Origin of the sequence: Exiguobacterium sp. s57, from assembly GCF_018617685.1 — a bacterium.
Taxonomy (GTDB): domain Bacteria; phylum Bacillota; class Bacilli; order Exiguobacteriales; family Exiguobacteriaceae; genus Exiguobacterium; species Exiguobacterium marinum.
In genome coordinates, this window is the sequence record NZ_JACSKR010000005.1 from 114,832 (window position 1) to 172,502 (window position 57,671).

Genomic DNA, 57,671 nt, shown 5'->3' on the forward strand with positions numbered 1-57,671 from the left:
GAAGATGATGATGGACGGCGAAGGTTCGATGGACCATAATCATGATGGGGATACGGAAATGGACATGGAAATGGAAGAAGAAGGGCAGTAAACGATGTCGTTATGGAGAATGGAATGGGCACGCACCCTACGGCAACGAGAAAATTACGTTTTCTTATTCACATGGGTTCTCACGCTCGTTCTACTAGGGGGGCTTGGACAAGCATTACCGGTTGCTGCGAACTATACGAATATAAGCGCAACACTCATCACGGTGCTCGGTTTGTTGCTCCCTCTTTTTATTTTATTGACGACGGCACTCCATTGGGGGCAAGAGCGGGAGTCGAAGCGACTGAACTTGCTGTCAACGTTCACCTATCCGAAGTGGAAGCTGATTTTCGTTCGGTTCAGCACTTTTTTGGTCACGCAAGTACTCATTCTATTATTGGCATTCCTCATTGCTTCGCTCGTGGTCGGGCAGTCGATTCAGACATGGATGATTCTGCTTTCCTATGCGATTGGATTGACGATCTATGCTACAGCGCTCGGTACGTTACTTGGGTTAGTGGGACGTACGCGGATTCGGGCGATATTGCTTGCTTTTTTAACGTGGGTCCTCCTCATATTACTTTGGCCGACAATTCTCGTGACAATCATTTCCTGGCTCCCTTACGGCATGCAAGTGAACGGGATGATCGTTATGTTGTTTATGAATGGATTTGATTTGATGCGAATTTGGGCCAGTACAGCGGCGTCATCATCAGACGTTTTTGGAGATGTCTATCTTGATCTATTGAGTTGGATGAATCGACCGATTGGGTATGCAGTGGTTTGGGCGACCTTACTTACGATGAGTGGCTTCTTACTATGGCTTGCTTCGATATTGGTTTGGAGGAAAACGTCATGATTAACTGTGTAGACGTAGGCAAAAAGTATGGTAATACATGGTCTCTCCATCCTATTCGTGAAGAAATTAATCCGGGGCGAATTGTTGCATTATGCGGGAGCAACGGAGCTGGGAAATCGACGCTTTTGAATCTAATGAACGGTACGATTGAACCGAGCACCGGGATCATTCAATTGAACGGCTATACAATCAAACAACGGACGAAATATAATCAAAACTTTGGATACATGCCGGACGATTTCTCATTTGACGGCGCATGGACAGTTGAAGAGACGTTTGCTTATTATTCTTTTTTGCAAGGGGCACGCCCGATTCCTAAAATTCTTGAGCGGGTCGGATTGTATGAACATAAGCAAAAGCGCGTCGCCGAACTCTCGAAAGGGATGCGCCAACGGCTCCTGCTGTCTCAAGCACTTGTGAGCGAACCGGATATTCTTTTACTAGATGAGCCGACGAATGGCCTAGACCCCATTTGGATGCATACACTCGGAGACATATTACGACAGGAAGCCGAGCGAGGGGCGACCATCGTGTTTTCAACGCATCAGTTGGACGTTGCTGCTATGTTGTCAGACGAAGTCTGGATGATGCGAGCAGGTTCTGTTTGTGGGAAGGTATATGTTCAAGAAGAACAGGCCGCATACGAACGACTGAGAGAATTCTTTTTCGAATCGAAAGATGACACTTGTCAAATAGACGTGGCTCGCACAAAATAATAGACAGTTGAAGTGGTGCTCGGAACCTTCCGACGCCACTATTTTTTTGGGGAGATGGAATGGATGAGAAAAAATGTGACGGTTGCTCTTTTGTTGGCAACCTTTTTAGCGGCAATTGAAGGAACGGTCGTATCAGTTGCGACACCGGTTATCGCTAGCGAATTGAACGGAGCGACGCTCGTCAGTTGGGTGTTTGCTGCCTTTTTACTATTTACAGCGGTATCGACACCGATTTATGGGAAAGTAGCAGATTTGTTCGGGCGTAAACGTGTCTTGTTGTTTGGAATCGGATTATTTACACTATCCTCATTATTGTGTGGACTGGCGACATCGATGGAACAATTGATCGTCTTTCGAGCACTGCAAGGTTTGGGGGCTGGTGCGGTACTCCCGATTTCGATGACGATTATCGGTGATTTATATAAATATGAAGAGCGTGGAAAGATTCAAGGGATTTTAAGCGCGGTTTGGGGGGTATCGGGTGTACTCGGTCCCGTTATCGGCGGATTTTTAGTTGAAACGTTATCGTGGCGTTACGTATTCTTATTGAACGTGCCATTTGCCTTACTCTCATTCATCATGATTATCATCTTTTATAAAGAGAACGTCACCGAGACGAGTGAACGAATCGATTTGAAAGGGGCCCTTTTGTTTGCTAGTGGAACAACCGCATTTTTATATGCCCTCATCACGTTCAGTGAAACGAATGAATGGACGACGACGATCGTCGGAAGTGGAATGTTAAGTATCGTTTTGTTAGGTAGTTTCTTCTTATCGGAACGAAAAGCAAAATCTCCCTTGTTGCCGCTTGACTTGTTAAAGCAGCCAACGATTGCCGCAATCAACGGTTCGGTCTTCTTTGCAGCCTGGGTACTCGTCTCCATGTCAGCCTATATTCCAATCTGGGCACAAGCTGTTTTGGGCAAGACGGCGACAGAGGCCGGATTTATGCTGATGCCATTATCTGTTGCGTGGACATTCACGTCGATTATCGGTGGACGGACACTCGGTGTGGCTTCTCCGAGACGGCGTGCCATGATTGGAATGGGGTTACTCGTCATCGGGACACTCACGTTAACGCTATTGTCACAGTCTAGTTCGGACGTGTGGGTATATAGTGCAGTGGCGTTGATTGGTGTCGGATTTGGATTGTCCCAGCCGATGTTTATCGTCGTCCTGCAAACCGTCGTCTCGTATCAACAACGCGGAACGGCGACTGCGACCAATTCATTTTTAAGTACAGTCGGTCAAACGCTCGGTGTCGCTGTGTTTGGGGCGGCTTTCAATTTTGTCGTTCTTAACGACTTTAAAGAAAGCAGCTCGTTATCCAAAGTGTCTTTGGAAGATTTCTTTAATCAACGTGTGACGGAGACGCTAAGCGCCTCTGTCCGTCTGCAAGGTGAACAAATCATCGCGACCGGATTGAACAGTATATTTATCGGGGCGATGGTCGCCGCAATCATTGCATTTATCATTGCGTCCCTATTACCAACGCACCGACCTGAACCTTCACAACATTCTTAAAACAAGGGTATGATGAAGGAAAGGGAGGCGAACCGACATGAAACGTCAAATCGGGGTTGTGACACTATTATTTCTTATAGGATGTACGCCAGAATCGACAAATGAGGGCTCGGAACAACCGCCTACAGAAGAATCGGTAGAGACTACGGATGAATCGAGCATCGCTGAAGAGTCGGACCTTAACATTGGAGAAGTGACACCAATCGTTGAAAACTTGGACATCCCTTGGTCAATCGCTCGTACACCGGACGGATGGTTCGTATCGGAACGTGGCGGAACGATCACCGTGATCGATGATTCGGGTCGCGCGACGCAATCTGCAGTGAACTTGAAGGAAGACGTATTTGAGATTGGTGAAGGGGGACTCCTTGGCATCGCGTTAAGTGACGATTTTGAATCGAGCGGAATCCTTTACGCGTATCACACATACGGCTCGTCAGGAAGAGACGTGCAGAATCGTGTAGTGGAATTGACGTGGGACGGGGAACGTTTCGAAGAGACAGACGTCGTGCTTGACGAGATTCCAGGGGCACGCTTCCACAATGGAGGGCGTCTGCTAATCGATGGTGAGTATCTTTGGGTGACGACGGGCGATGCGCTCGTGCCAGAACTTGCTCAAGACGAGTCATCTTTGGCAGGGAAGATTTTACGAATTCCATTATCAGGTGAAGGCGAACCGACCGACTGGATCTATTCGCTTGGTCATCGTAATCCACAAGGGCTGAGTCGGATTGACGACGTTCTCTATGCGAGCGAGCATGGAGCGAGTGGACATGACGAGGTCAACGTGATTGAAGAAGGGAACAATTATGGCTGGCCCATCATTGAAGGAAACGAGCAACAAGAAGGTCTTGTCACGCCATGGTTTGAAGTCGGTGAGACGTCTTGGGCGCCGTCTGGTATTGCGACAGATGAACGATATGTATATATGGCGACACTTCGGAACGAGCGTCTCGTCGCCATCAACCGAGAGACGAAACAAGTGACGACGATTGTCGAAGGGGTAGGGCGGATTCGCGATGTATGGTTAGACGACGATACGTTGTATTTTATTTCGAACAATACGGACGGACGCGGCAATCCACAATCGCAAGACGACAAACTTTATCAAGTGACCATTCGATAGAAACTGACGAATCCGTCAGTTTCTATTTTTTCATTGTCTCTTCTGGAATGAAAGGTATAATTAAACATGTATTTTGGGAAAAGAAGGAGAAATTAGATGAAACATTCAAACTTGGTACATAAACGAGAAAACTTATACTTCTCATTATTAGTCGCAGCAAGCGTACTCGTCTTGATTTTAGGAATCGTACTGACGATTGCATCATTCGGTCTTTTCTTGTGGATCATCGGGACAATCTTAGCACTCTCGATGTTTACACACTGGATTCAGATTGGGTATATTCGGACGAACGGTGTCAAAGTGACGGCACGGCAGTTCACAGAGCTTCATGAGCTGGTTCAACGCGTCGGGGCTGAGATGGGTATTCATTTGTTGCCAGATGTGTATATCTTACAGGCCGGTGGCGTGTTAAATGCTTTCGCCACACGATTCTTCCAAAAGAATATGGTCATTTTATATTCTGACGTCGTGGAATTGACACGTACTGGACAGACGAAAGAAGTCGAATTCGTCATCGCGCACGAGTTGGCACACATTCGCCGAAACCATGTCCAAAAACAATGGGTGGTCTTACTCGGTAGTATCATTCCGTTCTTAGGTTCGGCATACTCACGCGCATGTGAATACACGTGTGACCGGATGGCAGCTCATTATCTTCAAGATTTTGGAGCGGCGAAACGAGCGTTGACAGTACTCGCAATCGGGGGACCGCTCGCTAAAGAAGTGAATGAGTTTGACTATCTATACGAAGCAAGTCGAGAAAATGGGTTCATTGCGAAGTATAGTGAATTGTTGTCGACACATCCAACGTTACCGAAACGCATCGCAGCGATTGCGACACATGCCGGTGAAGAAAACGTACCGATGTTCAAGACGGCGGGATATGTGAAGGCGTCTATCATTACAGCGATTCTCTTAACTGTCATCGGAAATGGGGCAATCATTGCGTTCCTCGTCATGAATGATGATTTATCTGACATTGTCGCATCGGCTATGAGTGAGGATATTGAAAATGACTGGGCGACGGAACAGGAAGAACCAATTCAAGAATTGACGTATGCCAATGCCAGTTATGAGGATATTGAAGCTGAACTCGCGAACGGGGCTGACGTGAATATCCAAGACGAATATGGAGACACGCCGCTCCATAACCTGTTCTACAACGATGACGTTGATCCAGAAACGGTCCGACTTTTGCTTGAAAATGGTGCAGATGTCACGATTGAAAACGAAGACGGCATGAAACCGATTGACGTGGCAAGAGACTGGGGACATGGTCCTCGAATCATTGAATTGATGGAATCGCATCAATAAAGAATTGATCCTTGTTTCGAAAGAGACAAGGGTCTTTTTTTATGATTATTGCAAACGTTTGCATAGCGCGTGATATACTGATGAGGTAGGAGGGATATCGGTGAGTAGTATTCGTACAAAGTTAACGGGAATGATTGCGTTGACCATCATCGTACCGGTCATCGTGGCGACCATCATTTCATTTTGGTATGTAGAGGACCGAGAGCGTGAACGTGGTCTCGAGATGACCGAATGGTCGCTTGAGCGGGGGACGCGTCAGATGGAACGATACATCTCTGACTTGAGTAGGCTGCCGACAAGTTTATATGCTGATCGTGATGTATTAGACATATTGGAATATGGACCAGGTCTATCACTCAGGCAAACAGAGATTGAAGTGAGGCGGGCACTTCTTGCGATGTATCTTTCGCGGGAAGATGTGGCCCAAATTCAGTTGTTAATGCTTGAAGACATGGACTCATTTGCAGCCTATAAAATGAAGGTATCGCCACGTTCGAAAAAAGAACCGAGCGCTGTCCAACAACAGCTATTGGACAATTCGAAAAGTCGTGTATTGCTGGAAGCTTCACATCCGCTGATTCCCTATCATGACTTTGGACCAATCATGACACAAGAAGACGTCGTCACCCTCCATTTCAGACTCGATAAAATTGAGACGGATGAGCCACTCGCCATTCTGTCGCTTGATATCCCAGAAGACTCGTTTATCGGACAGTTGGCTTCTCTTCAAAACAGTCCGGATGAAAGTTTATGGTTCGTCGGTGAGGACAGTCGCGTGTTTGCCCATCTTGGAGATGGAGAGATTCCATCTTCGTTTCAACCGACATCGGTGTCGAACGATGGGAAACATCACCAAATCACAAAAACGTTTGAGTTCGACCATCAGCAATTCTACGTAGGCAAATCGATTCCGGATCAGCTGTTGACGGAACCAGCTTCACGAACGTCATTCATTATTTTACTTGTCGGAATCATCTCGCTCATCTTGGCTTTGATTGGAGCGACATATGCCTCGATGAAACTGACGACTCCAATCAAGACGTTGACCTCGAACATTTGGCGAATTGAGCAGGGGGATATGACCGTATCGTTCGATTCCCTCGGAAATGATGAATTCGGTGTCCTCGGTAGACAGTTCAAACGGATGATTGAACGAATCGATGATTTGATTCAACGGGAGTATAAGCTTGCCCTAGAGAATCGAACGAATGAACTACGTGCCTTACAGGCGCAAACCAATCCGCATTTCTTATTCAATGCGTTACAGTCCATCGGAACGTTAGCTTTAAAAGGGGATGGCAAGACCGTCTATCGATTGATCACACAACTCTCTTCGATGATGCGATATACGATGCATCCAGAGGAATCGATGGTTTCTCTAAAGAGAGAAATCGAGCATTTGAACTCATACATTCGACTGCAAGACGTACGCTTTCCGAATCAGTTTCAAGTGACAGTCGACGTCTCAGAAGAACTACATGAACTCATTGTCCCCAAAATGATTTTACAGCCATTGGCGGAGAACTTTTTCAAACATGGGTTCGAGCGGGACGGGTCTGCTTTAGCGAATCGATTTGACGTGATGATTTGGATGGAAGGCGCGACACTCGTGATTCGCTGTGAGAACAGTGGACGTTCGTTGACGACCGAGGAATGGGAACGGGTCATGTCACGAATCGAACAAGATGATTCGACATTTTATGACACAGAAGGCACAGGATTACGAAACATTCGCGATCGACTCATGTTAAACTATAATCGGGAGGCAGAATTTATGTTGGCTACACCTGAAACAGGCGGTTTTCGAATTATGATGCGTTTCCCCGCTTCTTCTGAGGGGGTGGCGTTATGACGAAAGTGTTGATTGTAGATGATGAATCTCCGGTAAGGGAAGCGGTGAAATTACTCGGTGAATGGGAACGATTCGGTGTGACGAAAGTACTCGAGGCAACGGACGGGCGTGAAGCACAGACGCTCATCGAGCAAGAGCGTCCTGCCCTTATTTTATCGGATATTCAAATGCCTCATTGTGACGGCATCGAGCTGATGGAGTGGGTACACGACCACGCTTCATTTTCTAAGCTTGTCGTGTTGACAGGATACGATGAATATTCATACATGCGACGGGCCATCCAATATGGTAGCTTTGACTATTTGTTGAAACCGATTGACCCTGACGTATTGAATGATACATTGGCACGCGCGTTAGCGGACGTGGTGACTGAATCGAGTGAAGACCCGATTGCCCAAATCGGAACGTTCATTGAACAGCATTTTTCGGAAGAACTGAGTTTACAAGGTATGAGTGAACGATTTTACTTAAGTCGAGAGTATATCTCGAGACGTTTTAAACAGCAATATGGCGTGAACTTGTCTGAATATGTGTTGACGATTCGGATGAACGAAGCGAAGCGCCTGTTAGAATCGAGTAGACAACGTATTTATGAAGTCGCCCAAGCAGTCGGTTTTTCGGATGATAAGTATTTCCGGAAGGTCTTTAAAAAACAAGTCGGTGTTACTCCGAACGAATTTCGGGAACAGGTTCAACGACAAGCTTAAAGGAGGAATTCAAACATGAGTGTACACATTGGAGCTCAAGAAGGACAAATTGCAGAAACGGTACTACTTCCAGGGGATCCGCTTCGCGCCAAGTATATTGCGGAAACGTTTTTAGAAGACGTCGAATTATATAACGAAGTTCGTGGCATGTACGGTTTTACGGGAACATACAAAGGGAAGCGTATCTCGGTTCAAGGTACAGGGATGGGTGTGCCTTCGATGTCGATTTACGTGAACGAACTCATCATGTCGTACGGTGCTAAAAACTTGATTCGTGTCGGAACAGCGGGCGGAATTCAAGAAGACGTTAAAGTGCGTGATGTTGTCATTGCGATGAGCGCATCAAGTGAGATGGGTCAAAACCGTGTCCGCTTCAACGGAATGGACTATGCGCCGACAGCGACGTTCGACCTCCTACATCGCGCATATATGAATGCAGAGAAGGCGGGCATCCCGGTCAAAGTCGGACAAATCTTCACAGCTGACCAATTCTACCAAGACGATTTCCATCACTTCAAGAAATGGGCAGACTTCGGGTGCCTCGCCATCGAAATGGAGGCAGCAGGTCTTTACACACTTGCAGCGAAACACAAAGTAAACGCGTTGACGATCCTCACGATCTCTGACCACTTGTTGACGGGTGAAGAGACGACATCAGAAGAGCGTCAGTCGACGTTCGATGAAATGATTCGTGTCGCTCTCGACACAGCCGTCGAAGTGACAAACTAAGCGATTTTCCCTATAGCCAATGGCTGTAGGGATTTTTTGTGTCCAAACCCACTCATCCCTATGAAACGTACGGAGCTCCAGCTAGACTAAGGGTAAGATCACGAGAAAGAGGAATTGTCTGATGAAAACTCCATCGCGTTTTATATTATATGCAATTGTATTTTTTGCTTTTTTTGATTTGTTCGCCCAACTTCCGATTATGAGTACATTTGCGGTATCCGTTGGGGCATCTTCGTTTATCGCTGGTTTTTCTATTGCCATTTATTCGTTGACGAACACGTTTGGAAATATATTATCTGGTATATGGACTGACAGGAATGGTCCATATCGCGTTTTAGTTCTCGGTTTATTTTTGACGAGCTTCAGTTTATTGACTTATCAGTTCGTCGACTCAGCATCCATGTTGCTGTTTGTAAGGTTTGTTCACGGCTTTATGGCCGGGCTCATCGTCCCGGCAGCGTTTACGCTGTCTGCGAACGTCACCGCGACGAATCGTCAAGGGAAGAAAGTCGCAATCACCGGTAGTTTTGTTGGTCTAGCGGCCATCGTCGGTCCAGCCTTTAGTGGGATTGTCGCAAGTATGACGTCACCCCCGACCGTTTTTCTATTCGTCTCTTTATTCGGTTGGATAATTCTCTTCTTGACGGTCATCACGATGCGTCGCGGTCAAATGATAGATGTGAAGACAAAAACAGATGACGAACCGGTGAAAGCTGATTCTAGAGTGATTCGTGCCTATTGGGGGGCTTTCTTCCTCATGTTTTCACAAGGGGCGCTCGCTTTTTTATTGCCGCTCCATGTGCAAGCGCTCGGATACGATTCGCGATTGAGTGGGACGTTACTCAGTATGTTCGGTGTGGTCGCCGTCCTATTCTTTTTATTACCAACGAACCGACTGTTCGATCGCTTTTCCCCGACTAAATTGAGCGCACTCGGGGTGGCCATCATCGGGACGAGTCAGCTGCTCATTGGACAAGCAAGTGTACAATCTGGCCTTTACGGGGTACTTGCCTTATATGGAGTCGGATTTGCGATCTTATTTCCGGCAATCAACACATTGTTGATTCAATCAACATCCCCACAAAATCGGGGAAAAGCGTACGGGGCATTTTATGCATTTTTCTCTCTCGGAACGGTGGCGGGATCGTCGTTTTTAAGTGCGCTTTCTCTTTCGGTCATCCAGCAGTTTACGCTGACCGGAGTAATTTTATGGGGAGCGAGTCTTCTCTTTATGATGAGTTCTCTAAAAAGAGGGCGAATGTTTTGACACGATGACTTTAATTCATTAATCTATACATATGATTAAACGTTTAAACCTTTAAACGTTTATAGGAGATTGAAAGATGTTCGATGGATGAAAGCGATTTCTTAGATTCACTCTTCATTGGATGATAAGATGAAATAAATGTGATAAATCATAAGGAGGAAAGTTTATGCTGGCACCGATTGAACAGTTGACGATTGATGAGCTTGTCCAGAAACAACGCCGCTTCTTTAAAACTCAGGCGACGAAATCAATGGCATTCCGTTTGAGCATGCTGACGTTTTTAAAGGAATCGATCAAGCACTATGAACCGGACTTGTTAGAAGCTCTGCGCGAAGACTTGAACAAATCAGAGATGGATGCGTATACGACAGAAATCGGATTTATTTACGATGAGATTTCACGAACGAAACGAGAATTAAAACGGTGGATGCGTCCGAAACGTGTCCGTGGAACAGCCATCCATCTCGGGATGAAGAGCGAGATACGTTATGAGCCGTACGGTACGGTATTAATTATCGCTCCTTGGAATTATCCCTTCCAATTGGCTGTTGCTCCACTCATCGGCGCAATCGCCGCAGGGAACACCGCCGTTGTCAAACCTTCAGAGTTGACGCCTAACGTCGCTCGTGTCTTGACACAGGTGTTAGAGCGCGCCTTTACCGATCGCTATGTAGCAAGTGTCGAAGGTGATAAGGACACGGCTCAAGAATTATTGGATCAAAAATGGGATTACATTTTCTTCACAGGTTCTACGCAAGTTGGTCGGATCGTCAATAAATCAGCAGCGGAACATCTGACACCGGTCACACTAGAACTCGGTGGGAAATCACCTGTTATCGTTCATGGAGATGCGAACGTCTCGATTGCAGCGAAACGTGTCGCATGGGGGAAATGGATGAATGCCGGTCAAACATGTGTCGCACCAGACTATGTGCTCGTGCATGAATCACAACAGGAAGCTTTCTTAAAAGCCGTTAAACAAGAAGCGTTTGCGATGTTCGGGAATGGTGTCGGGACAAAACGATACACGCGCATCGTCAATGAAGCACACTTCGACCGTCTGTCCCACTACTTGACGGAGGGTGACCTTATTTTCGGTGGTGAAACGAGTCAAGATGAACTAAAAATTGCTCCTACTGTCATGACGAATCTTCATGAAGATGCTGATGTGATGAAAGACGAGATCTTTGGTCCAATCTTACCGGTCATTCCGTACCGTCAACTTGATGAAGTAATCGAGTTCATTTCTGACCGACCGCATCCTCTTGCTCTCTATCTCTTTACGGAATCGAAAGACGTGGAAAAAACAGTTATGAAACATCTTTCCTTTGGCGGAGGGTGCATGAACGATGTCATCATGCACTTGACGAATCCGAACCTTCCGTTTGGCGGAGTCGGCGAGAGCGGGATGGGGGCTTATCACGGTCGAACGAGTTTTGAAACGTTCAGTCACGCCAAATCGATTTTAAAGAATACGACAAAATTCGATTTACCAGTCCGGTATCCGAACTTCAAACCGGCAGAAAAATTGATTCGGTTGATTCAGCGTTAAACAAGCAGAGAGATTCGGGAGAATAGCCGAATCTCTTTTTTAAAGATTGTTTGAAATGTCACATACTTTTACGATTCTTCCTGTCACACTCTTGTATAATAAAGTCATAAATGGAACGGACGAATGAAATGTGGAGGGAGCAACGACTTATGTCAATGCAATGTGGAACGACTCAGCCGAACAGTTTTGTATTTTCAGATGAAACGAAACAACTGTTACTTGAAATGATGACGATTCAGCATCATCCAAAAGCAAGTATCGTGTGTTGGGAAGGCGAGAAGTGTGATAAGTTCTTTTACTTAAAGAGTGGTTCTGTTAAATTTACGAAAATCACGAAAAAAGGAAATCCACTCGTCATGTTCATGTATGGACCAGATGATTTCTTCGGTGAGTTCGATATCGTGGAAGCTTTCCCGAGTTCATACAGTATCGAGACGACAGAAGAAAGTACAATTGGAACGATTTCGAAACGTGAGCTAGAATCACTGATGCAACGCGATATTCGGTTTGCTGGAGAAATTTTACGCTGGACATCGATGATGCGGAAGCACTCGGAAATGAAAGTCCGCGACTTATTATTGTACGGAAAGCCAGGGGCGCTGGGCTCGACATTACTGCGGATGGCGGCCATGCATGGTGTAGAGGAAGAAGATACCATTGTGATTCCTCGTCATCCGTCCGATGGAGAACTGGGGCAATTGATTGGAGCTCCGCGCGAGACGGTGAACCGTTTGATCAGCCAGTGGCGAAAAGACGGAGTCATCAGTACAACAGCAAAATCGATCGTTATTCACGATGTTGATTTTTTGAAAGAGCTTTGTCACTGCGAGGGTTGTCCTGCTGGAATATGTCGTTTGTAAACCACCTCATGTGTAGGTGGTTTTTTTGTGGACTCCTTTTTAAAAATGTGAATTTTGTGTGTTGAAACTACGCAAAATTGATGTGATTGTCACTTTTGAAGTGATAAATGTCACATATTTTCACCTGAGCGATTGCGTACAATAAAGGTGGAAAAACAAGCGAAAGGGGTTTTACACGTGGAACATAAAGATGGACAAGAACCAAATCTTAAAGGAACGTTTACATCGGTCATGATTGTCGCAGGTGTCATCATCGCCATGTGGTCTTCGGTCTTTTACTTATTTGTTACTCGATAAACATACAGGGAGAAGGGTCTCGTCATGCATATTCATAAATTAGAAAAATATTGGCTTACGTTTGGTATTATCTTGCTTGCAGTTTTCTTGACTGTTCTAGGGGTATCTGCCTTCGCAGCGGGAAATCAACCTGCATCGGATGCGGATTTGATCGACCCAGCAAAAGTGAATCAGACGGCTCCGTTTGATCAACCGGGACTTCATCAAATTGGCGAGAATGAATACGAGCTCGTCATGATTGCACAAGCATTTACCTTTACACCAGGGAATGTCGAAATTCCAAAAGGTGCAAAAGTGACGTTCCTCGTGACGTCACCGGACGTCGTTCACGGATTTCAGTTGACAGGTACACCGGTCAATATGATGGTCGTCCCTGGACATATCAACTCATTGACGTACACGTTTGAGGAAGCTGGAGAATTTTTGATTCTTTGTAACGAATATTGTGGAACAGGACATCACATGATGTCGACTAAAATCAAGGTGGTGGAGTAAATGAACGATGTATCATCTAAACTGAAGCAATGGGAGATGGAGCGTGGAGTTCCGGTTCCGAGTATTGGAGCGAAAGAAGCGCGTCTTGCTTACGGTCACGTTCTTGTATCGATTCTCGCTGTCTTGATTGGTGCGTTGGCTGGTTTGATGCAGACGTTAATTCGGACCGGTGTCATTCCTGAAATTTTTGGATATTATCAGTTACTAACAGCTCACGGAATCATGCTCGGAATCGTCTTCACAACGATGTTCATCATCGGTCTATTATATGCGCTACTTTCGAAGTCATTCGGTCGCTTTGAATCGTTCCCGACCCGTGTCGCTTGGCTCGGTTTTTGGACGATGATTATCGGTGCTGTCATGATCACTGTGATGATTCTTGCTAATAAAGGGACTGTACTTTATACATTTTATGCACCGCTCATGGCAGATCCGCTCTTCTATGTCGGACTCGTCCTGTTCGTAGTCGGAACGTGGTTCTCCTCGTTCGCGATGTTCCGGATGTATGCAGATTACAAACGTGATAACCCAGGGGTTCATCCACCACTCCCGGCTTATATGAGTATTATGACGATGCTACTTTGGGTCATCGCGACACTCGGTGTCGCAGCGACGATTTTATTTCAACTCCTCCCACTCTCACTCGGGTGGAAAGATACAGTCGGTATTGAATTATCCCGTACATTATTCTGGTACTTCGGGCACCCGCTCGTGTATTTCTGGCTCATGCCGGCATATATTGTGTGGTATACGGTCGTACCGAAAGTAATCGGCGGAAAAATCTTCTCTGATGCGTTGGCGCGAATGGCATTCTTGTTATTCTTACTCTTCTCATTCCCGGTCGGATTCCACCATCAATTGACAGAGCCAGGGATTGAGCCGTTTTGGAAGTTCGTTCAAGTTATCTTGACGTTCTTAGTTGTCATTCCTTCGTTTATGACGGCGTTCTCGCTCTTTGCGACGTTCGAACTTCGTGGACGTGCGCTTGGTGCAAAAGGGTTGTTCGGCTGGGTGAAGAAAATGCCATATGGCGATGTTCGTTTCCTTGCACCATTCGTCGGGATGTTGTTCTTCATTCCTGCCGGCGCAGGTGGGATCATCAACGCTTCGCACCAATTGAACGCGATGGTCCACAATACACTTTGGGTCACAGGACACTTCCACATCACCGTCGGAACGGCTGTTGCCTTGACGTTCTTCGGGACGGCCTATTGGCTCGTACCAGTCCTTCGTGGTCGCACATTGACGAAGGCGATGAACAAACTTGGTTTGATTCAAGCAGGAACGTGGGCGTTCGGTATGTCTATCATGTCGTATGCGATGCATATTTCAGGATTAAACGGGAACCCACGTCGTACGGGTCCGGCGACATATTTCTCGGATGCGTTGACACGTGAATGGATCCCATATCACGTCATGATGGCAATCGGGGGAACAATTTTGTTCATCTCTGTTCTCATCTTCGTCTACTCGATGTTCAACTTGTCATTCCTCGCACCGAAAGGCGAAGAAGAATTCCCGCTCGCTGAGACAGAGGAAGCAGCGATGGATACACCACGTTATTTCGAGAATTGGAAACTATGGATCACCGTGACATTCGTCTTGATCGCATTTGCATACACCGTTCCAATCTGGCACTTGATTGAGAGTGCGCCTCCTGGAGCGCGTGGTTGGGTACTCTGGTAAACTAAAGTCAGCTCATACGTGAGCTGACTTTTTTGTGTGGGGAGGAACGGTATGAACACATTAGAAGTCATCCATGCAGCACGTTCGATGCACTTAGGGAATCGACCGTTTGTCGTAGCGATTGATGGACTGAGCGGAGCGGGCAAAACGACGCTCGGTTCACAATTGAGCAATGAGCCGAGTGTTTATGTTCTTCACATCGATGACTATATCGTCGAACGTGCAAAGCGCTATGAGACCGGACAGTCTGAACCGACCGAGTATTATGCTCTACAATGGGACGTATCGCGTCTTGAGTGTGAACTGTTTCGTCCATTAAGGAATGGGATCACCGAACTGAAATTACCTCGTTACGTGTATGAACGAGATGTCATCGCAGAAGAGAAGATTGATGTGTCATCTGCTCATACAGTCGTCATAGAGGGGATTTTTTTTGCAGCGACCGGAATGGCGTCCTTATTTCGATTATGTGATCTATCTCGACTGCCCACGCGAGGTTCGTTATGAGCGAGTATTGAACCGTGATACATACCTCGGCGATCCGGCGAAAAGACTTGCGAAATATAAGCGCCGGTACTGGCCCGGGGAAGATCTGTATCTTCAACAAATCGATCCGAAAAGAGGGGCGGATATCGTGCTCTGACTGAACATTTCAACATCTGACGCACGTGTCAGATGTTTTTTATTTGGAGAAAAATTGAAAAAAAGATTGACGCAGAAGTGTATTACACTAATAATACAGTTAGAAAGTGTATTAACCATGTCATACACTTAGAAAGGTGATGAACATGCAATTCAATACGAGGGCACCGGTTTATCTACAGGTCGTCGACTACTTCAAGAAGAAGATGGCACTCGGTGAACTAAAGGCCGGGGATGAGATGCCATCCCGGCGAGAACTAGCGAACGATTTAAAAATTAATCCGAACACGGTTCAAAAAGCGTTTAAGGAAATGGAGGACCAACAATTGATTACGACCGAACGAAATCGACCGAGTCGCGTGACGACAGATGACGCCATCTTGAAACACATTCGTTCTGAGATTGTAGATGACGCGGTCGCTGTATTTGTGGAATCGATTCAAGAGCTTGACGTCTCGGTAGACGAACTTGTCGAGAAAATCAAACGACAGTACAAGGAGGGAATATACGATGATCGAAGTGTTGGGAGTTAAGAAGCGCTATCGCAAAAAACAAGTCATTGAAGACGTTTCGTTCACAGCGAATAAAGGGGAAATCACATGTCTCATCGGACTGAACGGAACAGGGAAATCGACGTTATTGAAAGGCATCATGGGATTGACACCTTTTGATAAAGGTTCGGTATTGATTGATGGAAAACCGATCGATTTGAATCGTGTCGCTTTCGTCGCCGACCATGCGATGTTCCCGATTCACTTTACAATCGAGCAATGTGAGGCGTTTATGAAAGACTTTTATCCGACATTTGATTCGGCATTATTTGCTCGTCTCGTCGAAGACTTTAAATTGTTCCCGGAGGATAAGTTAAGCGAGTTATCGAAAGGGACGCTCGCCAAAGCGAACCTCGCACTCGGCATTGCCCAAGACCCGGATTATTTATTACTCGATGAACCGTTCTCAGGAATCGACGTCTTTTCGAAAGAACAGATTGTTGAACTGTTTTCGAGTGAGGTCATGGAGAACCGAGGCGTGCTCATTACGACACACGAGATTGAAGATATCGAGTACTTGATCGACAAGGCGGTCATGTTGAATAACGGACGCATCGTCCGTGAGTTTGATGTCGAAGATGTCCGTTTCATTCATGGGAAGTCCATCGTCGATGTGATGAGAGAGGAGTACGGGGCATGAATCTATTGAAACTATTGAGTTGGGAAGTCGAGCGTGTCACAAAACCGTTCTTGATGTTAGTCGCAGGTCTCCTCGTCGTCCAGTTTGGATATCTCGGCTACTTTTTATGGGGCGAGACGAATTTTTATGAACAGTTACGTCGTGCAGGAGATGCAGACTATCAATTGATGTTTGTCAGTTACTTGAACGGAACTCCATATCTTTTATCCCTCGGGATTGCCGTTGCTGCCGTGTTACTGTACAGCGTATGGATTTGGTATCGCGATTTTCAAGGACGAGGGACGTTCATGATGCGACTCCTCACAATGCCACAAAAACGAATGACCATTTTTTTCGCCAAACTCGCTACCATATTAATGATGACGTTCGGGTTGTTCGCTGTCGAATGGATTGCCCTTAAGTTGCAATACATAGCGTTTACAAGTTGGTTCGAAGATAAGATGATTCCGATGCAAGGGTCATTTGAACAAGCACTATCGTACCAGGCAATACTGTCTATGATGTATCCTTCTTCACTCGTTAATTTTGTCATTCATCAATTGATGATCACGATCGCTGTGCTCTTCATCTTCGCATTTGTGTTGATTGAACGAAGTTTCTGGCAACGGACGTTGTGGTCACCGGTACTTAGCTTATCGATTCTAGTTGTCATCTTAACTATTCCGATTTTAGGCTACGCGTTCTTGGATAATTACCTGATTTATGATGAGACGATTGTATATGTCGGTGTGGTGTTGATAGCATGGGCAGGTGTGACGATTTGGGTAGGCGGACGATTTTTACAGACGAAACTGAATGTTTGAGGTGAGAAAATGAAACGAATGTGGAATGTGGCCGCTCTTGGTGCGGTCATCGTGATTGGACTTGGGACGTTTGCTGTTGATGCGACGGAAACGAAAGCAGAATGGGCGTTAGACATCAATTCGAATCCATCTGTTTGGACAGACACAGTGGTTGAGATCAGTTATAGCATAGAGGACAGTGTAGAAGAGCGGTTTGAAGTGACGACTGATGAGAGTCGCATCACGTCAAATTTGAATTATATTGCTGAGGCGCTACGGTATCATGAACGTTTAAATGAGGGAGAACGCCCGGTTCATCGACAAATGAACGGAATGACATATGCCCAATCGATTCAAACAGAAGAGGGATATATCGGGGTCGGTCAGGATGGAATGAAAGAGCTCATCGTATTTGAACAAGTAGAAGGAAAAGAGCTATCGACTTATACGTTCGATGCCGAGGAACGTCAAATTTATGAGATCATGACAGGGTGGTGGGCAGGTATCTTTATTAAGGACGGCCAGTTAAATTTGATCTATCGGGACGGATATGGCGAGGTAACAAAAACGATGCTCGCCACGTTCAACCAGACGATGAATGATGTGACCGTCAAAGAATTGAGTATGGACAAAGGATTTATCACCGGTGTCATGCATACGAATCGATTTTATGCTACTGATGTAGATACTCGGCTGACAGAAACACGTTACGTTCCAGTCAGTGTTAGTTCTCACGAAGTCATCCGAGAAGGGGAAGAGGACATCCATGTTGAGGACGCGATGCCAGGACTATTCGCTTACGATACAAAAACGGGGAAAGTTGTTCAATTGGTTGAAGGCCAAGGCTTTTGGGATCATACAGTGTCAGGCCACAACCTGATCGCATTAAATGAAGACGGCGAGGAAGTCGTCATCGACTTGAACACCGGGAAACAAACGACTCGGATAGTTCTCGACTCGGTGGATCATACCTCTTACGTAAATGGTCGCCTGTACCAAACGCGCCAAGCGAAGGACGGTGTCGTTATCGATGTATACGAGGATGGGAGACAAATCTCAAGCGCGGCAATCACGCCTGAAAATGAAGAAGCGCGTGACATGCTCAAACAGATTGACGTATATGTCAGATAAAAATATGCAAAGATGGGGTCCATCCGAAGCGTGAGTCAGCGTCATTACTAGTGATGACCGCTACGATAACGTTTCTTCACTGCTATAACGGGGAGGATGCCTCATCAACATTCTGAGCGGACAAGTTTGTCCGCTTTTTTTATTTTTTACATTTCTAAATATAGACATATGTCTTACTCCTTAGAACATCTTTTCCGGGCTTACATTCCAAATTTTAGTATGTTAATTTTGCGAGTGAATGGGAGGTCATATATATGAAAAATTCGACTAAAGAGTGGATTTACATCCTACTCCTCGCAGCCATTACCGTTATACACTTTTTTGTGGATGGATTGTCTGAGAATAGTAAAGCGGTTATAACCATTGCGATTTTTCTAATCGCTGCAGTGCTTAAATTTGGAGTGAAAACGAAGGAAAAGAGAAAAATTGTCCATAAAAATCAAAAATTGTATCAGTTATGATGGCAATGGTACTTGTTTTGTCTGCCTTGAAATCTGTCGGTGGCGCCACTAAGTTTGTTAAAGCAATCAAACCATACTATAAGATGTCACGAGAGGATAAATTAAGTAAGACAGCGTCACTTAAACAAGCTGTCCGACTCGCCGCTAAAGATGCAGGACCAGATGCGCGCGAAGCCTTGCTAGATCTCTTTGGTGTTTCATCTGTGATTGGATCATGTTCAGCAGCCTTTGGGAAATAAAACAGACCCCGATTGATTTCGGAGTCTCATAAAATCTGAGCGGGTCTTGGCATACCCGCTCTTTGTATTAGTGTTGGAATACTGATCTTGCACCCATAAGTATAGTGAGGCGATGATTGCATACAAATCTGGCCCCTTTATTTAGTCGGTTTCGGGATGATGACGCCTTCTTCTAAATCAAGTAACAAGTCGATCAGTTCCGCACAGAACTCTGGGAACTGCTCCAAAAAGGCACCGGGACCGACTTCATCCGTAAAGTCGATATATAGATCGACAACATTACCAGACATTTTCGCGGGTAAGGCGAGGAACGCCGAACCGAAGCGCCAGCTGCCTCGGATATCGAGTAACTTCCCGAGGACGAGGTCGCCGGTCTCACGTTCTTCCGGTAACTGAACAGCATATGTCTCTTTTGACTCCCAGTCTTTTAACTGACCGTCTTCGGTCACTTCAAAAATGCTGCAACGCGGGACAGCAAGTCCACGAAGTGCGTGATAGAGGGCAGGTGACATGTCGCCCTTATGGTCAGTCAAATAGCGACCGTGGGGCGTCATACCGTCCTCGTCCGTCTCAAAGAAGACGGCCCAGTCGATGAAGAGGTCACGGAAGAGCTCAGCGTCTTTTAAATGCCAAGTCCCTTCCGACGCGATCTCTTGAATATAGTTCGTCCACTGTGTGCTTCGCGCAAGAGCCGCTTGCTCATATAACTTTTTCAGTTCGGCAAGCAATTCGGACTCTTCGACGAGCAAAGGGAAGGGAATTACTTTCCGGTCTTTTTTCATCGGCGCGGTCCTCGCTTGTTCTCAGGACGTTTGACGACAGGAGGCTTCTCCTCAATCCGTTTCTCAATCACGTCGCCACGATAAATCTCAAGTTCTTTTAACTCGACACCGAGCTGACGTGCGAATGATTTCAAGTGTGGGAGATCGTCTGTCGTCACAAGGGAAAGGACGGTTCCGGCTGCGCTACCGCGAGCGGTACGGCCTGAACGGTGAATGAAGTCGTCGATTGATTCCGGTAAGTCGAAATGGACGACATGTGTCACATCCTCAATATCGAGGCCGCGTGCCGCGAGGCCGGTCGTGATGAGGAGCGGGTATTCCCCTTTACGGAATTCACGGAGCGTCTCGACGCGTTCACGTTTTCCTTTCAAGCTGTCGAGCATCCGATAGTTCACTTTCAACTTCTCTAATTCTCCTCGAAGAGGTGGCAAGAACGAACGGTTGTTGATGAAGGCGAGTGCCTTCACGCCATCGACGTGTGAAAGACGGCGAAGGAGTTCCGGTTTGTAGCGACGCGTCGTCAACAGATAGCCGTATGTCACTTGATCGCTGACAGCACGTTCGATTTTGATATGAGCCGGCTCGTTCATGAATGGTGATGACCACTCTTTGAGTGAATCGGTGAGTGTTGCCGAGACGAGTGCAAGCTGACGTTCATGAGCAGTATGCTTGATGATTCGTTCTGCGGCCTCTGTCAACCCGCTGTCGATGATTTGATCGGCTTCATCTAAAATAACGGTATGTGTCTCGTGAAGCTTCAGTTTTTTCTTGTCAATCAACTCGACGAGACGACCCGGTGTCCCGACAATCAAATGCGGCTTTTTCTTGATCCGGTCGATTTGGCGTTTCAATTCGACACCGCCGATGAATGAACCGATGCGGACGTCGCCTTTTTCAGTGAAGCGCTGTGCGACTTGTTGAATCTGCATGACAAGTTCACGAGTCGGGGCGACGATGACGACTTGGATACGATCGTTCGACGGATCAATCTTTTCAATCGCGGGAAGTAAATAGGCGAGCGTCTTACCCGTTCCCGTCGGTGCTTCGATTGTCACGTCTTTTCCATCTAATAGTAGGGGAAACGCTTCTTTTTGGACCGGCATCGGCTCGTTAAAGCCCATCCGTTCCCACGTTTCGTTAATAAAAGGTTTTGTAAAATTCATAATCGGTCTCCTTATCTATAGGCAAAAACAAAGGAAGCGAAAGCGCTCCCTCGTCAAATATAGCGAACATGCTCCTGACCATCTTCCATTGAAGAACGTAACGTCTGTGTAAACGTTTGACCGTCCTCAATGAGTTGGATGTGGGCATCCGCACCTTCTTCTGTCAATTTAACTTGTTCAATCGTGAATCCTTGATAGACACGATACTGTAACTCGGTCGTCATTTGCTCGAACGGTTTCAGTTCCGGGTGTGTCGTGATGACATTCATTGGACGCGACTCAAGTGCAGCGAGTAGTTGGTCGCGATAATCGATAAAATCTTCATTTTCGATGTCATCGTCAAAGCGAATCCAGAACCCTCCATCTTCAAATTCTGTGATAAATCCGTCACGCTTTTCACCTGCCTCGTCGACCTTCAATGAGATACGATCGCCGACTTGAAAGGTATTGTTTGTTGTTAATGGTTCGTACGTCATAAGTAGAACCCCTTCCTCTTATACAATGTTCTGCCTTCATTGTGTCTGATACGACACGAAAATTCAAGTTCTAACCGAGTGATGTGAGTTAAATCACTCTAAAAACTGTATAGTTAGTCACAGAACAATCAAAATAGTACAGATGAAATTGAAACCCTATCTAACAGGGATTTATCTGTTTCAAACTTTATGAAGTAAGGAATATAACAGTTTGTAAAACGCTTTCAAAAACGGCTGTTTTATCACGTTCATAAGATTGTTACAAGTTTCACAATAATGTAAAACATATTGTTCACGTTTTCACGTACACTTCAAGTATAGATAGCAGGCAGTTACTTTCGAGAATGAGGAGTGAATCAACATGGCAACCGAAATCAAATCCGCATGGTCAGGTTTTGTACCTGGTCAATGGACGAATGAAGTAAACGTCAGTGAGTTTATCCGTTTGAACCGTCATGAATACACAGGGAACGATACGTTCTTAGTAGGTCCGACAGAAGCGACGAACGTTCTGTGGAATCGTGTGATGGAACTTACAAAAGAAGAACGTGAACGTGGAGGCGTCTGGGACGTCGATCAACACACACCATCGACGATTGTGTCGCATGGACCAGGCTACTTAAACAAAGAGTTAGAAAAAGTCGTCGGCGTTCAAACGGATGAACCGTTCAAACGTTCGATTCACCCGAATGGCGGTATTCGTATGGTTGATGCCGCACTTGAATCATATGGTTTCGAACCAGATGAAGAAATCACAAAAATTTACTCAGAAATCCGTAAAACACATAACCAAGGTGTCTTCGATGCCTATACGCCTGAGATGCGGGCCGCTCGTAAGTCGGGGATCATCACAGGTCTTCCGGATGCTTACGGTCGTGGACGCATCATCGGGGACTATCGTCGCGTCGCTCTCTATGGGATTGACTTCTTGATGGCAGAACGTAAAAAAGATTTGGCAAAACGCGGCGGATTCTTATCTGAATCGGACATCCGCGAGCGGGAAGAGCTGAATGAACAACTTCGTGCCCTCCAAGAGCTCAAGCAACTCGGATCGGCTTATGGATTTGACCTTGGTCGTCCTGCGGAAAACACGCAAGAAGCGTATCAATGGGTGTACTTGGCCTATCTCGCAGCCATCAAAGAACAAAATGGTGCGGCGATGTCACTCGGTCGCGTCTCCACGTTCCTTGATGTGTACGCAGAGCGTGATATCGAGTCTGGTCGTTTGACTGAATCAGATGTCCAAGAAATCGTCGACCACTTCATCATGAAGCTTCGGATCGTCAAATTCTTACGGACACCGGACTATAACGAATTATTCTCAGGTGACCCAACATGGGTAACAGAATCAATCGGTGGGATGAGTGAAGATGGTCGCTCGAACGTCACGAAGAGCTCGTTCCGATTCTTGCATTCACTCACAAACCTTGGACCAGCTCCGGAACCGAACTTGACTGTCCTTTGGTCAACGAAACTTCCAGAAGGGTTTAAACAATACTGTGCGAAAATGTCGATTGAAACGTCGGCCATTCAATACGAAAACGATGATTTGATGATGCCACAATTCGGCGACGACTACGGCATCGCATGTTGTGTATCACCGATGAAGATCGGGAAACAAATGCAGTTCTTCGGTGCGCGTGCCAACATGGCAAAAGCCCTTCTTTATAGCATGAACGGCGGACGCGATGAGAAGAACGGCGCTCAAATTGCCCCGGTTTGGGAAATGAACACAGAAGATGTACTCACGTACGAAAAAGTATATGCCGATTTCGACCGTACACTCGACTGGTTGGCAGAACTATACGTCAACACACTCAACGTCATTCACTTCATGCATGACAAATATGCATATGAACGAATCGAAATGGCGCTTCACGATCCAGAAATCTTACGGACGATGGCTTGTGGAATCGCTGGTCTCTCGGTAACGGCCGACAGTCTCTCGGCAATCAAATACGCGAACGTTAAACCGGTCCGTAACGAAGAAGGAATCATCATCGACTTCGAAACAGAAGGAGACTTCCCGAAATTCGGAAACAATGATGACCGTGTCGATGCGATCGCTGTCGAACTCGTCGAGTCATTCATGGAAAAAGTACGGAAACATAAAACGTACCGTGACGCGCTTCACACACAATCGGTACTCACGATCACATCAAACGTCGTCTACGGTAAGAAAACTGGGAACACGCCAGACGGTCGTCGTGCTGGTGAACCGTTTGCTCCAGGAGCAAACCCAATGCATGGACGAGATACTAAAGGTGCGGCTGCATCACTTTCATCAGTCGCGAAACTTCCGTTTGAGCACGCACAGGATGGAATCTCGTACACGTTCTCAATCGTACCGAAAGCACTCGGAAAAGAAGAAATCGCACGTGAACTCAACTTGGCGGCACTTCTCGACGGTTATATGAGTGGAGAGCATAAGGGACATCATTTGAACGTCAACGTCTTCAACCGTGAAACACTCCTTGATGCGATGGAACATCCAGAAGAGTATCCACAGCTCACAATCCGCGTATCTGGATATGCAGTCAACTTCATCAAATTGACGCGTGAGCAACAGATTGATGTAATCAACCGTACGTTCCACGGTTCGTTGTAAATAAAGGCTTAGCGGCCTTCGTTAGGAAGGTCGCTCATTCGTTAGGAGGTCATTTCGATGACAATGGGATATGTACACTCGGTCGAATCATTCGGAACAGTTGACGGCCCTGGTATTCGCTTCATCGTCTTTTTACAAGGTTGTGCGTTACGTTGCCTGTATTGCCATAATGCGGACACGTGGGATTTCAAAAAGAATAATCACCGCTCGGCTGAAGACGTCATTCAAGAGGCGCTCAGCTACCGTCCGTTCATGGAAGCATCGAATGGTGGCATCACCATCTCTGGTGGCGATCCACTCGCGCAACCCGAATTTTTAGAGGCGCTACTACGTGAAGCGAAAAAGCACGGGCTCCATACGACGCTCGATACGTCCGGTGCGCTCCGTCCTCCTAATTTGGATGCGATTTTAGATCATACCGATCTTGTCTTGCTCGATATCAAGCATATCGATGACGATATGTGTAAAAAGCTAACGGGTCGTAGCAATGCCAACACGCTCGCGCTTGCCGAACATCTTTCCGAGCGCGGAACAAAAATGTGGATTCGCCACGTCCTCGTTCCTGGGTGGACGCTTGAAGAAGGTGCGCTTCGTCGCACCGCCGCGTTCATTCAGAAGCTAGACCATGTCGAGAAAGTCGAAATCTTGCCGTATCATGAAATGGGCGTCTACAAATGGGAGGCGCTTGGATTAGATTATCCGCTTAAAGGAACGAAACCTCCGACATCAGATGAAGTCGAGTGGGCGGAAGGGATTTTGCAGGGAACTGTATAAAATAAGCGCAGGCCACATCGGCCTGCGCTTGTTTTATTGATTTAGAGATTAGACAAAAGTTTGGAGAATCAAAAAGAGATTTAATGCGATGACAATCGCTGTAATTCCCCAACCGATCCATGTTGTGAAGCGGTGATTCACCAGTCCGCCCATCAATTGCTTGTTGCTCGTAAAGAGAAGTAAGGGGACGAGGGCAAACGCGATGCCGAACGAAAGAACGACTTGACTCCAAACGAGAGCGTTTGACAAATTGACGCCAGACAAAATGAGTAAGAGCGGTGGGGTCATCGTAATTAGACGACGCACGTAAATCGGGATATGCTTTTGAATATAACCTTGCATAACGACATCTCCAGCCAACGTACCGACAGATGCGCTTGATAGTCCAGCGACCATTAATCCAATCCCGAACAGCATAGCAATCGGTGAACCTAAAAAGGAATCGAACTGCTGGTGGGCAATCTCCAAGTCATTTACGATTATACCGTTCTTATAAAAGACAGCAGCAGCGATAATTAACATGCTCGCATTGATCGCACCAGCAAAAATCATTGCAATCATCACATCGATTCGTTCGAATTTCATAATTCGCTTTCGTGCCACCGTATCTTTTCCGATGATCCGTCGTTGCGTCAACGCAGAGTGTAAGTAAATGGCGTGCGGCATCACGGTTGCACCTAATATTCCGGCAGCCAGTAAAATACTCTCAGTGCCATCGAAACGAGGAATTAAGAGACCGGATAAAAGAGGCTTCATTTCAGGTTGAGCACTGAACGTTTGAATGGCGAATGCGAGAGCGACAACGAGTAGCATACCTGTTATAACCGTTTCGAGAGGTCGGTAGCCACGTCGTTGCACTTCTAAAATCGCAAAGGAACCGACCGCTGCGAGGAGTGCGGCTTGAATCAGTGTTACGTCAAACACCAGGTAGATTCCGAGGGCGGCACCGACAAACTCGGCCAAATCAGTTGCCATAATCATCAACTCGGCTTGAATCCATAAAAAGATGGCAGTTTTCCGAGAGAAGCGATCTCGACAAATCTCAGGTAAATTTTTTCCGGTCGCGATTCCGATTTTGGCAGATAACGTTTGAATCAAACCGGCCATGATGTTTGCAATTAAAATCACCCATAGAAGCAAGTAACCAAACTGAGAACCTGCGGCAATATTGGTCGCATAGTTTCCGGGGTCAATATAAGCAATCGAAGCGACAAAAGCCGGACCTAGAAATGGGAGGAGTGTTTTCATTTTTTGAGATATCGAGTGATGTGTTCGAGGCGATTCGACTTCGTTCAACATGACATATCCTTCTTTCTTTTGCCTGATGGTTAATTTGTTTACCTAAGGAAAATTTTTAAGTATAAGGCAATTTTACGCCTGGTGAAATAGCTTGTCAAATCGTATAAAAAAGAACTGTGAGAAGCTCACAGTTCTTAATCTTTATGACCGACGCTTTTTCTTTTCTAACACTCGTGCATGTTCTGCCTGTTTCTTCTCCATATAGAGAAGTTCTCGTTCGAGTTTGAGGTAACTCGCGTAGCGTTTCGCATCTATCGTACCGTTCGTAAGCGCCTCTTGGACGGCGCAGCCCGGTTCTTTCTGATGTGAACAGTCGCGGAAACGACACGTCTCGGCAAGCGCTTCGATATCACGGAACGTGTCCTCGAGATGCTCGCTTCCTTCCCATAGTCCGAATTCTCGCATCCCGGTGTATCGATGACGTATAAATCATCGATTCGGAAGAGTTCGCGGTGTGTCGTCGTATGCTTCCCACGCTCGTCTTGTGCCCGAACGGTTTGTGTGACGGCGAGTGCCTCGTGGGCGAGGGCGTTCGTCAGTGTGGACTTTCCGACTCCGGACGAACCGACGAATGCAATCGTGCTCTCGCTCGGTAACGCGTGACGAAGTTCAGCCACACCTTCTCCCGTCACGGCACTGACGGGGAATACTTGAATCCCGGGTGCGTTCACTTGAATGTCTTCAAGCAATGTGTCGACGGAGTCGACTTGGTCGGTCTTCGTCAGGACGATGATTGGAATGGCGCCTGTGTCCCAAGCGGCTAACGTATAGCGCTCTAGTCGGCGGATATTGAAGTCGTGTCCACACGCCATCGTAATCAAGACGTAGTCGACGTTCGCGCAGATCAGTTGTTCACGTGTCTCGTTGCCGGCAGCCGCTCGTGATAGAACGGTCCGACGCTCAAGGAGATGGTGAATCGTACCTTGACCATGCTCGCGAACTTGAATCGTGACATAATCGCCAATGACCGGGTAATCCCGTTCGCTCGTCGCTACATGTCGAAATTTTCCGGAAACTCCGCACATATAACCTTTCTCTCCGATGGAAACCGTATAAAGATGTTGGAACTGTGCCGTGACACGTCCCGTTTCAGTTTGTTGAAACAAAATAGAATCCTCCTTTTAATGATGGAGGACGACAGCCCTCCGATTCGCTGACATTAGGTGGCGTGCATGCATCATGTTGCTCATAAAACATCATCCTTTCATTGTTCGATAGCATAAGTTTACCATAATATTTGAAAACGGTAACATCTCAGTCTAAAGACCGAGGCGAAACAAGCCTTCCGCTCGTCGACCTATACAAAATAACGTATTATGATAAGAGTGTACTTAATAAGGAGGGATGACAGATGAATCACCAAGTGAAAAAGGTGCTGTTCATCGTGGCCGGGATCGCTCTAGTGCTCGTGTTAATCGGTGCTTTACCGAATATGATTTTGTTCGGATTAGGAGCTCTCTTGACGCTTTGGGCTGGAGTCCGTTTTCAGGCTGTGACACACATCGGTGCTAAAGTTGGTTTCGGAATCCTTGTTGTCGTCGGGATTGGGACGATGCTCTCGAACATTTGGGCACTCGTAGGAGTGATTGTGGCATGGTTGTTATTTAAAGGGTATATGATGTATACGGGACAAAAACGAGATCCGGATGTCGAGATTTTAGATGCGGATGGAACTCGTGCTGGCCGTAGCAGCTTCCAACAGTTCGATCAAGTGTGGCAGAAATTTGTTAATCGTCGTTAAGATTTCATAAGGAGGATTCACCATGAAGACACCGTTTGATCAGTTTCGTGAATTAGCGAATGAGTTGACGAAAGAGATTTCAAAAGAAGTGAAGAAGTATCAAGATAAAGAGATGCCACGTTCAAGCGGAGAAGCGGAATTGAACCGTCATATCCGTGGAGCGGAGAAGGAAGTGTTGTCTGTTGAGCGACTTGTTGAACGTCAACGTACACTACTCTCAGAACTTGCTGAAAAACGTGACGATGCCAAGAAAATGGCGGATAAGCGATATGAACAGACAGAGCTGGCGAAACAAGCTAATGAAGAGAAGTTGGCAGAGCGTGCAGCGCTCGAGTCGAAACATTACGGAGAACAGTACCGTTATTTTGAAGGCTTGATTGATGAAGGAGAGCGTGAATTGGATGCACTTGAACGTCGTGCGCTCGAGATGAAACTCAAGCTCGATGAGATGCAGAACAAACGATATGAGTTCGCGATGCGTGAAAATCTAGATCTGTTAAAAGGGACACTCGACCAAATTTTTGGTCAGAACACGTCACAGTCTCATCCTTTCACTGAGGAAGAAAAGAAAGAAGAGCCTGCTGAAGAGAAACAAGACACGCAAGCAGACGAAGATGATTTTGAAGCAAAACTAAAAGAACTGGAGCGTCGCTTTACACAGGAGTGAGGTGACGGTTCGGCGATGACCTAAATAAGGTCATCGCTTTCTTTGCTTCATACATATAAACAGAAAGGGGGAAGGGACATGGAGCGTTGGAACACACGTCAAATCATCGGATTCATGATTATTTTATTTTCAGTCGGACTGTTTATCGATATCGTGACGGGTGGGAATAGCGTCTTATTCAGCATGATTCTCCCGCTACTTCTCCTCTATATCGGACGACGGTTCAGTCGTAGGGGCAAGCAGTCAGCGAGCTATATCTTTTATGCGATTGGCGGCATCCTCTTGATCGGCTTGATTTTCTCATCTGCCGCATTCGGATTCGTGCTCTCTGGACTGTTATTGTTATTCGGGTACCGACTCTATAAAAATCGACCAGTCGAAGCGAAAATTCGGACACCCCTTCGCCAGGAGCAAGCTTTCTCGTTCGGTATGAAAGAATCAGGACACTATGTGTTACGTGATACGAACGAGTTCTTTTTACTACGGGATGTCGAGATGGACCTATCACAAGCCATTATTCCGGAAGGGGAGACGTTCTTACTCCTGAATGGTCTTGCAGGAGACATCCGAATTCTCATTCCAGCGGGTTATGACTATTCGATTGATGCGTCGATCGGTTTCGGTAAAGTTCAGGTGGATGACTCGAACTATTCGCCAGTGTTCAATCGCCGCTTCTATACAGCGTCCGATGATTATGTTCAAGCCACACGGAAAGTTCGGATTCATATCGTGCTCATGAGCGGAAGTGTCGAGGTGATGACGGTATGAAAAAAGATTCTTATCCACGAACGGTCGTTTGGCATCAGTTATTTAGTAGCCTCTTGACGGCTTTCTTAATCACAGTAGCGTTTCTCATAGGTGACTCGACTTCACTGAGCGATTTATTTTCGCGGGAAGAAGGGTTGCCTTTCGGTGTGTCCATCCTTGTCATTGCCGTGTTGATTGGGAGTATCTTCGGCGTAGGCTCTTACTTTTATTTGCGTCGAGACTTTCGAGAAGTCGCCAATGCCTTGTGGAAACTGGAAAATCAAAAAGACATCACATTCCGTCCGATGTCTCCTTATCGGGATACACTCGAACGAATCGTCCGCGTGTCAAAACAGCGGCAAGAGATGATCGAGATGGCGAAGCGTGTCGGAGAGCGCCCAATCAGTGTAGAAGAGGCGCGAAGTGAGGCCGTCGTCGAAGAAAGACGGCGCGTCGCACGAGAACTTCATGACTCGGTGAGTCAACAGCTCTACGCCATCTCGATGATGACGACGGCGGTCAAACAGACGATGCAGACGAAACCGGAATTAGCGAGTAAGCAAATGGAACAAGTCGAGCTCATGGCTCAAACGGCACAGGCGGAGATGCGCTCGTTACTCCTGCAGCTGCGACCGGTCGAACTAGAAGGCATGACACTCAAGACGGGAATCGAACGTTTGTTAGAAGAATTGTCGCGCAAACAGTCGACCGAGCTCGTCTGGCGATTAGAAGAAGTGAAGCTGTCCCGTCATACCGAAAATGAACTATTCCGCATCGTACAGGAGGCCATCAGTAACACGTTACGGCACGCCAAAGCGAAACGTTTGGAAATCGAGATGCGTAAAGTGCAACAGACGGTCATTTTAAAGATCAACGATGATGGAATCGGATTTAATGTGGACGATACACAAGTCGCCTCATATGGATTACAATCGATAAGAGAGCGCACGGCAGAAGTCGGTGGAACGTTGCGGTTGGTCAGTGTGCCGAATGTCGGGACACAAATCGAAGTACGTGTGAAACAACAAGTGGAGGGGTAATGATGATTCGAGTCGTATTAATTGATGATCACGAAATGGTCCGAGCGGGCGTGTCTGCTTTTTTATCGACACAACCGGACATCGAAGTCGTCGGCGAAGCGTCGGACGGAGCAACGGGAGCGGAGCTTGCCATTGCAGAAAAACCGGACGTCGTCCTCATGGATCTGGTTATGGAGCCAGTTGACGGGGTCGAATCGACGAAACGAATTAAAGCAAGTTGGAAAGAAGCGAAAATTTTAGTCGTGACGAGTTTCTTAGATGATGAGAAAGTATATCCGGTGATCGAGGCCGGTGCGATGAGCTATGTCCTCAAGACGGCGAACGCGAACGAAATCGCGGATGCGATTCGTCAAACCGCTGCCGGAAATCCCGTCATGGCCGCCCAAGTGACGGGAAAGATGCTCGAACGTCTGCGCCATCCGGAAATGACACTCCATGAGAGTCTAACTGCCCGTGAACGAGAAATCTTGCAACTGATGGCGGAAGGTAAATCGAATCAAGTGATCGCAGATGAATTGTTCATTTCACTGAAAACGGTGAAGACACACGTCTCAAATATTTTGACGAAGCTTGACGTCTACGATCGGACACAAGCGGTCGTCTATGCATTCCAACATAATTTGGTCAGTAAAGGATGACCGACTACATAGCTACATGCGCCAGCGGGGGCAGGCCCATGACGTCTATGTCTATGGCTGTGACAAATCACTGACTCATCAGCCGGTTTGAGCACATCGCCTTACAGACGATGTGCTTTTCCTTAAAGTGAAGTGATAAAAAGGAGTTGGATTCCCAGAGCACATGCCGGGAATCCAACTCCTTTTCTTATTTGATAGAACAGGCTATCTCACGAACAGATCAGCCCTTTTTTTGTGCTTGTATTTGTTCGTCGATTTCAGATAGGTACGCCCAGCGTTCCATCTTCGTATCGAGTGCTTCTTTCAGTTCTGCAATCATTGCATACAATTCATTGACTTTACCGAGGTCGCTACCCGCTGTCGCGAGTGTCGTTTCCTGTACTTCAATCTGTTCCTCAAGCGCAGCGATGTCTTCCTCGATTGTGTCCCATTCCTTCTGTTCTTTGAAGGTGAATTTCACGACTTCTGATTTCGGACGATCTTTCTTCTCTTTCGGTTCTTTCTCTTTCTTTACTTGACGAACCTCTTCTTGGCGTGTGGCCAGATAATCGCTATATTCTGCGTGATACACTTGGATGGATCCATCTTCAAATGCAATTAACTGGGCGGCGACACGGTCTAAGAAATAACGGTCGTGGCTGACGGCGATGACAGTGCCTGGGAACGATTCTAAATAGTCTTCTAACACGGACAACGTTTCCGTATCCAAATCGTTCGTCGGCTCATCAAGGAACAAGACGTTCGGTTCGTCCATCAAAATTCGTAACAGGACGAGACGGCGTTTCTCGCCACCGGATAACTTCGCAATCGGTTTATATTGTGCGTCCGGGGTGAAAAGGAAACGCTCGAGCATTTGACCGGCCGTGATGGTCTCGCCATCCGGGGTATAAATCACTTTCGCAATTCGCTCGATTTCATCGATGACACGTCTTGACTCATCTTCAAACTCAACTTGTTGACCGTAGTAACCTAGATGAACCGTTTCTCCATGCAAGATCGTACCGTTTGTCGGTTCTAGGCGCTTGGCGAGCAAGTTCATGAGCGTTGACTTCCCACTCCCATTCGGTCCGACAATCCCGTACCGTTCACGGCGACCAAAAATCCAATTGAACTGTTGAATCAATAACGATTCGTCGTATCCGAAAGACATGTCTTCGACTTCGATGACTTTTTTACCGAGGCGTCGTGACCCAACAGAGACATCGAGCACTTCCTCTTCCGCTAAGCTCTCTTGATGTTTCAAGTCTTCAACGCGTTGAATGCGGGCTTTTTGTTTCGTCGTTCGTGCTTTTGCACCTCGACGTAACCAAGCGAGCTCACGGCGTAAAATATTTTGTCGTTTTTGTTCCATCGACTGGGCGCGTGCTTTTCGCTCAGCACGCTTCTCAAGAAACAGTTCATAGTTTCCGTTATAGAAGTAACTCGTTCCGTCCGCAATCTCTAAAATATGGTTTGTGACACGATTCAAGAAGTAACGGTCGTGGGTGATGAGAAGGATTGCGCCTCGATAGTCGGTAAGCATCGTCTCGAGCCACGCAATCGTATCGGCATCGAGTTCATTCGTCGGTTCGTCTAAAAGTAATAAATCGGCCTCATCCAGTAATGCTGCGGCGAGAGCGACTCGTTTTTGTTGCCCGCCGGAGAGCGCATTTACATCGACCGATACGTCAGGTAGGCCAAGGCGGTTCAAAATTGATTTTAGTTTTGCTTCCGTTTCCCAAGCATCTGCAGCATCGACGGCTTGTTGAGCTTTCATGAAACGTTCGAGTAACTGCTCGCTCGTTGGATCCACTTCGAGTGCTTGACGGGCACGTTCGAATTGTTTCAGCGCTCTCACAGACGGGGTATCGCTTGTGAACAGGGCGTCGAGAATCGTTTGACCTTCGCCGAATTGGACAGTTTGAGTCAAATAGCGAATTCGATAATCGTTCGGATGTTGCATTGTTCCCCGATCAGCTGTCTCAGTACCGGCGATGATTTTCATAAACGTCGACTTTCCAGAGCCGTTCACACCGATGATACCAATACGATCTCCAGGGTGGATGGTCATCGTCACATCATCAAATAGTACTTTATCGGCAAACTCTTTATGGATGCCTTCAATCATTAATAAACTCATGCGTTCTCTCCTTCAATCTGTTGACGAATGGCTGCTTCAATCGTCGCTGCGATTTCTTTGTTTGGCAGATCGGCTGGGTCGATTGCTGGTAGAAACGTAACGTCGACTGTTGCCGGAGTAATTCGGTTCTTTGCTTCTAGCAGTTTGTAGCTGCCTTGAATCGCGACAGGAACAACCTTGGCACCGCTTGATGTTGCGAGCGTCAAACTCCCGGCTTTGAACTCTTTCATCGAACCGCCTTTTGAACGTGTTCCTTCCGGGAAGACAATCATCGATTGACCAGACTGAATCGTCTCGACACCGGAACGTATCGCCTTAATCGATTGACGACGATCACTTCGGTCGATGAAGATGCAGCCCATCAATTCCATCCAACGCGGAATAATCGGGAATTTTTGTACTTCAATTTTTGAAATGAATGCTTTCGGTCGTTTCGTGGCCGTCAACATGATCGGCACGTCGAAGTTTCCTTGGTGATTTGATACATATACGACGGGCTCATCTGGAATCAGTTCCTGTCCATGGACCCGAATATCGGCACCCGCAACTTTTAGCAAGAACTGAGCCCACTTATAGGCGATGTCTTGTACATAACGATAACGTTGTGGAGGTTCGATTTTCTTTGCTCTCTGTAAAAATGGAAGGGTGATTGGTAACACTGCAAAAAATGAGAAAAACCATACTACTGTTCGAATCATTCTATTTTCTCCTCTCATGATGACAACAAGAAAGAGTCTTCTTCTCTTGACGAGAATCCGACCCTTAGGTATGAATCCTTATTCCCAAAAGCGAGAATCGCTCTCTTCTTCCTCTTCCTCGAGTTCGAATGTAATGCGTTTATTCACAGGATCGACGACGAAATAAGCGCCGTCTTGCTCAATGCTTTTGATTTGCATGGCTTGGTCGTTGCCGATTTCAAGAGTGAGACGGATTCGATTGTCATCATCGACAAGTAAGATCCCGTCTTCCTTTAACCAAAGTTCCATGACGGGTGAATAACGAAGTAGCCATTCATTCGATAACGGAATTTCATTCATACGTTTTTGTGCCTCCTGCGATTATAAATCCATTGTACGTTGTCTGTTCCTCCATAGGATACCAAATGTGGCGAGTGAAGACGAGCGTTATGTAGAGCGTTTTCGTGTCGTTGAATGCATTCTGGCCACGACGCGTTTGATTCGCTTTTGATTTCGTCTTTCCGCGAAGAACTCATTTGCCTGCATGACGAGTTGTTTAAAGGAAGAGAGGGCCATCGCAATTAAGATAGCGAACAGAAATGTTCCGATCGGATCTTTGTACAATTCAGTCTGGAATAAGAAAGCAAGTCCTACAACAGACAAAATCGAAGTAAGAAAATAAAAAATCATAGCGGAATCTCCTTTTCTTAAATGATATGAAAGAAAAAGGCAAGGTCTTCTAATTCGTATTCGACCTTTTGAAAGAAACTCCTGTCTATATCATGTAAAGAAAAAACGCCTTCAGGTGGCTGAATGGCGTTCACTCTTGCGTCATGTAAGTTGTGGATGACGATACATTCGTATCGACACCGTTTGAAAAAATAAAACTGAGTGATGCTAATAATGCGAAAAAAGCGACAAGCAAACCTTTCGTAAATCGTTTTGCAAATGAACGAGACTGTATATCAAACATTTATTGTCCCCCGATCGATACTAAATGAAACCATTTTCAAACTGGACACTTCCTATATAATAACGTTTTCAAAATAAGGATACTAGAAGAAAAAGGTTCGTTCACAAAATTGTCACAAAATTTTAATAAATTAGGATCATGCTGCTAATTTCAACGTAATTTTATCTTTCAATTCCTTATTCACATTTTAGACACAAATAGGCTGAATGCTGTAAGAGAACATGATATGATTAGGAACGTGTGTAGATAGGTATACTGACAGTAATAGCTTAGAAAAGGATGTGGGTGTAATGGCATTGCGCGCAGGAGAAGTAGTAGACTTGGTCGCGGAACGTTCTGCTGATTTTGGAGTATTCATTAGTAACGGACGCGAAGAGGTACTCCTTCATCGGAAAGAACAGACGGAAGAAGTGACGGTTGGTCAAACGGTTCGTGTCTTTTTATATCATGACTCGGAAGGGCGTCTCGCATCGACGATGACCATTCCGACGGTCTCATTTGATGAGTACGAATGGTTTGAGGTGACGGGCGTTCGATATAACACGGGTGTCTTCGTCAATATTGGAATTCAAAAAGATGTTCTCGTTTCGATGGATGACTTACCGGAGAACCGTTCCTATTGGCCACAAGCAGGGGATCAATTATGTGTTCGTTTGAAGTATGACCAAAAAGGACGTTTACTTGGGGACCCTGCACCTTACGCGTATTTAAACTTGTTGGCGAGACCTTCTAAAGAAGAATGGAGCAACCAAGACGTTCAAGCGGTCGTCGTCAATAAACGAGAAGTCGGCGTTAACGTATGGGTTGAAGGCGAATCACTCGGTTTCTTGCATGAAGCAGAGATGACACGTTGGCCACGACTCGGTGAACAGTTAACGGTCCGCGTGACACAGGTCAAACAAGACGGAACGGTCCTCGTTTCAATGAAGCCGCGTGCCTATGAGGCAATTGACGGTGATGCAGCGAGTGTCCTTTCTTATATCGAGGAACGTGGTGGACAAATGCCATATGGCGATAAGACCTCACCAGACGTGATCGACCGCGAGTTCGGCATGAGTAAAGCCGCATTTAAACGGGCGCTCGGAAAATTGTTAAAAGAGAAGCGAGTTGAAAAACTCGACAACGGCTATAAATTGAAATAAGATAACTGATGTTCGGGTGACGTAAAAGTTTTAAAATGTATTTCTTTCATTTTAGGAAGAAATACGTTATAGTTAATAAAGTTGACTATGAGGAAACATTGAGAAAACGTCTGTAGATCTGTCGAACTGAACTCAGACGTTTTTTTGTATGAACAAAGGAGAATATAATTTGACAAAATTTCAAGACTTACAATTAAGTGAAGCATTAGTAAAAGGTGTACACAAAATGGGCTTCGAAGAAGCAACACCGATCCAAGCTGAGACAATTCCTGTCGCACTCACAGGAGTGGACGTATTAGGACAAGCACAAACAGGTACAGGGAAAACAGCAGCTTTCGGGATTCCGACTATTGAGCGAATCGATTCAAAGGCACGTCAAGTCCAAGCACTCGTTCTTGCACCGACACGTGAACTTGCGATTCAAGTTGCAGAAGAATTAAACAAAATCGGAGAAGCGAAGCGCGTTTACGCTCTTCCTGTGTATGGTGGTCAGCAAATCGACCGTCAAATCCGTGGTTTGAAAAAGAATCCACAAATCGTCGTTGCAACACCAGGACGTCTCATGGACCACATGAAACGTAAAACAATCAAACTTGATAACATTCAAACAGTTATCTTGGATGAAGCAGACGAAATGCTTAACATGGGCTTCGTTGAAGACATCGAAACGATTTTGGCAGGTCTTCCTGAAGAGCGCCAAACGCTTCTCTTCTCAGCAACGATGCCACCGCAAATCAAGAAGATTGCTGAGCGTTTCATGAAGTCGCCGACAATCATCAAAGTAAAAGCAAAAGAGATGACAGTTGAGAACATCAACCAACAGTTCCTCGAATTGCGCGAAGGTCAAAAATTCGATACGCTTTGCCGTTTGATTGATATCGACTCGCCAGAACTTAGCATCATCTTCGCTCGTACGAAGAAACGTGTTGATGAAGTGACAGAAGCACTCATTAAACGCGGATATACAGCAGACGGTCTTCACGGAGACTTGACGCAATCAAAACGTGACCAAGTCATTCGTCGTTTCAAAAATGGAACAATCGATATCTTGGTAGCGACAGATGTCGCAGCACGTGGACTCGACATCTCAGGCGTAACGCACGTTTACAACTTCGATGTGCCACAAGATCCAGAGAGCTACGTACACCGTATCGGTCGTACTGGTCGCGCTGGTAAAACAGGTACAGCCCTCACGTTCATCACACCACGTGAATTTGGACAAGTGAAGGCGATTGAACGCGTAACGAACAAGAAGATGAACCGTCGTCACGTACCGACGATCGCGGAAGTACTTGAAGGAAATCAAAAGCAAGCAGCTGAAGAGTTGATCGAACGCGTGCAAGCGGGTGATTTCAAAGCTTACACGCAACTTGCAACAGAACTCCTTGAAGAGTACGAAGCAGTTGAGCTTCTCGCTGCTGCCCTTCGTGGACTGACAAAAGAGCCAGATTCAACACCAGTTGAAATCTCGTACGCTGAACCAGTTCGTGTGAAGCGCCAAGGTGGCCGTGGTGGCGATCGTGGTGGATACCGTGGTCGTAACGACCGTCGTGGTGGCGGTGGCGGTGGCCGTGGTGGCGACCGTCGTGGCGGACGTAGCGGAGACCGTAAAGGATCATACCGTGGTGGTGACGATCGTCGTCGCTCGGATGACCGTGGTCCACGCCGTCCACGTGACTAATCATCATGAAATGCCGCATTTCCTTAAGTGGATTTGCGGCTTTTTTTATAGGGTCATGCTACACTAGTTGAGTAGAGATGGAAGGATGAGGTGTCAACGGATGGTGGAATTAAGTTTCGGTCTCCTTGTGCTGCTTGGTTGTATATTTGCACTAAAACCAATCGTGTCGAAGACGGACCGTCCTAATTTTCGTTATATCCCCGTGGCGACATTGTTATTTGGAGCGATGATTTTTCTAGTGTTAGCCATTGGAGTAGGCGGAAAGATGGGCATTGCATATGGCGTGATGAGTATCGTCTATTTTATTGCTTGTTTCGGTGCCTATATGTATGTACACACGCGAACGAGCTGAATGTAGCTCGTTTTCGCATTTAACGAAGAGGTGATGAGTTGTGGATGCGGTAGAAGTGATGGTCCACCCTGAAGAAGTAATGGTAACTTATGAACCAATTCTTGGGGCGGCGACGTTTCAAGTGGAAGGATATATGGTACATGGTCGCTTTCGTGGCGAATCGTTAACACCGTTTTTTTATGATGATGACGTTCCGCTCGAATATCAGTTGGACATCTCTCAACGAATGGAGCAATTAGCAGCGGAACAACTTCGTGACGCCAAGCAGTTTGTCACGTTCAGATGCCGATCTGAATGGATACTCGAAGAAGGGGGAGAAACATTCTTAGCTCCGCTTCGTGCATTGAACTTTCCATTACATCGCATTTATGTGACGCTTCAAGGAACAGATTTAGTTGATGTTCCCCGTCTGTCGCGCGTCATTCAATATTATCGGTCTTATGGATTGAAGATTGCTTTAGATTTTGCAGAATCGACCAGTATTGAGGATATTATGACCCTTGCACCTGAATTGTTACTTGTCGATCTAGGGACGATGGTTGAGAAAAAGACATTATCGGTCATGTATCCGAACATGCTTCAGACGATGGAATATATCGCTTCGAAGCTCGGTGCGCCACTCCTGTATAAGTCGATCAATCATGTCGGACAACTTCGTTACGCTTGGCAACATGGTGGCCGCTATTATATGGGTGGTCTGCTTGGGTTGGAGGATGAGCGACCTCAACTAGAAATTAAAGGAATGGGTGTGTTGGCACAAGAAGTGCCTTCATTCTTTTTACATGACCAGAAACGATTGAACCGATTATACGAACTTGAATTTGAATTGCACCGTCAGATTGGCGAACTGGTTCAATCCGGTAAATGGTCTCGAGATAAGAAAGATGAATGGATTCAATACATCGCGCCAAAGCTCGAAGAAGTGTTTGTTCGTTATTATTTGACGGATAAGACAGGCTTTCAGACGAGTGCGAACGTCTACTATGTAAATGAAGAATGGCGCGTTGACAATACGTTTCGGGGGTATAACTGGAGTTTCCGACCGTATTTTATTCAGACGATGGCTGCGATGGATGTTCGAGGACGTGGTTATTTATCTGATGACTATCGTGATTTTAGTTCGAATGAAGTGACGCGCACATTCAGTTATCCACTACCAGATGGCATGTTCTTATTCGCTGACTTGTCAGAAGACTACTTATACCAGAATCGATTATTAGACTGAAAGGAAGAACAACAGATGTTAGATTATGATTATGATGCATTACGCGAAATCGGTCGAATCGTTGCACTTGCGCGAGACGAGATGGCAAAAGCAGTCAAACCGGGTATGACGACAAAAGAATTAGATGCAATTGGGCAACGGATTTTAGAAGAAGAAGGTGCAGCTTCTGCGCCGATTACGATGTATGAGTTCCCAGGGTACACGTGTATCTCACTCAATGACGTCGCCGCCCATGGGATTCCTGGGGAAGAGGTCATTCAAGAAGGCGATATCGTTAACGTTGACGTTTCGGCTGTGAAGGATGGCTATTATGCCGATACAGGTCGTACGGTCATTGCCGGGACTGCGAAATCACCTCAGCACGAACGTTTGGTAGAGGTATCATTGACATCGCTAGAAGCTGGACTTGGTAAAGTGAAGGCGGGCGTGAAAGTCAATCAAATCGGTAAGGCGATTTATGCGGATGCGAGAAAGAACGGGTTCACCGTTATCCGTAACTTGGCTGGACACGGTCTTGGTCGGACGTTACATGGGGAGCCGGAGACCATTTCGAACTACTACAGTCGTGAGGAGAATCAACTCTTAAAAGCTGGGCAAGTCATTGCGGTAGAGACGTTCATCTCCACGAAAGACGAAGTTGTCTATCAGTCGGAAGAGGACGGCTGGACGCTCTTTACGCCGAACAAGAGTCTTGTTTCGCAGTTCGAGCATACGGTCGTTGTCACAGAAGATGGGTATGAAGTGTTAACGGGATCGTTCCGTTAAGTAAAAGGTGTGGTTCATGCGAACCACACCTTTTTTTATCAAAATTAGGCGAGAATACTCCCACTTCTAAGCGAAGCGTAGGGGGGAGTTCAAGCTTGTAATGAAATTGTTTCTTCTCGCATCTGTTCAATCACAGCCCAGTTCGGTTGTACCGAATCTGGGAGAATCAACTTTCCATTTTCCACTTCAAGTGGTGTATCGAGCAAATCTTGTTCAAAATAGGCACTCGTTCCCGACATATCTGCGGGGAAGCTCGCGCCGCTTAGCGAAGCGAACAAGAGTGTATGATATCTTCCAATACCGGATTCATACATTCCGCCGACCCAGTATGGCGCACCATATTGTCGGATGTGGAGCGCCTCGCTTAGACCGCCGACACGTGCGGGTTTAATGTTGACGATTTTTCCCGCACCGAGCTGTGTCATCGTTTCCACGTCATCATAAGACGTGATGGACTCGTCGAGACAAATGGGGGTCGTGAGTTTTGCTTGGAGAGCCGCTGATTTCGCGAACTGTCGGCTCGGGTATGGCTGTTCGATCATCAATAACCGATGGGCATCGAGTTGTTCGAACCATTCCATCGGTTGATCGGACGCGCTTCCGTTCAAGTCAATCATGAGTGGTGCGTCGGGGAAGACCGCACGAATCTCGCGCAGAGCAGGAAGTAGTTCATTAGGAGATGCTTTTAATTTGATTCGTTCGAATCCGTCAGCCAATGCCGTCTCAATGGATTTCATCGTTTGGTTCAGTAAGCCAATCCCGATTGTTCGTCCGCAAGAAACAGAATCTCCTGCGTTCATGTATGACTTGAGTGATTTGTTCGCGCGTGCCGCTTCAATCTCCCAGAGTGCACTTTCCCACATCGCCTTTGCCATTCGCTGACCGATGATGGACGAGACCAAGTTCGGAAACACGTCCGTCGTGACCGTCTCCCTTTTCAGTAAATCGAGAATGAGTTTAGACGTATCCACCATGGATTGGGTTGTTTCTTCCGTGTACCAAGGTGTCTCAAAAGCGACACCTTCACCGTATCCAACGATACCGTCTACGGTCTCTAGGCGGAGGATAAGCGTTCGTCTGACGGATAAGACGGCGTGTGCCGTCACGATTGGGTGTTTAAACGTCAAGGGAACAATGGAAAGGTCAGCACGTTTAATCATGGCAGTAACTCCTTTAAGCGATGGCGCATTAGTTTTCCGTTCGCGTTTCGTGGTAGTTCCTGTGCGTGATAAATCGCAATCGGGTGTTTATATCTAGCTAACTGGGAATCGAGAACTGCCTTCATCTCTGCGGGGTCATAGGAGCCGACGACGAAGGCGAGCGGGACCTCTCCCCAGGTCGGATGCGATTTTTTTGTGACTCCGACATCTTGAACGCCGGCACATCGTAACATCACGGCCTCGATTTCGGCCGGATATACATTTTCACCACCTGAAAGAATAAGGTCGCTTCGGCGATCGTGTACATATAAATAGCCATCCTTCATCGTGCCGAGGTCGCCCGTTTTCCAGTAACCGTCTGATGTCCAGACGTCTGATTCAGGTTGTTCGAAGTATCCGCTCGTCACCGTCGGACCTTTTACCTCAATCTCGCCGTCCACATTGACTCGAATACTAGTTGGGGCGATTGCCTGACCGCTCGAACCGATATGCGAGAGTGCTTCGCTCGGAAGCAACGTGGCGACTTGAGAGCACGTCTCCGTCATCCCATATGTCTGGGCGATTGGTAGTTGCCGTCGTTCTGCTTCTTCTAGTAATGAGCGCGGGACTGGTCCACCTCCGACGAGTAATGTGCGAAGCTGGTATTTCTCTAAGCCGGCATCGAGCAGTCGTTGCAGCATAATCGAGACGAGCGACAGTTGGGTGATTCTTTCTGTCTCGATGATATGAAGTGTTCGATCGACATCAAAACGTGGCTCGACATAGAGCGTCGAACCGATGATAGCACTCCGATACACTTGAGAGAGTCCACTCATATGAAAGAGTGGGGTCACCGCGAGCATATGGTCTGTTGCTCGATAGTCCAGATGTGCTTCAGCGGCCCGTGCGCTAGCGAGATGATTCCCGTACGTCTGCTTTACCGCTTTAGCCCGCCCCGTCGTACCGGACGTGAACATAAGAGACATGGTTTCATCTCCTTTCCACTCATGTGTCACGGTGAAACATGAAGTGGCCCGGCGTGTCATCAGAAGTTGTGTGACGGACAAATCGATTTCTTCGTCTACGAGAAGGAGGTCCACTTTCGCTGTTTGTAACTGAATACGTACTTCCTCTTCGGTTAGCCGTGTATTCAACGGGACCAATACTTTACCGAGCAGATGCACCGCGTGGATGGCGATGACATAGTCTTTGCTGTTTTTAGCGAATATGCCAATCCGTTCGGCAGTAGATGTCTGTTCATGGATGAATTGGGCAAGTTGAAGGCTCTCGGTACGTAACGATTCCCACGTCAGTCGATTTTCAGACGTCACGAGTGCGAGGTGTGACGCCGGGTGTTTACGAATCCATTCATACATATCAGTCACCTCCAAAAAAAGAGTAGCGACATCGCTACTCTCTCAAAAAATTAAGGGAAACGTGGGAATTGACCGAAGTCAGGATCACGTTTTTCTTTGAACGCGTCGCGTCCTTCTTTTGCTTCATCTGTTGTGTAGTAGAGAAGCGTTGCGTCTCCAGCGAGTTGCTGAAGTCCAGCAAGACCGTCTGTATCTGCGTTCATCGCTGCTTTCAAGAAGCGAAGTGCAGTCGGTGAGTGTTGTAAGATTTCTTGGCACCATTTGACTGTTTCTGTTTCGAGTTGCTCGAGTGGGACGACCGTGTTGACGAGGCCCATCTCGAGTGCTTCTTGTGCATCGTATTGACGGCAAAGGTACCAGATTTCACGAGCTTTCTTATGACCGATGATGCGAGCTAAGTAACCAGAACCATATCCTGCATCGAACGAACCGACTTTAGGACCTGTTTGTCCGAAGCGAGCGTTGTCCGCTGCAATCGTCAAGTCACAGACGACGTGAAGGACATGTCCTCCGCCAATTGCGAAACCTGCGACCATGGCGATGACCGGTTTTGGAATGACGCGAATCAAGCGTTGAAGGTCGAGGACGTTCAAGCGTGGGATTTCATCTTCTCCGACGTATCCGCCGTGTCCACGAACTTTTTGGTCTCCACCTGAACAGAATGCCTTTTCGCCTTCACCTGTCAAGATGATGACGCCGACTTCTTTATCGTCACGAGCGCGTGCGAATGCATCAATCAATTCATTGACCGTCAACGGACGGAACGCGTTGCGCACCTCTGGACGGTTGATCGTAATTTTGGCAATTCCGTTCCACGTTTCATATTTAATGTCTTCATACGTACGGACCGATGTCCAGTTCGCTACTGATTCCATTTTAAATACCCCCTAAAATCAATTTCTTTATTATTGTACCAAACTCTGATGCATTCTCGATATGAGGAGCATGCCCTGCATTTGAAATTTCGTAGATTTTAAAATCGGGTCGTTCTTCCTGGATGTTTCGTGCAATCGCTTTAAACTTGAGATCTTCTGCTCCGACAATCAAGTCAGTGCGTGGTAGATGGTGTAGCTTTCCCCATAACGAGGGCATATGACCCGTTCCGATGGCCCGCAAACTGTCTGCAAGAGCAACGGGATGTTGTGCGAGTCGGTCCTGTCTGAGCGAACGCTTCATCTCTTCTGTTTGTCTCCAAAGCGGAAGGTTCTCCCATCGCTTGACGAAAGCAACGAGTCCTTCGGTTTCGATAAAGTGAGCCAATTCTGCGTCTTGGCGTCGACGTGAGATCCGCTCTTTAGAGGATAAAAGACCAGGAGTCGTACTGATCCCGATGACATGTTCGACACGCTTGTCACATGCGGCGAGCGTCAATGCGATTCTCCCACCGAGTGAATAGCCAACGACTGTCCAAGGGCGGTCATCCGTATCCAGTAAGTGGGACAAATCCTTAATTTGTTGACTCATCGTCGAACGATTGACGGAAGGGTATTCAGTTGCACCATGTTGAAGGAGCGACGGTGACACGAGGCGAATCGGTAACGCAGGGAGCGAATCGACCCAATGGGCGTTTCCAGTGAATCCGTGTAAAAATAATACCGGTCTTCCCTCACCGCGATGAATCACTTCGTAACGAACGCCACGCAAGTCGATGTTCATGACTCGTTCTCCGTAGTGAGACGATCGCAGACAGATTGGGTCCAATCCCGATGAGCCATCACATTCTCCTCGCGATTCGATGGGAATTCGATTAAATGAACGCCATCTTCAATCGCTTCTTGAATTTCATCTGGTCGTTCAATCAGACGATAGGACAAGCCATATGTCTCAGCGAAGCCACGGATGTTTAAATCGAGCGGTGTCCCGAACAAATCTTCGAATAATTGCGTGTCGACTGAAGCTTGCGGGAGGAAGGAGAAGATCCCTCCACCGTTATTGTTTGCAATCACAATGGAAAATTTTCCGGGATGATGTTTTAACAGTTGCAAGGCATTGCTATCATGATAGAATGCTAAATCACCAATCAATAGAGCGCCGTGAGACGTATCATAGCTGTTTCCGAGTGCACTGGATAACACACCATCAATCCCGTTTGCGCCTCGGTTGGCGAGAACGCGTTTGTTCGTGCCGGCAGAAAGTGTTGTATCCACATCTCGAATCGGCATGCTGTTACTGACGAATAGACGCTCTATCGATGTATCGAGCAATCGTTTCGTCAATGCCGCTTCACCTTGAAGTGACGATTTTGCAGACTCGGCAATCTCTTCAAAAAAGCGTAAACGCTCAAGATACCGAGGTTCGTTTGCGGATGCGATGAGCGGTAGAAAATCGAGTGCGTCTCCGTAACAGATGGTGGCACGGCTACTTGGGTCGCGATAAGACCCTGGCTCATCGATGACGAGTTGGTCCGCCATGCCCATCCATTGATTGAATCGCTTTGAAACAGGTGCAGCCCCGAAACGGACGAACACCTCAGGCAGCCAATCGGCTCGATGCTCACTTGCAAGCCAAGTGTCGTAGTTGGTCAAGACGCCGTCGAAACGCCGCATGCCGCTGAGGGGATCGGCAAAGATCGGGATCTGTCGCTCGGAAGCAAATTCAACAATAGGTTTTTGCCAAGATGTCGGGGTGTAAGGTCCGACGACGAAGGCAAGTTGTTTGTGACTCGTCCGTTCTGAGAAAATGTCTTTGTCTGCCTGTGTCGGTCGAATACGCTGTCGTTCTGGCAAGACAGGATCAGCCTTCAATATCTGTTTCAATGACTCGAGGTCTGGAAGCAGAGGTTCCCGGAACGGTACATTCAAATGAACGGGTCCCATCGGTGCTTGCATCGCTAGAGTCGTGAAGCGGGTAATCGTTTGTTGCATGAACGATAACGTTGTTTCTTCAGGAACGGGCAAATCAACGCTCGTCTTCACTTGTTCCCCGTAGAGCCGGACTTGATTGATTGCTTGTGGTGCCCCGACATTCCGCAATTCATGTGGTCGGTCGGTCGTCAGTACGACGAGTGGCAACTGTGATATGAACGCTTCCGTCACAGCCGAGTAGTAGTTTGTCGCAGCAGTCCCACTCGTGCAGATCAATGCGACGGGACGAATGGTTGCTGTGGAACGTGTCAATCCGAGCGCAAAAAATCCGGCAGAACGCTCGTCGACGATAATATGATGACGGATATGTGGATGTAGATAAGCCGCCATCGCGAGTGGAGTCGAACGAGAGCCTGGACTGATGACGACATCCGTCACGCCGGATTCTACAAGTCGATTCACCATGGATGCTACCCAATCGGTCAACATCTTATTCATGTAGGGTGCCTCCTTAATCGTGCGAATCAAACTGCAGAGCTTGTTTGATTGGACTCATTTTCATTTCAGTTTCTTCGAGCTCTTGCTCGAGCGCAGAGTCTTTGACGATGCCGCATCCTGCATAGAGTGCGACGAATTGATGCTGAACGAGTGCTGAACGAATCGCGACGACAAATTCGCCATCACCTTCGTTGTCAATCCAACCAAATGGAGAACCATACCATCCGCGGTCGAACCGTTCAATTTCACGAAGCAATTGGACCGATGTCCGCTTCGGTGAGCCACCAAGTGCTGGTGTTGGGTGTAATGATTCCGCTAACGACAGCAACGAGGCGTTAGTTTCAAGTGTCACCTGGATTGGAGTATGCAAGTGGAACACCGAGCGATTCGCCAAAATTTGTGGAGTTTCGTTCGTTAGAATTGGTGCGGTGTACGGTGTCAATGCTTGTTTTATATCTTTTACGACAATTTGATGTTCTTCGCGATTTTTTGCATCGTTCAGCAACTGTTCCTTCGCGAGGTCGCTTTCAATTTCTGTGTCAGGACGCTTGATTGTGCCGGCGATGGCCGCAGTATGCAGTTGCATACCTTCTTTTTGTATTAGCCGTTCGGGTGTCGCGCCAAAGAAACCGATGTCACGTTTTGGTTGGTATAAGTAGATGTAACTTGATTCTTGATGGTCTGCCAAATGCTTCAAGCTCTTACTGAATGGGAACGCATCATCGGAACGCTGATAGATTTCTTCGCGCGCAATCACGATTTTTTCGACCCGTTCTTCTTCAATCAACTGTTTCGCCTGTTGGAAACTCGACTTGAAGTGATCGATGCCATCCTTCACTTTCGAATAGGCCGGTGTCGCTTCCTTTGTCGGATGAAGTGAACTGAACTGGGCCAACTGATCCGCCAACTGAATCAAGTACTGTTCAACCGACTGCTTTGAAGAAACGAGGGTGGCGACTGTCAACGTATATCGGTTTTTATAACGACGGTATAAAAATTTTGGGACGACGAGAGATGCCTCCCCAAAGGCATCCCACATACTTTTTTGTGGACGCATGAAAGTGTCAAATGAAAATCCGGCGAATGCATAGATTTTGGCATCAACGTCTCGTCGGTGTAAACTCCAATCGTACTGCAAGCGTTGAAACCGTTCTGGTCCAGAAGCACTTAAGACAAGCGCATCTCCGCAACCGAGCATCTCAAGCGTGCGGTCCGGTGTCATGAAATAGTAGTGGGACGTATCGGTGTTCTGAATGATTTCAAAAGCATCGAACGCTGTAATCTCCCAGGTGTATGAAGCGAGGACTGGACGTTGCCAAGCTCGCGCTCGTTTATGGGCTTGTTCAATTCGTTGTTTTATATGTGTTTGAGTATCTGGCATAAAAGAAAAGCCTCCTCAATCCGATAGAATTCTCACTTTTTAGTGTATCATGAGTTTGCAATCGACCTGCCTATGAAATGCTCGGAAAATTATTCGGAAAATGAGATTGTAGGCTGGCGTTGACAGATTTTTTCCTCGAGACGTAAACTAACGAAGGGAGGGAAGTAAATGAAACAGAAATCAAAAGGGGCATATTGGCGAATGATTCGCCCGCACACCCTGACAGCAAGCTTTATTCCGGTCTTGCTCGGGACGTTCATCGTCCTCAATCAAACCGAGCTGAAGTGGGGACTTTTTCTTGCGATGTTAGTGGCGTCTGTCCTCATTCAAATCGCAACGAACTTATTTAACGAGTATTATGATTATAAACGTGGGCTCGACCATGAAGGATCGATCGGGATTGGTGGCTCAATCGTTCGTGATGGATTTACGCCGAAACAGGTATTGACGATTGCCCTTAGCATGTATGCTGTCTCAGCGTTACTCGGGTTATATATTGCCGCATCCACGAGCTGGCATTTGCTATGGATTGGTGCGTTGTCCATGCTCGTCGGCTACTTGTATACCGGTGGCCCATTGCCGATCGCCTATACACCGTTCGGGGAGCTCGTCGCAGGTCTATTCATGGGCTATGTCATTATTGGAATCGCCGGTTTCATCCAAATCAATACGGTGACGACGGAGTTATTACTCGTATCGTTTCCGATGGCATTATTAATCGGTGCGATCTTACTTGCGAATAATATTCGTGACTTAGATAACGATAAAGAGAATGGTCGAAAAACGATTGCTTGTTTAGTCGGTCATCGACGTGCGGTGTATGTACTTGCGATGTTCTTTATCGCCGCATTAGTCGGCATCATCGTCGCCGTAGTGTATTATGGAGTCACACCGTGGGTCTTACTTTCACTATTTACAGTGCCGGTCATGGTTCAGGCGATTAAACAGTTTTGGCCAAAAGCAGAACCAGCTGCATTGATGCCTGCTATGGCGATGACAGCGAAAGTGAATACGTTATTCGGGGCGTGGATGGTCGTTGGACTGATTGTGTCGAGGTTTGTGATGTGAGAAAAGGGGAGGCGTTAACGTGTCAGTCGTAAAGGAAATGCTTGAATTTAACAAACGTTTCGTAGAGGAGAAGCAGTACGAACCGTTCGTGTCCGATAAGTTTCCGGATAAGAAAATTGTGATTTTAACGTGTATGGATACACGTTTGACGGAGCTGTTACCTCAAGCGTTAGGACTTAAGAACGGAGACGCTAAAATTATTAAAAACGCCGGTGCTGTCCTGTCACATCCATTCGGTTCGGCCATGCGTTCGATTTTGGTGGCCCTCTACGCACTAGGAGCGGAAGAAGTCGTTGTGGTCGGACACTATGATTGTGGAATGGCAGCGATTGAACCGTCTATCGTGATTGAAGAAATGGAACGTCGGGGAATCGACCCTCAAACTTTGAAAATGCTAAAATCGTCAGGAATGGATTTAGAACAATGGTTACATGGCTTTGATTCAGTAGAGGAAAATGTCGTTCATTCCATCAATTTAATCAACAATCATCCTTTGTTACCACCAGGCACGAATGTCCATGGATTTGTGATCGACCCGGCAACGGGACGTCTTGATCCAATAGAAGCATAAGAAAGGAGCGCGTTCATTTTGTGAACGTGCTCCTTTTGTATTAGCCATACGTGTTAGTGGGGATATCATCGTAGTCATCTTCTTGTTGTTTTTGTTTTGCTTTCTTTTTGTTCTTCTTGAAATCACGTTCGTATTCTTGTTCGCTTGGCGTTTTAAAGAAACGCATCCACGTCGCGTTGATCTCAGAACCGATAAGGATGATCATTCCAGTTAATTGCAACCATAGCAAGGTGACGATGATTCCGCCGAGCGATCCGTAAGTTGAATCGTAGCTCCCGAAATTTGAGACGTACAAGCTGAATCCTAATGACACGAGTTGCCAACCGATGACACCAAAGATGGCCCCAGGAATCGTACTTTTCCAAAACACGTGCTGCTGCGGTGATATTTTATAAAAAATTGAAAGCGTCAAAATTAAGACAACCGTTGTCAAGACGTATCGGAATACGTTGATCATCAACTCTTCAGCGCCGGTGATGTTCACTGGCAAATATTCAGTGACAAACGTGATAATTTGTGACCCGAATACGTTCGAAAGAATGAGCAACAACATCCCGATTCCAAGTAAGATTGTTAATCCGAGCGCTAAGCCTTTTTTGACAAAAAAGTTACGTTCATTGTCTTCACCATAAGCGTGTAGTGCTGTCGTCACGAGACGGTCGACACCTTTTGAGGCAGACCAAATCGCTAAAATTGCACCGATAGATAACAGACCGCCTCTCGGTTCGCCAATCGCTTCAAAAATCCCGGTCAAAAAATCAGAAGCGGCTGAACCGGGAGCTAAATCATTCAATTGATTTTGGAACGTGTCTTGTGAGATATCGAAAAATGATAAGAGTGCCAAAATAAAGATAATCCCCGGGAAGATGGATAAAAACCAAAAGAATGCGAGAGTTGCCCCGTAATCTTGTACATCGTGTTCTTTAAAGCGTCGAAATAATTCTTTTCCAAACGAGAACCAATTCTTCTTTTCCTTTACTTCTGTCATCGCCATCATGAAACCCTCCTGAAACAATCATTAGTGAACGTTTCCCGAAATTGCTTAAAGGTACACTTGATTATGCCTCAGACAACGTCAAATCGTAAAAACGTGTCTCTTGTGAGGCTAATTTTTCAGCGAGCGATGGGGGACGAATCGGAAGATGGGGTAATGCTGATCGTTTGATCCACATAGGGGTATATGATCCGTTTGTTTGTTCTTCTTGAAACTCTTCACCTGTTCCGGTACCAAATTCGCCACCTGTCATTTTCGCCCAATAGTAAGGATTTAACTCGTTATTGAATGCGACGTAGGCAGCCACACCTTCTAATTCTACATGGACGCCGAGCTCTTCAAATGCTTCGCGAACGGCAGTTTCTTCTGTTGTATGACCGTATTCGACTCCACCACCAGGGAAGACGTAATAAAGCACGTCTTCCTTTTCACGTCGAATCAAAGCTACTTCATCTTGATCATTTATTAAAATGATCGCGCTTCTTAATTTCGTTCGAACCACTGAGATCGTTCCTTTCATTCCTATAATTTTGCACAAAACGCATCGACGATTCGCCGATGCGTTCAACTCATTCTTGCGTAGGTTGTTCTAATGATGCGTACATATCTTGTGTCAATCCATTCTCATGTGACGCGATAACTTTTCCGGCGATACGCATCCCTAGTCGAAGTGCATCTTCGATAGAGTGGCGCTTCATGAGTTCAGAGATGACAGCGGAGAAGAATGAATCACCGGCACCGGTAGAGTCGGCGACTTTCACTTTCGTCGTCGGGACGTGACCTTGTTCATTCGTGCGGAGATCGACGTAAACGGCACCAAGTTCGCTCATCGTGACAATTGTCAATGGGGCACCTTTCATGGCGAGTACTTCAGCGACACGCAGGGCATCATCCACGGTGACGATTGACATATCAGATAAGATTTCTGCTTCTTCCCGACTACAGATGAACCCCGTAAACCCTTGGAGTAAATGACGGTTTCGTTCAATGACAGAAAGGTGGCCGCACACGCCGTACAGCGGCAAATCCATAACGCGACATAGTTCAATCGTCTCGTTTAGTACGTTGACCGACAAGTCTAAGTCGATTGCGACCGCATCGCTCTCTTCAAAAACGGTATCGATTTGGCGTAAAATAGCTTTTTCCATTCGCGCTTCGTCAGGTTGCTTTGAAATCGACGTTTGGAGGTCGCCGTTGTTATCCATAACGGCGAGCCACATACCCATGCCGTTATCTTCGAGCATATCAACCCCATCGACGTTTACGTTCAAACAACGTAATTCCTCGAGGACACCGACGCCGATTTGATCGTTCGTAACGGTTGAGACGAAACGAACATCATTGCCGAGTACTCCTAAGTTTTGCGCAACGTTGCGACCTGTTCCACCATTAGAGAAAGTGATGTCGCCGACGTTCTTCGCATCTTTATGGAGCGGTGCGAAGGAAGTCCCTTTAATATCGACAAATACCTTGCCGATGACTGCAATCGTATTCATATCTTGTACCACCTTTAGCCAATCTTTCGATCTAAATCAGTCTTTTAGACACATTGTTTCAATTATAACGAAATCGACATATTGTTTCAATCATCGTTTCGATTTTGTCGAATGTATCATTCCCACGAAGAGGTGAGGAGTCGAAGCCCATTCAAGATGACAAGGATGGTAGAACCTTCATGTCCGACAACCGCGAACGGCATAATGAGTAGTTCGAAAATATTGGTGGCAATGAGGACGAGAATGACACCGAGTGCAAAGACGACATTTTGTAAGACAACACGGTTAAGTTTACGTGACTGACGTATCCCATCACTCAAGCGTACGAGGTCATTTTTCATCAAGACGACGTCAGCTGTTTCAAGAGCCGCATCGCTTCCTTCGCCCATTGCGATTCCGACGTCGGCGGTCGCTAGTGCAGGTGCGTCGTTGATCCCGTCACCAATCATCCCGATCGAACCGTATTCTTCGCGTAGTGACTTAATTTGTGAAACTTTTTCTTCCGGCAGACACTCGGCGATATAGCGTGTCAATCCGGCCTCGTTTGCAATAGCGCGTGCGGTCGCCTCATTGTCGCCCGTAATCATGATGGTCGCGATTCCGAGGTCGTTCAGGCGGAGGATTGCTGTTTTCGCCTCAGGTCGAAGCGTGTCACGAAGGGCATATGCGCCGATTGTTCTTGTCTCGTCACTGATGAAGACGAGCGTGTGACCAGCTTCTTTCAAACGTTCTACATCCTCTTTAAAGAAATCACCGCTTCGATCAGCGAACTTCTGTTTACCGACGCGATAAGCGACTCCGTCAATCGTCGCTTCAATCCCCGATCCTGTGACATCTTTGAAATCCATCATGTCTCCGGTGTATCTCCCGGTATATGAAACGAGCGCTTCGGCGAGAGGGTGCATCGAATGCTCTTCAATCAAACTAACGATTCGGTTCACGTCATCTTCAAGCAACTCCGGAGAGATGAGTGCTTCTTGTACGATAGGTTTCCCAATCGTGAGTGTCCCCGTCTTATCGAAAGCAATTGCCTTTAGGCGTCCCATATTCTCGATATGCGCGCCACCCTTAAAGAGAATACCGTGTTTTGCGGAAGAGGCGATGGCAGCCAACGCAGCAGGTGTGATGGCGGCGACGAGCGCACAAGGAGAGGCGACGACGAGAAGGATCATGCCGCGATAGATGCTCGTTTCAAGAGACCACGACGTAAAGAACGGTCCAAGTAGGATGATCGCCGTGACGGAGATGAGCACGATTTGAACATACCGTCCTTCATAACGATCGATGAACTGAGCGGATGGTGATTTTTCTTCCTGTGCTTGTTGAACCATTTGGATGATTTTTTGGAACAACGTCTCGGTCGCAAGTTTTGTCACTTCAATCGTTAGCACGCCATTCAAGTTGACGCTTGACCCGAATACGTCTTCTCCGACTTGTCGGTCGACAGGGACCGACTCACCTGTGATAGCGGCTTCTTCTACCGAAGCACTTCCTTTGACGATTTTTCCGTCGACAGGGATACGTTCCCCTGGGCGGACGTAAATAAGGTCACCGACTTTCAAGTCATCAATATGAACAACTTCAAGTTTCTCAGGAGTTGTCAGGCGGGTTGCTTGTTCAGGTTGGAGTTCCATTAAAGATTCGAGCGCACGTTCGTTTTTGTTCATTGTGTATGTTTCGAGCGCACCGGATAAGGCGAAAATGAAGATGAGAATCGCGCCTTCCATCCAATATCCAATCGATGCGGCCCCGATGGCGGCGATGATCATTAAGAGTTCTACATTAAGAGATTTCGTTTCAATGGTGTCCGAAATCCCTTCTTTTGCTTTCGCGTATCCCCCGATGAAAAAGGCGGATAAATAAAGCGAGACGTGAATCCAAGGGGCTCCTTCTTGTGTTTCGGTGATATAAGCGAGTACAATCAATACACCGCTAATGAGCGCCATAATCAATTCGATATGTTCGTACCAGTTAGCCCGTTTGAAAACGTGGCTTTTTTCGTGTGTAACAGATGGAGCGTTCATGTAATCCCTTCTTTCTAATTGAGAATGAATCTCGATTAAATGATAATGGTTGAAGATGATTATCATCATCAACTGGCTTTGAATTAACGATTTAATCCGTGTTAACCTTTTTTTAATTTATAATAATTATTATCTAGGTTTATTTTATCATGCTTATCATCTGCCAACAAATAAAAAGATTAAGGAGTTTTTGTGTCATGCAAAATATATTTCAACGTCCATGGACAGTGGCGTTATTTGCGATATTTAATACGTTGTTGTGGGGGAGTGCTTTCCCGTTCATCAAATTAAGTTATGAGAAGCTAGATATTCAATCGAATGAGTACGGGCAACAGCTACTGTTCGCAGGAGAGCGCTTTTTATTAGCGGGGCTGCTTCTACTTCTTATTAGTCAAACCGTCCTAAAGCAATCGATTCGATTAACACGCCAAAAGTTTAAAGCGTATGCGCACCTCGGATCTTTTTTGACGTTTTTACAGTATTTATTCTTTTACATCGGACTTTCGATCTCGACCGGAGTTCAAGGGTCGATTATCGCTGGATCAACATCGTTCTTTCAAATGGCTCTCGCTCATATACGGTATGAAGACGATAAACTGAATCGTTTGAAAGGTCTTGCCTTGACGTTTGGATTCTCAGGGATTGTCATCGCAAACTGGCCCGCGCCTGGTACAGAGGTCGGGTTCGGGATCGGCGAGATACTACTTATCTTGGCAATGGTGTCTGGCGCGTTTGGGAATTTGATTGCGAAAGATTATTCAAAAGAATATGATGTTGCCCCGATGACAGCGTGGGCGATGGTCATCGGTTCAATCGGTTTACTCGTCATCGGCTACGTGTTAGAGCCGAATGGTATATCGATGCCGTATACAGGACAGACGATTGCGTTTCTCTTTTATTTGGCAATGTTGTCCGCAATTGGATTTACGCTTTGGAACACATTGATGAAATATAATCCGGTCAGTCGGATTTCACTCTATATCTTCTTAGTTCCCTTATTTGGCGTGATTTTGTCTGGGATTTTGCTTGGAGAATCGATTCCTTGGAATGCGATTGTCGGGCTAGGATTCGTCATCGCCGGCATTTATTTGTCCACTTATTTTCAAGGGCGTCGTACGAAGAAAAGACAGAACGTCGTTTGAAAAAGAGACGGAGTTGACGAAAATGCAATACCGTGACAAAATATATTAAAAATTCTGAATTTTAAAGCTCGTAAAATCGGTCTTCGTTTGTAAAGACTTGCGTGCGGAATCATTGAAAAGAAAGGAGGGGCAACAATGGCTAGGAATCGAATCGTTCGAAATATCCTCATCTCGCGTCAACCGAAAGATGAATACGTCAAGTACGTGATGAAGTGCGTGAGTCAAAGCTTAAAAGAACGTCACGGCCCGGTGGCGACACGCGCCACGAGACAAGGTGATGACATTCAGACGAGATGGCAGTTCAATGACCGTGTCGTCGAGGTGACGCTAAAGTCCGATGTCCTCGCTTCGCTAGACACGGAACCTTTTGCATTAGACGAAGTCTTCATCCGAGCTTTACAGTTGAACGACGACGAAATGGAACGAGTAGTGGAATAAAACAGAGGCAGGTGGTTCATGGGAACCATCTGCCTCTGTTTATAAGTCGATTGGCTTAGCGGTCGATGTGAAGAGTCGGAGCGCTAGAATACCGAGAATGACGGCATACATAAAGAAATAGACCTCTTTCGGTAAAGACAACCAGAAGGCCCCAATCATCGGACCTGAGATTGAACCGACGCTAAATGAGATACTATAAAGCATGTTTCCGGTCGGGAGCAATGAACGGGGAAGCACTTCTGTCATATGTGCCAAACCGAGTGAATAAGTCGATCCTAGCCCGGCGCCGGCAAGTGCGAATAGGAAGAGTAGACCGATATAGGAATCGACGACAAGATTCGCCAAGGCGAATACGAGGGTGCCAAATGTCAGCACGATTTGTAAGATGCGTTTCTTACCGTACAAGTCTGCGAGACGACCAAGAGGAAGCTGAACGACAATCGACATGACGATGAACGTCGTGATGAGTGTGCTCGTCTCCGTCAGGCTCACGCCGTTTCGTGACGTGAAGATTGGGAAGTTTGCATTTAAACTCGCTTCGAGAAAACCGTATGTAAACGCCGGAAGGAGTGTATACCCTGCACCGACTAGAATTAGTCGAATTCGCCCCTTCGAATTGGTCTTCACTTTCTCGACCTCAGGGAATTCATTCTCGACTTTAAAGACGAGCATCAACGAAGCGAGACAGAAAAAGACAATAATCAAAAATGGTAACCAAAACCATAAATCGACGAGTGGTGCAATCAACGGACCGACGGCGAACCCGAGACTGAACGACATCCCATAATAGGCCATCGCTCGACCGAGACTACGTTTTTCACTAGAGGACGTGACCCATACTTGCGATCCGTAGTGTAATGCGGAGTCCCCAAATCCGATGAAGAAGCGCATCATCGCCCAGACGAGTAGGGACGGCCATATCGGCAATGCGAAGGTTGCGAATGCCGTCAAAACAATCCCGAGGACGATGGTCGGCCGAAAGCCGTATTTTCGAACGAATCTCTCTAAGAGAGGTGCAGAGACAATTACCCCAACATAGAGCATCGTCGCATTTAACCCGTTCACCCAGGCTGGTGCCCCGTCACGCTCGATTAAAGTGGATAAGAGTGGGATGAGTGCGCCTTGAATCAAACCGGAAATAAAGACGATCAATAGTAAGATCATAAATCGGAAACGGAGCATGGATTCACCTCATGAAGTCAAAGTAAAAAGCCGAGAAAATTCTCAGCTTTTCGTGTCGTCAATCGGTTGTGGAGAGTGATTTAAGTGTAGTAACTCATCATCCCAACTGCCTTGACTAAACATTTCATCATGCTCTACTTTGTCTGAAACGAATGCGGCTGTCAATAAAATACTGAGTGTTCCACCGAAAATCACGATGGCCATAACCGTAATAATGAACACGTAAATCGCAGTCATCTACACACACCTCGATTCAGTTAATATACAGAACATTTCCCGAATAGAAATAATTAAAACGATGTAGCTTTGCGAGATTTAAAATCCACGGTCGGGTAATAGGCTTGCTTGACCAGAGCATTTGGTCCAAGACATTTGACGGCTGGGCAATGACAAGACAGCGTGGCGTTCAATTGGCTGTTTGTCCACGTATCATACGCATCTTGGAATGACGTATCATAGACGGTACCGAGCGTACCGAGCTCGTCACCAAAGTCGGTCACGATGATCTGTCCGTCAAAGATATTCGTGTTAAGGCGTGAACGACCATCCGGGTCATTTCGGACGGTCACGTTTTTTGTCTCATGAAGTCGCTTCAACAGAGCACGGTCTTCAGGTAGGTCAGAACATGCATAGAATGGCAACGTCCCAAACAACATCCATACGTTCTCGTCACGGACGTCGAGTAAGTCATGGATGGCTTGTCGCGTATCAGCGAGTGACGCTGATTCAAGTGCGCTAGCCCAGTCTGCGGGGTACATTGGGTGCACCTCATGTCTTTGACAACCGAGTGAGACGATTTCTTCATGAATTTCTTTCAAATGTGGAATCGTCCGTTTGTTGATCATCGTCTCCGCCGACACGATGACTCCTTCAGCCGTTAAGGCGCTGGCGTTGTCTTTCATGGTCTGGAGCATTTTCAAGCGGGCCTCTTCACTCGGTTTCCGGTCCATCATCGCGAATCCGCCTTCGAGGAAATCGGCATCGGTGCCCCAGTTATGCGAAATGTGCAAAACGTCCAAGTAAGGGGTAATAAGATGATAGCGAGATAACGGTAGCGTCAAGTTCGAGTTGATCTGAGTGCGGGCGCCACGTTCTTTCGCATAGCGTAACAGCGGAACGACATAGTTACGGACCGATTTCATCGATAACATCGGTTCACCACCTGTGATGGAGAAGGCGCGTAAATGTTCGATTTCATCCAATCGTTGAATTAACAATTCGAGTGGGACTTC

The 57,671-nt window shown here is 46.7% G+C and carries 61 protein-coding genes (2 of these 61 only partly in view); 38 read left to right on the forward strand and 23 right to left on the reverse strand.

The window, feature by feature from the left end:
- The 22 genes from KNO98_RS12305 to KNO98_RS12410 all read left to right on the forward strand — a co-directional run.
- Positions 1–91, forward strand: the 3' end of a protein-coding gene (locus tag KNO98_RS12305) for a nitrous oxide reductase accessory protein NosL (RefSeq protein ID WP_214701097.1). The gene continues 467 nt to the left of window position 1, outside the view; only the last 91 of its 558 coding nucleotides appear in the window; its start codon lies off the left edge, out of view; it ends in the stop codon at positions 89–91.
- Between the two features lie 3 nt (positions 92–94).
- On the forward strand, positions 95–886 hold the full coding sequence (locus KNO98_RS12310; RefSeq protein WP_214701098.1) for a hypothetical protein: 792 nt from the start codon (positions 95–97) through the stop codon (positions 884–886).
- Entirely contained in the window at positions 883–1,602 is a 720-nt protein-coding gene (locus tag KNO98_RS12315; RefSeq protein WP_026826788.1) for an ABC transporter ATP-binding protein, read from the forward strand. Before KNO98_RS12310 ends, KNO98_RS12315 begins: the two co-directional genes overlap by 4 nt.
- 63 nt (positions 1,603–1,665) lie before the next feature.
- Entirely contained in the window at positions 1,666–3,126 is a 1,461-nt protein-coding gene (locus KNO98_RS12320) for an MDR family MFS transporter (protein WP_214701100.1), read from the forward strand.
- Between the two features lie 37 nt (positions 3,127–3,163).
- Positions 3,164–4,252, forward strand: coding sequence for a PQQ-dependent sugar dehydrogenase (locus KNO98_RS12325; protein WP_026826786.1), 1,089 nt, complete (start codon positions 3,164–3,166; stop codon positions 4,250–4,252).
- 96 nt (positions 4,253–4,348) lie between these two features.
- On the forward strand, positions 4,349–5,566 hold the full coding sequence (locus KNO98_RS12330) for a M48 family metallopeptidase (RefSeq protein WP_214701102.1): 1,218 nt from the start codon (positions 4,349–4,351) through the stop codon (positions 5,564–5,566).
- A gap of 100 nt (positions 5,567–5,666) precedes the next feature.
- Positions 5,667–7,418: a sensor histidine kinase gene (locus KNO98_RS12335; RefSeq protein ID WP_026826785.1), complete on the forward strand. Its 1,752-nt coding sequence runs from the start codon at positions 5,667–5,669 to the stop codon at positions 7,416–7,418.
- Complete coding sequence (locus KNO98_RS12340) at positions 7,415–8,125, forward strand: response regulator transcription factor (RefSeq protein ID WP_214701104.1); 711 nt, start codon at positions 7,415–7,417, stop codon at positions 8,123–8,125. Before KNO98_RS12335 ends, KNO98_RS12340 begins: the two co-directional genes overlap by 4 nt.
- A 15-nt stretch (positions 8,126–8,140) precedes the next feature.
- Positions 8,141–8,854, forward strand: a complete 714-nt coding sequence (gene deoD / locus KNO98_RS12345; protein ID WP_015880817.1) for a purine-nucleoside phosphorylase — start codon at positions 8,141–8,143, stop codon at positions 8,852–8,854.
- Positions 8,855–8,975: 121 nt separating this feature from the next.
- A complete protein-coding gene (locus KNO98_RS12350; protein WP_026826783.1) occupies positions 8,976–10,121 on the forward strand; it encodes an MFS transporter in 1,146 nt (381 codons plus the stop codon).
- A 166-nt stretch (positions 10,122–10,287) separates the two neighbouring features.
- Complete coding sequence (locus tag KNO98_RS12355; RefSeq protein WP_214701105.1) at positions 10,288–11,673, forward strand: aldehyde dehydrogenase; 1,386 nt, start codon at positions 10,288–10,290, stop codon at positions 11,671–11,673.
- Between the two features lie 149 nt (positions 11,674–11,822).
- A complete protein-coding gene (locus KNO98_RS12360; protein WP_214701108.1) occupies positions 11,823–12,533 on the forward strand; it encodes a Crp/Fnr family transcriptional regulator in 711 nt (236 codons plus the stop codon).
- 177 nt (positions 12,534–12,710) lie between these two features.
- The gene (locus tag KNO98_RS12365; RefSeq protein WP_224863290.1) at positions 12,711–12,830 is read left to right on the forward strand and encodes a cytochrome c oxidase subunit 2A; all 120 of its coding nucleotides are present in this window, start codon (positions 12,711–12,713) and stop codon (positions 12,828–12,830) included.
- 24 nt (positions 12,831–12,854) lie between these two features.
- A complete protein-coding gene (locus tag KNO98_RS12370) occupies positions 12,855–13,325 on the forward strand; it encodes a cytochrome c oxidase subunit II (protein ID WP_026826780.1) in 471 nt (156 codons plus the stop codon).
- Complete coding sequence (locus KNO98_RS12375) at positions 13,326–15,011, forward strand: b(o/a)3-type cytochrome-c oxidase subunit 1 (protein ID WP_251129547.1); 1,686 nt, start codon at positions 13,326–13,328, stop codon at positions 15,009–15,011.
- Positions 15,012–15,062: 51 nt separating this feature from the next.
- The gene (locus KNO98_RS12380; protein WP_251130022.1) at positions 15,063–15,518 is read left to right on the forward strand and encodes a nucleoside/nucleotide kinase family protein; all 456 of its coding nucleotides are present in this window, start codon (positions 15,063–15,065) and stop codon (positions 15,516–15,518) included.
- 275 nt (positions 15,519–15,793) lie between these two features.
- The gene (locus KNO98_RS12385) at positions 15,794–16,186 is read left to right on the forward strand and encodes a GntR family transcriptional regulator (protein WP_214701110.1); all 393 of its coding nucleotides are present in this window, start codon (positions 15,794–15,796) and stop codon (positions 16,184–16,186) included.
- Positions 16,164–16,844 (forward strand): ABC transporter ATP-binding protein, encoded by a 681-nt coding sequence (locus KNO98_RS12390; RefSeq protein WP_214701112.1) that lies wholly within the window; start codon positions 16,164–16,166, stop codon positions 16,842–16,844. Before KNO98_RS12385 ends, KNO98_RS12390 begins: the two co-directional genes overlap by 23 nt.
- The gene (locus KNO98_RS12395; protein WP_214701114.1) at positions 16,841–17,647 is read left to right on the forward strand and encodes a hypothetical protein; all 807 of its coding nucleotides are present in this window, start codon (positions 16,841–16,843) and stop codon (positions 17,645–17,647) included. Before KNO98_RS12390 ends, KNO98_RS12395 begins: the two co-directional genes overlap by 4 nt.
- A gap of 9 nt (positions 17,648–17,656) precedes the next feature.
- The gene (locus KNO98_RS12400; protein WP_214701115.1) at positions 17,657–18,757 is read left to right on the forward strand and encodes a hypothetical protein; all 1,101 of its coding nucleotides are present in this window, start codon (positions 17,657–17,659) and stop codon (positions 18,755–18,757) included.
- Positions 18,758–19,011: 254 nt separating this feature from the next.
- Positions 19,012–19,218 (forward strand): hypothetical protein, encoded by a 207-nt coding sequence (locus tag KNO98_RS12405; protein ID WP_214701117.1) that lies wholly within the window; start codon positions 19,012–19,014, stop codon positions 19,216–19,218.
- Positions 19,218–19,457, forward strand: coding sequence for a hypothetical protein (locus tag KNO98_RS12410; RefSeq protein WP_214701119.1), 240 nt, complete (start codon positions 19,218–19,220; stop codon positions 19,455–19,457). Before KNO98_RS12405 ends, KNO98_RS12410 begins: the two co-directional genes overlap by 1 nt.
- Before the next feature lie 137 nt (positions 19,458–19,594).
- On the opposite strand, the gene KNO98_RS12415 is transcribed toward KNO98_RS12410, so the two are convergent.
- The 3 genes from KNO98_RS12415 to KNO98_RS12425 are packed head-to-tail and all read right to left on the reverse strand — an operon-like array spanning position 19,595 to position 21,878.
- Positions 19,595–20,239 (reverse strand): hypothetical protein, encoded by a 645-nt coding sequence (locus KNO98_RS12415; protein ID WP_026826772.1) that lies wholly within the window; start codon positions 20,237–20,239, stop codon positions 19,595–19,597.
- Positions 20,236–21,402 carry a DEAD/DEAH box helicase gene (locus KNO98_RS12420; RefSeq protein ID WP_034771232.1) on the reverse strand — a complete coding sequence of 389 codons (1,167 nt, stop codon included), beginning with the start codon at positions 21,400–21,402 and terminating at the stop codon, positions 20,236–20,238. The genes KNO98_RS12415 and KNO98_RS12420 overlap by 4 nt, the downstream gene beginning before the upstream one ends.
- A 53-nt stretch (positions 21,403–21,455) precedes the next feature.
- The gene (locus KNO98_RS12425) at positions 21,456–21,878 is read right to left on the reverse strand and encodes a hypothetical protein (protein ID WP_026826770.1); all 423 of its coding nucleotides are present in this window, start codon (positions 21,876–21,878) and stop codon (positions 21,456–21,458) included.
- Between the two features lie 373 nt (positions 21,879–22,251).
- Between KNO98_RS12425 and pflB the strand changes: the two genes are divergently transcribed.
- Positions 22,252–24,486 (forward strand): formate C-acetyltransferase, encoded by a 2,235-nt coding sequence (gene pflB / locus KNO98_RS12430; protein ID WP_371742809.1) that lies wholly within the window; start codon positions 22,252–22,254, stop codon positions 24,484–24,486.
- Positions 24,487–24,543: 57 nt separating this feature from the next.
- Positions 24,544–25,260, forward strand: a complete 717-nt coding sequence (gene pflA / locus KNO98_RS12435; RefSeq protein ID WP_026826768.1) for a pyruvate formate-lyase-activating protein — start codon at positions 24,544–24,546, stop codon at positions 25,258–25,260.
- A 48-nt stretch (positions 25,261–25,308) separates the two neighbouring features.
- Here pflA and KNO98_RS12440 read toward each other — a convergent pair whose 3' ends face one another.
- A complete protein-coding gene (locus KNO98_RS12440; RefSeq protein WP_268745959.1) occupies positions 25,309–26,586 on the reverse strand; it encodes an Nramp family divalent metal transporter in 1,278 nt (425 codons plus the stop codon).
- Positions 26,587–26,810: 224 nt separating this feature from the next.
- A complete protein-coding gene (rsgA, locus tag KNO98_RS12445; protein ID WP_251130023.1) occupies positions 26,811–27,665 on the reverse strand; it encodes a ribosome small subunit-dependent GTPase A in 855 nt (284 codons plus the stop codon).
- A gap of 245 nt (positions 27,666–27,910) precedes the next feature.
- On the opposite strand from rsgA, the gene KNO98_RS12450 reads away from it, so the two are divergent.
- From KNO98_RS12450 to KNO98_RS12470, 5 genes are all read left to right on the forward strand, one after another.
- Positions 27,911–28,300 (forward strand): lmo0954 family membrane protein, encoded by a 390-nt coding sequence (locus KNO98_RS12450; RefSeq protein ID WP_214701123.1) that lies wholly within the window; start codon positions 27,911–27,913, stop codon positions 28,298–28,300.
- Positions 28,301–28,322: 22 nt separating this feature from the next.
- Positions 28,323–28,967, forward strand: a complete 645-nt coding sequence (locus KNO98_RS12455; protein WP_214701125.1) for a PspA/IM30 family protein — start codon at positions 28,323–28,325, stop codon at positions 28,965–28,967.
- Positions 28,968–29,045: 78 nt separating this feature from the next.
- A complete protein-coding gene (gene liaF, locus KNO98_RS12460) occupies positions 29,046–29,735 on the forward strand; it encodes a cell wall-active antibiotics response protein LiaF (protein ID WP_214701126.1) in 690 nt (229 codons plus the stop codon).
- Positions 29,732–30,754, forward strand: coding sequence for a sensor histidine kinase (locus tag KNO98_RS12465; RefSeq protein ID WP_026826762.1), 1,023 nt, complete (start codon positions 29,732–29,734; stop codon positions 30,752–30,754). The genes liaF and KNO98_RS12465 overlap by 4 nt, the downstream gene beginning before the upstream one ends.
- A gap of 2 nt (positions 30,755–30,756) precedes the next feature.
- Positions 30,757–31,392: a response regulator gene (locus tag KNO98_RS12470; RefSeq protein WP_015880838.1), complete on the forward strand. Its 636-nt coding sequence runs from the start codon at positions 30,757–30,759 to the stop codon at positions 31,390–31,392.
- A 220-nt stretch (positions 31,393–31,612) separates the two neighbouring features.
- Here KNO98_RS12470 and KNO98_RS12475 read toward each other — a convergent pair whose 3' ends face one another.
- From KNO98_RS12475 to KNO98_RS12495, 5 genes are all read right to left on the reverse strand, one after another.
- Positions 31,613–33,511, reverse strand: coding sequence for an ABC-F family ATP-binding cassette domain-containing protein (locus KNO98_RS12475; protein WP_214701128.1), 1,899 nt, complete (start codon positions 33,509–33,511; stop codon positions 31,613–31,615).
- The gene (locus KNO98_RS12480; protein WP_214701130.1) at positions 33,508–34,209 is read right to left on the reverse strand and encodes a lysophospholipid acyltransferase family protein; all 702 of its coding nucleotides are present in this window, start codon (positions 34,207–34,209) and stop codon (positions 33,508–33,510) included. Before KNO98_RS12480 ends, KNO98_RS12475 begins: the two co-directional genes overlap by 4 nt.
- Before the next feature lie 78 nt (positions 34,210–34,287).
- Complete coding sequence (locus KNO98_RS12485) at positions 34,288–34,548, reverse strand: hypothetical protein (protein ID WP_026826759.1); 261 nt, start codon at positions 34,546–34,548, stop codon at positions 34,288–34,290.
- 87 nt (positions 34,549–34,635) lie between these two features.
- On the reverse strand, positions 34,636–34,878 hold the full coding sequence (locus KNO98_RS12490; RefSeq protein ID WP_214701132.1) for a hypothetical protein: 243 nt from the start codon (positions 34,876–34,878) through the stop codon (positions 34,636–34,638).
- Between the two features lie 130 nt (positions 34,879–35,008).
- Positions 35,009–35,161, reverse strand: coding sequence for a hypothetical protein (locus KNO98_RS12495; protein ID WP_167330583.1), 153 nt, complete (start codon positions 35,159–35,161; stop codon positions 35,009–35,011).
- Between the two features lie 290 nt (positions 35,162–35,451).
- Here KNO98_RS12495 and KNO98_RS12500 point away from each other — a divergent pair, with 290 nt between their 5' ends.
- The 5 genes from KNO98_RS12500 (at position 35,452) to map (ending at position 40,326) form a co-directional block, all read left to right on the forward strand.
- Positions 35,452–36,303, forward strand: coding sequence for a CvfB family protein (locus tag KNO98_RS12500; RefSeq protein WP_026826757.1), 852 nt, complete (start codon positions 35,452–35,454; stop codon positions 36,301–36,303).
- Between the two features lie 169 nt (positions 36,304–36,472).
- Entirely contained in the window at positions 36,473–37,984 is a 1,512-nt protein-coding gene (gene cshA, locus KNO98_RS12505; RefSeq protein WP_251125183.1) for a degradosome RNA helicase CshA, read from the forward strand.
- 100 nt (positions 37,985–38,084) lie between these two features.
- Entirely contained in the window at positions 38,085–38,336 is a 252-nt protein-coding gene (locus tag KNO98_RS12510) for a hypothetical protein (protein WP_026826755.1), read from the forward strand.
- A 40-nt stretch (positions 38,337–38,376) separates the two neighbouring features.
- The gene (locus KNO98_RS12515; protein ID WP_214701135.1) at positions 38,377–39,561 is read left to right on the forward strand and encodes an EAL-associated domain-containing protein; all 1,185 of its coding nucleotides are present in this window, start codon (positions 38,377–38,379) and stop codon (positions 39,559–39,561) included.
- 15 nt (positions 39,562–39,576) lie between these two features.
- Positions 39,577–40,326: a type I methionyl aminopeptidase gene (gene map / locus KNO98_RS12520; RefSeq protein WP_026826753.1), complete on the forward strand. Its 750-nt coding sequence runs from the start codon at positions 39,577–39,579 to the stop codon at positions 40,324–40,326.
- 89 nt (positions 40,327–40,415) lie between these two features.
- Here the strand turns inward: map and menC are convergent, their stop codons facing one another.
- Genes menC through KNO98_RS12550 form a run of 6 tightly spaced genes read right to left on the reverse strand, consistent with a single transcriptional unit; the run spans position 40,416 to position 47,524 of the window.
- Positions 40,416–41,486 carry an o-succinylbenzoate synthase gene (gene menC, locus KNO98_RS12525; RefSeq protein WP_214701137.1) on the reverse strand — a complete coding sequence of 357 codons (1,071 nt, stop codon included), beginning with the start codon at positions 41,484–41,486 and terminating at the stop codon, positions 40,416–40,418.
- Positions 41,483–42,841, reverse strand: coding sequence for an o-succinylbenzoate--CoA ligase (gene menE, locus KNO98_RS12530; RefSeq protein WP_214701138.1), 1,359 nt, complete (start codon positions 42,839–42,841; stop codon positions 41,483–41,485). Before menE ends, menC begins: the two co-directional genes overlap by 4 nt.
- A 50-nt stretch (positions 42,842–42,891) precedes the next feature.
- Positions 42,892–43,716, reverse strand: coding sequence for a 1,4-dihydroxy-2-naphthoyl-CoA synthase (menB, locus tag KNO98_RS12535; protein WP_214701140.1), 825 nt, complete (start codon positions 43,714–43,716; stop codon positions 42,892–42,894).
- A gap of 1 nt (position 43,717) precedes the next feature.
- On the reverse strand, positions 43,718–44,497 hold the full coding sequence (locus KNO98_RS12540) for an alpha/beta fold hydrolase (RefSeq protein ID WP_214701142.1): 780 nt from the start codon (positions 44,495–44,497) through the stop codon (positions 43,718–43,720).
- Entirely contained in the window at positions 44,494–46,143 is a 1,650-nt protein-coding gene (menD, locus tag KNO98_RS12545) for a 2-succinyl-5-enolpyruvyl-6-hydroxy-3-cyclohexene-1-carboxylic-acid synthase (RefSeq protein ID WP_214701144.1), read from the reverse strand. The genes KNO98_RS12540 and menD overlap by 4 nt, the downstream gene beginning before the upstream one ends.
- 13 nt (positions 46,144–46,156) lie before the next feature.
- Complete coding sequence (locus tag KNO98_RS12550) at positions 46,157–47,524, reverse strand: isochorismate synthase (RefSeq protein WP_214701146.1); 1,368 nt, start codon at positions 47,522–47,524, stop codon at positions 46,157–46,159.
- 168 nt (positions 47,525–47,692) lie between these two features.
- Between KNO98_RS12550 and KNO98_RS12555 the strand changes: the two genes are divergently transcribed.
- Positions 47,693–48,592, forward strand: a complete 900-nt coding sequence (locus KNO98_RS12555; RefSeq protein ID WP_214701148.1) for a 1,4-dihydroxy-2-naphthoate polyprenyltransferase — start codon at positions 47,693–47,695, stop codon at positions 48,590–48,592.
- A 37-nt stretch (positions 48,593–48,629) separates the two neighbouring features.
- Positions 48,630–49,163, forward strand: a complete 534-nt coding sequence (locus tag KNO98_RS12560) for a beta-class carbonic anhydrase (RefSeq protein ID WP_034771569.1) — start codon at positions 48,630–48,632, stop codon at positions 49,161–49,163.
- A 40-nt stretch (positions 49,164–49,203) separates the two neighbouring features.
- Here KNO98_RS12560 and KNO98_RS12565 read toward each other — a convergent pair whose 3' ends face one another.
- From KNO98_RS12565 to KNO98_RS12580, 4 genes are all read right to left on the reverse strand, one after another.
- Positions 49,204–50,157 carry a YihY/virulence factor BrkB family protein gene (locus tag KNO98_RS12565; protein WP_214701150.1) on the reverse strand — a complete coding sequence of 318 codons (954 nt, stop codon included), beginning with the start codon at positions 50,155–50,157 and terminating at the stop codon, positions 49,204–49,206.
- Between the two features lie 64 nt (positions 50,158–50,221).
- Positions 50,222–50,659, reverse strand: a complete 438-nt coding sequence (locus KNO98_RS12570; protein WP_084483614.1) for an NUDIX domain-containing protein — start codon at positions 50,657–50,659, stop codon at positions 50,222–50,224.
- A gap of 67 nt (positions 50,660–50,726) precedes the next feature.
- Positions 50,727–51,653, reverse strand: coding sequence for a carbohydrate kinase family protein (locus KNO98_RS12575; RefSeq protein WP_214701151.1), 927 nt, complete (start codon positions 51,651–51,653; stop codon positions 50,727–50,729).
- A gap of 116 nt (positions 51,654–51,769) precedes the next feature.
- Positions 51,770–53,677 (reverse strand): heavy metal translocating P-type ATPase, encoded by a 1,908-nt coding sequence (locus KNO98_RS12580; protein ID WP_214701152.1) that lies wholly within the window; start codon positions 53,675–53,677, stop codon positions 51,770–51,772.
- Positions 53,678–53,874: 197 nt separating this feature from the next.
- On the opposite strand from KNO98_RS12580, the gene KNO98_RS12585 reads away from it, so the two are divergent.
- Entirely contained in the window at positions 53,875–54,819 is a 945-nt protein-coding gene (locus KNO98_RS12585) for a DMT family transporter (protein ID WP_214701153.1), read from the forward strand.
- 135 nt (positions 54,820–54,954) lie between these two features.
- Positions 54,955–55,257 (forward strand): hypothetical protein, encoded by a 303-nt coding sequence (locus KNO98_RS12590; RefSeq protein WP_214701154.1) that lies wholly within the window; start codon positions 54,955–54,957, stop codon positions 55,255–55,257.
- 39 nt (positions 55,258–55,296) lie between these two features.
- Here KNO98_RS12590 and KNO98_RS12595 read toward each other — a convergent pair whose 3' ends face one another.
- The 3 genes in view from KNO98_RS12595 to yfkAB are tightly spaced (at most 53 nt apart) and all read right to left on the reverse strand, a layout consistent with a single transcriptional unit that may run on beyond the window.
- Positions 55,297–56,439, reverse strand: a complete 1,143-nt coding sequence (locus KNO98_RS12595) for an MFS transporter (protein ID WP_214701155.1) — start codon at positions 56,437–56,439, stop codon at positions 55,297–55,299.
- Between the two features lie 42 nt (positions 56,440–56,481).
- Positions 56,482–56,676: a hypothetical protein gene (locus KNO98_RS12600; protein ID WP_026826737.1), complete on the reverse strand. Its 195-nt coding sequence runs from the start codon at positions 56,674–56,676 to the stop codon at positions 56,482–56,484.
- A 53-nt stretch (positions 56,677–56,729) separates the two neighbouring features.
- Positions 56,730–57,671, reverse strand: the 3' portion of a protein-coding gene (yfkAB, locus tag KNO98_RS12605; protein ID WP_214701156.1) for a radical SAM/CxCxxxxC motif protein YfkAB. 165 nt of this gene lie beyond the right edge of the window; only the last 942 of its 1,107 coding nucleotides appear in the window; its start codon lies beyond the right edge, outside the window; the stop codon is at positions 56,730–56,732.

Excerpts from the sequence above, each read along its gene's own strand:
- KNO98_RS12325 (WP_026826786.1), top strand. The coding sequence starts at position 3,164 with ATGAAACGTCAAATCGGGGTTGTGACACTATTATTTCTTATAGGATGT.
- KNO98_RS12350 (WP_026826783.1), top strand. The coding sequence starts at position 8,976 with ATGAAAACTCCATCGCGTTTTATATTATATGCAATTGTATTTTTTGCT.
- menD (WP_214701144.1), bottom strand. The coding sequence starts at position 46,143 with ATGAATAAGATGTTGACCGATTGGGTAGCATCCATGGTGAATCGACTT.
- KNO98_RS12575 (WP_214701151.1), bottom strand. The coding sequence starts at position 51,653 with ATGAATACGATTGCAGTCATCGGCAAGGTATTTGTCGATATTAAAGGG.
- KNO98_RS12560 (WP_034771569.1), top strand. The coding sequence starts at position 48,630 with ATGCTTGAATTTAACAAACGTTTCGTAGAGGAGAAGCAGTACGAACCG.
- KNO98_RS12360 (WP_214701108.1), top strand. The coding sequence starts at position 11,823 with ATGTCAATGCAATGTGGAACGACTCAGCCGAACAGTTTTGTATTTTCA.
- KNO98_RS12390 (WP_214701112.1), top strand. The coding sequence starts at position 16,164 with ATGATCGAAGTGTTGGGAGTTAAGAAGCGCTATCGCAAAAAACAAGTC.
- KNO98_RS12375 (WP_251129547.1), top strand. The coding sequence starts at position 13,326 with ATGAACGATGTATCATCTAAACTGAAGCAATGGGAGATGGAGCGTGGA.
- KNO98_RS12450 (WP_214701123.1), top strand. The coding sequence starts at position 27,911 with ATGAATCACCAAGTGAAAAAGGTGCTGTTCATCGTGGCCGGGATCGCT.
- KNO98_RS12400 (WP_214701115.1), top strand. The coding sequence starts at position 17,657 with ATGAAACGAATGTGGAATGTGGCCGCTCTTGGTGCGGTCATCGTGATT.
- KNO98_RS12415 (WP_026826772.1), bottom strand. The coding sequence starts at position 20,239 with ATGAAAAAAGACCGGAAAGTAATTCCCTTCCCTTTGCTCGTCGAAGAG.
- KNO98_RS12490 (WP_214701132.1), bottom strand. The coding sequence starts at position 34,878 with ATGATTTTTTATTTTCTTACTTCGATTTTGTCTGTTGTAGGACTTGCT.
- KNO98_RS12600 (WP_026826737.1), bottom strand. The coding sequence starts at position 56,676 with ATGACTGCGATTTACGTGTTCATTATTACGGTTATGGCCATCGTGATT.
- map (WP_026826753.1), top strand. The coding sequence starts at position 39,577 with ATGTTAGATTATGATTATGATGCATTACGCGAAATCGGTCGAATCGTT.
- KNO98_RS12420 (WP_034771232.1), bottom strand. The coding sequence starts at position 21,402 with ATGAATTTTACAAAACCTTTTATTAACGAAACGTGGGAACGGATGGGC.
- KNO98_RS12500 (WP_026826757.1), top strand. The coding sequence starts at position 35,452 with ATGGCATTGCGCGCAGGAGAAGTAGTAGACTTGGTCGCGGAACGTTCT.
- pflA (WP_026826768.1), top strand. The coding sequence starts at position 24,544 with ATGACAATGGGATATGTACACTCGGTCGAATCATTCGGAACAGTTGAC.
- KNO98_RS12485 (WP_026826759.1), bottom strand. The coding sequence starts at position 34,548 with ATGAATGAAATTCCGTTATCGAATGAATGGCTACTTCGTTATTCACCC.
- KNO98_RS12370 (WP_026826780.1), top strand. The coding sequence starts at position 12,855 with ATGCATATTCATAAATTAGAAAAATATTGGCTTACGTTTGGTATTATC.
- KNO98_RS12540 (WP_214701142.1), bottom strand. The coding sequence starts at position 44,497 with ATGAACATCGACTTGCGTGGCGTTCGTTACGAAGTGATTCATCGCGGT.
- KNO98_RS12510 (WP_026826755.1), top strand. The coding sequence starts at position 38,085 with ATGGTGGAATTAAGTTTCGGTCTCCTTGTGCTGCTTGGTTGTATATTT.
- KNO98_RS12595 (WP_214701155.1), bottom strand. The coding sequence starts at position 56,439 with ATGCTCCGTTTCCGATTTATGATCTTACTATTGATCGTCTTTATTTCC.
- KNO98_RS12340 (WP_214701104.1), top strand. The coding sequence starts at position 7,415 with ATGACGAAAGTGTTGATTGTAGATGATGAATCTCCGGTAAGGGAAGCG.
- KNO98_RS12590 (WP_214701154.1), top strand. The coding sequence starts at position 54,955 with ATGGCTAGGAATCGAATCGTTCGAAATATCCTCATCTCGCGTCAACCG.
- KNO98_RS12550 (WP_214701146.1), bottom strand. The coding sequence starts at position 47,524 with ATGCCAGATACTCAAACACATATAAAACAACGAATTGAACAAGCCCAT.
- KNO98_RS12315 (WP_026826788.1), top strand. The coding sequence starts at position 883 with ATGATTAACTGTGTAGACGTAGGCAAAAAGTATGGTAATACATGGTCT.
- menC (WP_214701137.1), bottom strand. The coding sequence starts at position 41,486 with ATGATTAAACGTGCTGACCTTTCCATTGTTCCCTTGACGTTTAAACAC.
- KNO98_RS12495 (WP_167330583.1), bottom strand. The coding sequence starts at position 35,161 with ATGTTTGATATACAGTCTCGTTCATTTGCAAAACGATTTACGAAAGGT.
- KNO98_RS12475 (WP_214701128.1), bottom strand. The coding sequence starts at position 33,511 with ATGAGTTTATTAATGATTGAAGGCATCCATAAAGAGTTTGCCGATAAA.
- KNO98_RS12455 (WP_214701125.1), top strand. The coding sequence starts at position 28,323 with ATGAAGACACCGTTTGATCAGTTTCGTGAATTAGCGAATGAGTTGACG.
- KNO98_RS12385 (WP_214701110.1), top strand. The coding sequence starts at position 15,794 with ATGAACATGCAATTCAATACGAGGGCACCGGTTTATCTACAGGTCGTC.
- KNO98_RS12310 (WP_214701098.1), top strand. The coding sequence starts at position 95 with ATGTCGTTATGGAGAATGGAATGGGCACGCACCCTACGGCAACGAGAA.
- KNO98_RS12585 (WP_214701153.1), top strand. The coding sequence starts at position 53,875 with ATGCAAAATATATTTCAACGTCCATGGACAGTGGCGTTATTTGCGATA.
- deoD (WP_015880817.1), top strand. The coding sequence starts at position 8,141 with ATGAGTGTACACATTGGAGCTCAAGAAGGACAAATTGCAGAAACGGTA.
- KNO98_RS12355 (WP_214701105.1), top strand. The coding sequence starts at position 10,288 with ATGCTGGCACCGATTGAACAGTTGACGATTGATGAGCTTGTCCAGAAA.
- KNO98_RS12425 (WP_026826770.1), bottom strand. The coding sequence starts at position 21,878 with ATGACGTACGAACCATTAACAACAAACAATACCTTTCAAGTCGGCGAT.
- KNO98_RS12410 (WP_214701119.1), top strand. The coding sequence starts at position 19,218 with ATGGCAATGGTACTTGTTTTGTCTGCCTTGAAATCTGTCGGTGGCGCC.
- KNO98_RS12330 (WP_214701102.1), top strand. The coding sequence starts at position 4,349 with ATGAAACATTCAAACTTGGTACATAAACGAGAAAACTTATACTTCTCA.
- KNO98_RS12320 (WP_214701100.1), top strand. The coding sequence starts at position 1,666 with ATGAGAAAAAATGTGACGGTTGCTCTTTTGTTGGCAACCTTTTTAGCG.
- KNO98_RS12555 (WP_214701148.1), top strand. The coding sequence starts at position 47,693 with ATGAAACAGAAATCAAAAGGGGCATATTGGCGAATGATTCGCCCGCAC.
- KNO98_RS12470 (WP_015880838.1), top strand. The coding sequence starts at position 30,757 with ATGATTCGAGTCGTATTAATTGATGATCACGAAATGGTCCGAGCGGGC.
- KNO98_RS12395 (WP_214701114.1), top strand. The coding sequence starts at position 16,841 with ATGAATCTATTGAAACTATTGAGTTGGGAAGTCGAGCGTGTCACAAAA.
- liaF (WP_214701126.1), top strand. The coding sequence starts at position 29,046 with ATGGAGCGTTGGAACACACGTCAAATCATCGGATTCATGATTATTTTA.
- KNO98_RS12465 (WP_026826762.1), top strand. The coding sequence starts at position 29,732 with ATGAAAAAAGATTCTTATCCACGAACGGTCGTTTGGCATCAGTTATTT.
- KNO98_RS12580 (WP_214701152.1), bottom strand. The coding sequence starts at position 53,677 with ATGAACGCTCCATCTGTTACACACGAAAAAAGCCACGTTTTCAAACGG.
- menB (WP_214701140.1), bottom strand. The coding sequence starts at position 43,716 with ATGGAATCAGTAGCGAACTGGACATCGGTCCGTACGTATGAAGACATT.
- KNO98_RS12565 (WP_214701150.1), bottom strand. The coding sequence starts at position 50,157 with ATGGCGATGACAGAAGTAAAGGAAAAGAAGAATTGGTTCTCGTTTGGA.
- KNO98_RS12480 (WP_214701130.1), bottom strand. The coding sequence starts at position 34,209 with ATGATTCGAACAGTAGTATGGTTTTTCTCATTTTTTGCAGTGTTACCA.
- KNO98_RS12405 (WP_214701117.1), top strand. The coding sequence starts at position 19,012 with ATGAAAAATTCGACTAAAGAGTGGATTTACATCCTACTCCTCGCAGCC.
- menE (WP_214701138.1), bottom strand. The coding sequence starts at position 42,841 with ATGTATGAATGGATTCGTAAACACCCGGCGTCACACCTCGCACTCGTG.
- KNO98_RS12380 (WP_251130022.1), top strand. The coding sequence starts at position 15,063 with ATGAACACATTAGAAGTCATCCATGCAGCACGTTCGATGCACTTAGGG.